Annotated in this window: 51 protein-coding genes and 11 pseudogenes (2 of these 62 only partly in view); 30 read left to right on the top strand and 32 right to left on the bottom strand. The window is 66.5% G+C overall.

Translation table 11 applies throughout. The features are described from left to right. Positions 1-642: the 5' portion of an allantoinase PuuE gene (gene puuE, locus ACUDAL_RS01840; protein ID WP_444676927.1), read on the bottom strand. 291 nt of this gene lie to the left of the window's left edge; only the first 642 of its 933 coding nucleotides appear in the window; it begins with the start codon at positions 640-642; its stop codon lies beyond the left edge, outside the window. Positions 643-1,275: 633 nt separating this feature from the next. Between puuE and ACUDAL_RS01835 the strand changes: the two are divergent. From ACUDAL_RS01835 to ACUDAL_RS01825, 3 genes and pseudogenes are all read left to right on the top strand, one after another. Beyond that, a pseudogene (locus tag ACUDAL_RS01835) lies at positions 1,276-2,014 on the top strand (aspartate/glutamate racemase family protein). Between the two features lie 159 nt (positions 2,015-2,173). After that, positions 2,174-3,512 (top strand): annotated as a pseudogene (locus tag ACUDAL_RS01830) (NCS1 family transporter). Between the two features lie 93 nt (positions 3,513-3,605). After that, positions 3,606-4,421 carry an aspartate/glutamate racemase family protein gene (locus ACUDAL_RS01825; protein WP_444676926.1) on the top strand — a complete coding sequence of 272 codons (816 nt, stop codon included), beginning with the start codon at positions 3,606-3,608 and terminating at the stop codon, positions 4,419-4,421. A gap of 108 nt (positions 4,422-4,529) precedes the next feature. Here the strand turns inward: ACUDAL_RS01825 and ACUDAL_RS01820 are convergent, their stop codons facing one another. The 3 genes from ACUDAL_RS01820 to uraH all read right to left on the bottom strand — a co-directional run bounded on the left by ACUDAL_RS01820 (position 4,530) and on the right by uraH (position 7,029). Then, the gene (locus ACUDAL_RS01820) at positions 4,530-5,273 is read right to left on the bottom strand and encodes a GntR family transcriptional regulator (protein ID WP_444676925.1); all 744 of its coding nucleotides are present in this window, start codon (positions 5,271-5,273) and stop codon (positions 4,530-4,532) included. 130 nt (positions 5,274-5,403) lie between these two features. Next, positions 5,404-6,606 (bottom strand): urate hydroxylase PuuD, encoded by a 1,203-nt coding sequence (locus tag ACUDAL_RS01815; protein ID WP_444676924.1) that lies wholly within the window; start codon positions 6,604-6,606, stop codon positions 5,404-5,406. Between the two features lie 69 nt (positions 6,607-6,675). Continuing rightward, the gene (gene uraH, locus ACUDAL_RS01810; RefSeq protein ID WP_444676923.1) at positions 6,676-7,029 is read right to left on the bottom strand and encodes a hydroxyisourate hydrolase; all 354 of its coding nucleotides are present in this window, start codon (positions 7,027-7,029) and stop codon (positions 6,676-6,678) included. 171 nt (positions 7,030-7,200) lie between these two features. Here uraH and uraD point away from each other — a divergent pair, with 171 nt between their 5' ends. The 3 genes from uraD to ACUDAL_RS01795 all read left to right on the top strand — a co-directional run bounded on the left by uraD (position 7,201) and on the right by ACUDAL_RS01795 (position 10,304). After that, a complete protein-coding gene (gene uraD, locus ACUDAL_RS01805) occupies positions 7,201-7,728 on the top strand; it encodes a 2-oxo-4-hydroxy-4-carboxy-5-ureidoimidazoline decarboxylase (RefSeq protein ID WP_444676922.1) in 528 nt (175 codons plus the stop codon). A 369-nt stretch (positions 7,729-8,097) separates the two neighbouring features. Next, positions 8,098-9,480: a uracil-xanthine permease family protein gene (locus ACUDAL_RS01800; RefSeq protein ID WP_444676921.1), complete on the top strand. Its 1,383-nt coding sequence runs from the start codon at positions 8,098-8,100 to the stop codon at positions 9,478-9,480. Positions 9,481-9,692: 212 nt separating this feature from the next. After that, on the top strand, positions 9,693-10,304 hold the full coding sequence (locus tag ACUDAL_RS01795) for a phosphoribosyltransferase (protein WP_444676920.1): 612 nt from the start codon (positions 9,693-9,695) through the stop codon (positions 10,302-10,304). Between the two features lie 72 nt (positions 10,305-10,376). On the opposite strand, the gene ACUDAL_RS01790 is transcribed toward ACUDAL_RS01795, so the two are convergent. From ACUDAL_RS01790 to ACUDAL_RS01780, 3 genes and pseudogenes are all read right to left on the bottom strand, one after another. Beyond that, a complete protein-coding gene (locus ACUDAL_RS01790) occupies positions 10,377-10,724 on the bottom strand; it encodes a phasin family protein (RefSeq protein WP_444676919.1) in 348 nt (115 codons plus the stop codon). 116 nt (positions 10,725-10,840) lie between these two features. Next, positions 10,841-11,529 (bottom strand): annotated as a pseudogene (locus tag ACUDAL_RS01785) (glutathione binding-like protein). Positions 11,530-11,548: 19 nt separating this feature from the next. Further along, positions 11,549-12,256 (bottom strand): glutathione S-transferase N-terminal domain-containing protein, encoded by a 708-nt coding sequence (locus ACUDAL_RS01780; RefSeq protein ID WP_444676918.1) that lies wholly within the window; start codon positions 12,254-12,256, stop codon positions 11,549-11,551. A gap of 358 nt (positions 12,257-12,614) precedes the next feature. On the opposite strand from ACUDAL_RS01780, the pseudogene ACUDAL_RS01775 reads away from it, so the two are divergent. After that, a pseudogene (locus ACUDAL_RS01775) lies at positions 12,615-14,452 on the top strand (L-lactate permease). A gap of 94 nt (positions 14,453-14,546) precedes the next feature. Here ACUDAL_RS01775 and glcC read toward each other — a convergent pair. Continuing rightward, positions 14,547-15,323 carry a transcriptional regulator GlcC gene (glcC, locus tag ACUDAL_RS01770; RefSeq protein WP_444676917.1) on the bottom strand — a complete coding sequence of 259 codons (777 nt, stop codon included), beginning with the start codon at positions 15,321-15,323 and terminating at the stop codon, positions 14,547-14,549. A gap of 196 nt (positions 15,324-15,519) precedes the next feature. On the opposite strand from glcC, the gene glcD reads away from it, so the two are divergent. The 5 genes and pseudogenes from glcD (at position 15,520) to ACUDAL_RS01745 (ending at position 20,540) form a co-directional block, all read left to right on the top strand. Then, entirely contained in the window at positions 15,520-17,016 is a 1,497-nt protein-coding gene (gene glcD / locus ACUDAL_RS01765) for a glycolate oxidase subunit GlcD (RefSeq protein WP_444676916.1), read from the top strand. A gap of 11 nt (positions 17,017-17,027) precedes the next feature. Then, positions 17,028-18,118: pseudogene (gene glcE, locus ACUDAL_RS01760) on the top strand (glycolate oxidase subunit GlcE). Positions 18,119-18,136: 18 nt separating this feature from the next. Continuing rightward, positions 18,137-19,385 (top strand): annotated as a pseudogene (gene glcF / locus ACUDAL_RS01755) (glycolate oxidase subunit GlcF). Between the two features lie 216 nt (positions 19,386-19,601). Next, positions 19,602-20,003 carry a GlcG/HbpS family heme-binding protein gene (locus ACUDAL_RS01750; protein ID WP_444676915.1) on the top strand — a complete coding sequence of 134 codons (402 nt, stop codon included), beginning with the start codon at positions 19,602-19,604 and terminating at the stop codon, positions 20,001-20,003. 285 nt (positions 20,004-20,288) lie between these two features. Beyond that, entirely contained in the window at positions 20,289-20,540 is a 252-nt protein-coding gene (locus ACUDAL_RS01745) for a hypothetical protein (protein WP_444676914.1), read from the top strand. Between the two features lie 181 nt (positions 20,541-20,721). Here the strand turns inward: ACUDAL_RS01745 and ACUDAL_RS01740 are convergent, their stop codons facing one another. Further along, entirely contained in the window at positions 20,722-21,027 is a 306-nt protein-coding gene (locus tag ACUDAL_RS01740) for a hypothetical protein (RefSeq protein WP_444676913.1), read from the bottom strand. Next, a complete protein-coding gene (locus tag ACUDAL_RS01735) occupies positions 21,015-21,143 on the bottom strand; it encodes a hypothetical protein (RefSeq protein WP_444676912.1) in 129 nt (42 codons plus the stop codon). Before ACUDAL_RS01735 ends, ACUDAL_RS01740 begins: the two co-directional genes overlap by 13 nt. A gap of 220 nt (positions 21,144-21,363) precedes the next feature. Here ACUDAL_RS01735 and ACUDAL_RS01730 point away from each other — a divergent pair. Beyond that, positions 21,364-22,262, top strand: a pseudogene (locus ACUDAL_RS01730) (DMT family transporter). Continuing rightward, positions 22,259-22,831, top strand: a complete 573-nt coding sequence (locus ACUDAL_RS01725) for a gamma-glutamylcyclotransferase (protein WP_444676911.1) — start codon at positions 22,259-22,261, stop codon at positions 22,829-22,831. The pseudogene ACUDAL_RS01730 and the gene ACUDAL_RS01725 overlap by 4 nt, the downstream one beginning before the upstream one ends. A 9-nt stretch (positions 22,832-22,840) precedes the next feature. Here ACUDAL_RS01725 and ACUDAL_RS01720 read toward each other — a convergent pair whose 3' ends face one another. From ACUDAL_RS01720 to ACUDAL_RS01700, 5 genes and pseudogenes are all read right to left on the bottom strand, one after another. Continuing rightward, on the bottom strand, positions 22,841-23,608 hold the full coding sequence (locus ACUDAL_RS01720; protein WP_444676910.1) for a MauE/DoxX family redox-associated membrane protein: 768 nt from the start codon (positions 23,606-23,608) through the stop codon (positions 22,841-22,843). Between the two features lie 50 nt (positions 23,609-23,658). Then, a complete protein-coding gene (locus tag ACUDAL_RS01715; RefSeq protein WP_444676909.1) occupies positions 23,659-24,501 on the bottom strand; it encodes a carbohydrate ABC transporter permease in 843 nt (280 codons plus the stop codon). Further along, positions 24,498-25,358 (bottom strand): carbohydrate ABC transporter permease, encoded by an 861-nt coding sequence (locus tag ACUDAL_RS01710; protein WP_444679281.1) that lies wholly within the window; start codon positions 25,356-25,358, stop codon positions 24,498-24,500. The genes ACUDAL_RS01715 and ACUDAL_RS01710 overlap by 4 nt, the downstream gene beginning before the upstream one ends. A 157-nt stretch (positions 25,359-25,515) precedes the next feature. Continuing rightward, positions 25,516-26,850, bottom strand: a complete 1,335-nt coding sequence (locus ACUDAL_RS01705; protein WP_444676908.1) for an ABC transporter substrate-binding protein — start codon at positions 26,848-26,850, stop codon at positions 25,516-25,518. Next, positions 26,847-28,123 (bottom strand): annotated as a pseudogene (locus tag ACUDAL_RS01700) (ABC transporter ATP-binding protein). Before ACUDAL_RS01700 ends, ACUDAL_RS01705 begins: the two are co-directional and overlap by 4 nt. 205 nt (positions 28,124-28,328) lie before the next feature. Between ACUDAL_RS01700 and ACUDAL_RS01695 the strand changes: the two are divergent. Further along, complete coding sequence (locus tag ACUDAL_RS01695; RefSeq protein WP_444676907.1) at positions 28,329-29,900, top strand: GNAT family N-acetyltransferase; 1,572 nt, start codon at positions 28,329-28,331, stop codon at positions 29,898-29,900. A gap of 4 nt (positions 29,901-29,904) precedes the next feature. Continuing rightward, positions 29,905-30,735 carry a zinc-dependent peptidase gene (locus ACUDAL_RS01690; RefSeq protein WP_444676906.1) on the top strand — a complete coding sequence of 277 codons (831 nt, stop codon included), beginning with the start codon at positions 29,905-29,907 and terminating at the stop codon, positions 30,733-30,735. Between the two features lie 21 nt (positions 30,736-30,756). Here ACUDAL_RS01690 and ACUDAL_RS01685 read toward each other — a convergent pair. Then, a pseudogene (locus tag ACUDAL_RS01685) lies at positions 30,757-31,676 on the bottom strand (LysR family transcriptional regulator). Positions 31,677-31,801: 125 nt separating this feature from the next. On the opposite strand from ACUDAL_RS01685, the gene ACUDAL_RS01680 reads away from it, so the two are divergent. Next, the gene (locus ACUDAL_RS01680; protein WP_444676905.1) at positions 31,802-32,683 is read left to right on the top strand and encodes an alpha/beta fold hydrolase; all 882 of its coding nucleotides are present in this window, start codon (positions 31,802-31,804) and stop codon (positions 32,681-32,683) included. Between the two features lie 24 nt (positions 32,684-32,707). Beyond that, the gene (locus ACUDAL_RS01675) at positions 32,708-33,781 is read left to right on the top strand and encodes a tartrate dehydrogenase (protein WP_444676904.1); all 1,074 of its coding nucleotides are present in this window, start codon (positions 32,708-32,710) and stop codon (positions 33,779-33,781) included. A gap of 71 nt (positions 33,782-33,852) precedes the next feature. On the opposite strand, the gene ACUDAL_RS01670 is transcribed toward ACUDAL_RS01675, so the two are convergent. Genes ACUDAL_RS01670 through ACUDAL_RS01660 form a run of 3 tightly spaced genes read right to left on the bottom strand, consistent with a single transcriptional unit; the run spans position 33,853 to position 36,087 of the window. Beyond that, on the bottom strand, positions 33,853-34,527 hold the full coding sequence (locus ACUDAL_RS01670) for a cytochrome b/b6 domain-containing protein (RefSeq protein WP_444676903.1): 675 nt from the start codon (positions 34,525-34,527) through the stop codon (positions 33,853-33,855). Between the two features lies 1 nt (position 34,528). After that, on the bottom strand, positions 34,529-35,926 hold the full coding sequence (locus ACUDAL_RS01665; RefSeq protein WP_444679280.1) for a tetrathionate reductase family octaheme c-type cytochrome: 1,398 nt from the start codon (positions 35,924-35,926) through the stop codon (positions 34,529-34,531). Positions 35,927-35,937: 11 nt separating this feature from the next. Further along, a complete protein-coding gene (locus ACUDAL_RS01660) occupies positions 35,938-36,087 on the bottom strand; it encodes a hypothetical protein (protein ID WP_444676902.1) in 150 nt (49 codons plus the stop codon). 350 nt (positions 36,088-36,437) lie between these two features. Here ACUDAL_RS01660 and ACUDAL_RS01655 point away from each other — a divergent pair, with 350 nt between their 5' ends. Beyond that, on the top strand, positions 36,438-37,343 hold the full coding sequence (locus ACUDAL_RS01655) for a PRC-barrel domain-containing protein (RefSeq protein ID WP_444676901.1): 906 nt from the start codon (positions 36,438-36,440) through the stop codon (positions 37,341-37,343). 94 nt (positions 37,344-37,437) lie between these two features. Here the strand turns inward: ACUDAL_RS01655 and wrbA are convergent. After that, a pseudogene (wrbA, locus tag ACUDAL_RS01650) lies at positions 37,438-38,033 on the bottom strand (NAD(P)H:quinone oxidoreductase). Positions 38,034-38,185: 152 nt separating this feature from the next. Next, complete coding sequence (locus ACUDAL_RS01645; RefSeq protein WP_444676900.1) at positions 38,186-39,073, bottom strand: class I SAM-dependent methyltransferase; 888 nt, start codon at positions 39,071-39,073, stop codon at positions 38,186-38,188. Positions 39,074-39,178: 105 nt separating this feature from the next. On the opposite strand from ACUDAL_RS01645, the gene ACUDAL_RS01640 reads away from it, so the two are divergent. From ACUDAL_RS01640 to ACUDAL_RS01615, 6 genes are all read left to right on the top strand, one after another. Further along, positions 39,179-39,727: a lipocalin family protein gene (locus ACUDAL_RS01640; protein ID WP_444676899.1), complete on the top strand. Its 549-nt coding sequence runs from the start codon at positions 39,179-39,181 to the stop codon at positions 39,725-39,727. A 103-nt stretch (positions 39,728-39,830) separates the two neighbouring features. After that, positions 39,831-40,817 carry a succinylglutamate desuccinylase gene (locus ACUDAL_RS01635; protein WP_444676898.1) on the top strand — a complete coding sequence of 329 codons (987 nt, stop codon included), beginning with the start codon at positions 39,831-39,833 and terminating at the stop codon, positions 40,815-40,817. Between the two features lie 211 nt (positions 40,818-41,028). Next, positions 41,029-41,799 (top strand): ABC transporter ATP-binding protein, encoded by a 771-nt coding sequence (locus ACUDAL_RS01630; protein WP_444676897.1) that lies wholly within the window; start codon positions 41,029-41,031, stop codon positions 41,797-41,799. A gap of 10 nt (positions 41,800-41,809) precedes the next feature. Beyond that, positions 41,810-42,511 carry an ABC transporter permease gene (locus ACUDAL_RS01625; RefSeq protein ID WP_444676896.1) on the top strand — a complete coding sequence of 234 codons (702 nt, stop codon included), beginning with the start codon at positions 41,810-41,812 and terminating at the stop codon, positions 42,509-42,511. 1 nt (position 42,512) lies between these two features. Further along, positions 42,513-43,244 carry an ABC transporter permease gene (locus ACUDAL_RS01620; protein ID WP_444676895.1) on the top strand — a complete coding sequence of 244 codons (732 nt, stop codon included), beginning with the start codon at positions 42,513-42,515 and terminating at the stop codon, positions 43,242-43,244. Positions 43,245-43,367: 123 nt separating this feature from the next. Next, entirely contained in the window at positions 43,368-44,135 is a 768-nt protein-coding gene (locus ACUDAL_RS01615) for a transporter substrate-binding domain-containing protein (RefSeq protein WP_444676894.1), read from the top strand. Positions 44,136-44,178: 43 nt separating this feature from the next. Here ACUDAL_RS01615 and ACUDAL_RS01610 read toward each other — a convergent pair whose 3' ends face one another. Further along, positions 44,179-44,781, bottom strand: coding sequence for a C39 family peptidase (locus ACUDAL_RS01610; RefSeq protein WP_444676893.1), 603 nt, complete (start codon positions 44,779-44,781; stop codon positions 44,179-44,181). A 27-nt stretch (positions 44,782-44,808) separates the two neighbouring features. Then, positions 44,809-45,264, bottom strand: a complete 456-nt coding sequence (gene cadR, locus ACUDAL_RS01605) for a Cd(II)/Pb(II)-responsive transcriptional regulator (protein ID WP_444676892.1) — start codon at positions 45,262-45,264, stop codon at positions 44,809-44,811. Between the two features lie 79 nt (positions 45,265-45,343). Between cadR and ACUDAL_RS01600 the strand changes: the two genes are divergently transcribed. The 3 genes from ACUDAL_RS01600 to ACUDAL_RS01590 are packed head-to-tail and all read left to right on the top strand — an operon-like array spanning position 45,344 to position 47,630. Beyond that, positions 45,344-46,630 (top strand): heavy metal translocating P-type ATPase, encoded by a 1,287-nt coding sequence (locus tag ACUDAL_RS01600; protein WP_444676891.1) that lies wholly within the window; start codon positions 45,344-45,346, stop codon positions 46,628-46,630. Then, positions 46,627-47,385: an HAD-IC family P-type ATPase gene (locus ACUDAL_RS01595; protein ID WP_444679279.1), complete on the top strand. Its 759-nt coding sequence runs from the start codon at positions 46,627-46,629 to the stop codon at positions 47,383-47,385. Before ACUDAL_RS01600 ends, ACUDAL_RS01595 begins: the two co-directional genes overlap by 4 nt. Further along, the gene (locus ACUDAL_RS01590) at positions 47,379-47,630 is read left to right on the top strand and encodes a hypothetical protein (RefSeq protein WP_444676890.1); all 252 of its coding nucleotides are present in this window, start codon (positions 47,379-47,381) and stop codon (positions 47,628-47,630) included. The genes ACUDAL_RS01595 and ACUDAL_RS01590 overlap by 7 nt, the downstream gene beginning before the upstream one ends. On the opposite strand, the gene ACUDAL_RS01585 is transcribed toward ACUDAL_RS01590, so the two are convergent. Genes ACUDAL_RS01585 through ACUDAL_RS01575 form a run of 3 tightly spaced genes read right to left on the bottom strand, consistent with a single transcriptional unit; the run spans position 47,540 to position 49,459 of the window. Then, positions 47,540-48,742 (bottom strand): cation:proton antiporter, encoded by a 1,203-nt coding sequence (locus ACUDAL_RS01585; RefSeq protein ID WP_444676889.1) that lies wholly within the window; start codon positions 48,740-48,742, stop codon positions 47,540-47,542. The two genes, ACUDAL_RS01590 and ACUDAL_RS01585, sit on opposite strands and share 91 nt — an antisense overlap. After that, positions 48,729-48,983 carry a hypothetical protein gene (locus tag ACUDAL_RS01580; protein WP_444676888.1) on the bottom strand — a complete coding sequence of 85 codons (255 nt, stop codon included), beginning with the start codon at positions 48,981-48,983 and terminating at the stop codon, positions 48,729-48,731. Before ACUDAL_RS01580 ends, ACUDAL_RS01585 begins: the two co-directional genes overlap by 14 nt. Beyond that, the gene (locus tag ACUDAL_RS01575; RefSeq protein ID WP_444676887.1) at positions 48,950-49,459 is read right to left on the bottom strand and encodes a glutamine amidotransferase-related protein; all 510 of its coding nucleotides are present in this window, start codon (positions 49,457-49,459) and stop codon (positions 48,950-48,952) included. The genes ACUDAL_RS01580 and ACUDAL_RS01575 overlap by 34 nt, the downstream gene beginning before the upstream one ends. A gap of 147 nt (positions 49,460-49,606) precedes the next feature. Here ACUDAL_RS01575 and ACUDAL_RS01570 point away from each other — a divergent pair. Continuing rightward, a pseudogene (locus tag ACUDAL_RS01570) lies at positions 49,607-50,402 on the top strand (TraX family protein). Here ACUDAL_RS01570 and ACUDAL_RS01565 read toward each other — a convergent pair. The 6 genes from ACUDAL_RS01565 to ACUDAL_RS01540 form a co-directional block, all read right to left on the bottom strand. Continuing rightward, positions 50,328-51,653: a putative bifunctional diguanylate cyclase/phosphodiesterase gene (locus ACUDAL_RS01565; protein WP_444679278.1), complete on the bottom strand. Its 1,326-nt coding sequence runs from the start codon at positions 51,651-51,653 to the stop codon at positions 50,328-50,330. The pseudogene ACUDAL_RS01570 and the gene ACUDAL_RS01565 sit on opposite strands and share 75 nt — an antisense overlap. Before the next feature lie 35 nt (positions 51,654-51,688). Further along, a complete protein-coding gene (locus ACUDAL_RS01560) occupies positions 51,689-52,744 on the bottom strand; it encodes a PAS domain-containing protein (protein ID WP_444676886.1) in 1,056 nt (351 codons plus the stop codon). 111 nt (positions 52,745-52,855) lie between these two features. Continuing rightward, positions 52,856-53,251 (bottom strand): cytochrome b5 domain-containing protein, encoded by a 396-nt coding sequence (locus ACUDAL_RS01555; RefSeq protein WP_444676885.1) that lies wholly within the window; start codon positions 53,249-53,251, stop codon positions 52,856-52,858. Beyond that, positions 53,248-53,523, bottom strand: a complete 276-nt coding sequence (locus ACUDAL_RS01550) for a hypothetical protein (RefSeq protein WP_444676884.1) — start codon at positions 53,521-53,523, stop codon at positions 53,248-53,250. Before ACUDAL_RS01550 ends, ACUDAL_RS01555 begins: the two co-directional genes overlap by 4 nt. After that, on the bottom strand, positions 53,520-53,912 hold the full coding sequence (locus tag ACUDAL_RS01545; protein WP_444676883.1) for a hypothetical protein: 393 nt from the start codon (positions 53,910-53,912) through the stop codon (positions 53,520-53,522). Before ACUDAL_RS01545 ends, ACUDAL_RS01550 begins: the two co-directional genes overlap by 4 nt. Continuing rightward, positions 53,852-54,541: a ferric reductase-like transmembrane domain-containing protein gene (locus ACUDAL_RS01540; RefSeq protein WP_444676882.1), complete on the bottom strand. Its 690-nt coding sequence runs from the start codon at positions 54,539-54,541 to the stop codon at positions 53,852-53,854. The genes ACUDAL_RS01545 and ACUDAL_RS01540 overlap by 61 nt, the downstream gene beginning before the upstream one ends. 219 nt (positions 54,542-54,760) lie before the next feature. On the opposite strand from ACUDAL_RS01540, the gene ACUDAL_RS01535 reads away from it, so the two are divergent. After that, on the top strand, positions 54,761-55,010 hold the 5' portion of the coding sequence (locus ACUDAL_RS01535) for a PhoX family protein (protein ID WP_444676881.1). 848 nt of this gene lie beyond the right edge of the window; the window shows 250 of its 1,098 coding nt (coding positions 1-250); its start codon is at positions 54,761-54,763; its stop codon lies off the right edge, out of view.

Raw genomic sequence — 55,010 nt, 5'->3', positions numbered from 1 at the left:
GGGCACGATCAGGTGATCGTGCTCCGCACCCTGGCTGTCGGCCACACGGGTCCAGAACGGCAGGTCGTCGCCGTAGTAGTCGCTGTCATAGAGGAAGCCGCCCTCATCGAGCACCAGGCGCCGGGTGTTGGGGCTGTCGCGGCCGGTGTACCAGCCTTGGGGTTTCTCGCCGTAGAGGCGCTGGAAGATCTCCATGGCGCGCTGCAGATGCTCGCGCTCGACGTGCTCGGGCACCTCCTGGTAGTGAATCCAGCGGTAGCCATGACAGGCGATCTCGTGGCCCAGCTCCTTGAACGCCTGAGCCACCTCCGGATGACGCTCCAAGGCCATGGCCACACCGAACACCGTCAGCGGCAGGCCGCGGCGCTCGAATTCACGCAGGATGCGCCACACGCCGGCCCGTGAGCCGTACTCGTAGATCGACTCCATGCTCAGGTGGCGATCGGGATAGGCGGCGGCACCGATGATCTCGGAGAGGAACTGCTCGGAGCCTGCGTCGCCGTGCAGTACGCAGTTCTCGCCGCCCTCTTCATAGTTGAGCACAAACTGAACGGCGATTCTGGCTCGCCCCGGCCAGTTGGCATGAGGCGGATTGCGGCCGTAGCCGACCAGATCGCGGGGGTAATCACGGCTGATGCTCATCTGCGCTTCCTCTTTGTTCTTGACCTTGCGCCGCGGCTTTCCAGGGGAGTGCAACAAAACTGGCGGAGTCAAATGTATACAATATAGAAAATAGACTGTATCCATCATTCTTGCAATATCCGCCACACCTCCGCTTGACGAAGCATGCTGGTGCGACTGAAGACCGAGAGGTACCCAGCGAAACAAGCGGCAACTCGGTCTCGCCTTTTTTGTATACAAAAAAACTGGCCATGGCAACCACTGACCGCACCTGACTCGCCGGGTGAGAGCGCCATAGCGTCAAGAAGAAAGCCTGCCAAGAAGGATAGCTACCAAGAAGACGTCACCTTGGGCAGGTGCGCTGCCAGAAGCAGCGATGTGAAGGTGGTTAGAAGCGGTATCGCAAGATCGCAGCATAAATTGTATACATTTCATGAAGAGACAAGCATCCAATGCGGCCTTTCCTGCCAGCAGTACTACCTAAGTCTAAACACAGAAATTACTGAAACAACCCCACAAGAAAAACATAAATATCTGATTTAAAACCAATAAAACACAGTCGTGACGGTGCCAACATGGCGCTTGCGTTCAGCGTCTGACAAGCCTATTTTGTGTACAAAGATATTTTTAATTGTCCACGAAAAAGGAATTCCCATGCGCCTGCGCATTATCAACCCCAATACCACGGCCGCCATGACTCGCAAGATCGGCGAGGCGGCCCAGCGTGTGGCTTCCCCGGCACACAGATAGTCGCCACCCAGCCCGCCGACGGCCCCGTCTCCATCGAAAGCCATTTCGACGAAGCCATCAGCGCCGTAGGGGTGCTTGAGGAGGTGCTGGCAGGAGAGAAGGAAGGCACCGATGCCTATGTGATCGCGTGCTTCGGCGACCCCGGCCTGCTGGCGGCACGCGAACTGACCCGCGCTCCGGTAATAGGTATTGCCGAGGCAGCCTTTCACATGGCCAGCCTGATCAGCACGCGCTTTTCGGTGGTCACCACCCTGTCGCGCACCGGCATCATCGCCGAACACCTGCTGGAGCAGTACGGCTTCCGTCATCACTGTCGCCGCGTTCGGGCCGCCGAGATACCCGTTCTCGACCTGGAGGAGAACGGCGCCACAGCGCTATCGCGCATCATCGACGAATGCCAGCGCGCCCGTGACGAGGACGGCATCGGCACCATCGTGCTGGGCTGCGGCGGCATGGCCGACCTGACCGACACCCTGTCGCGGGAAGTGGGCCTGCCTGTGATCGAGGGCGTCACGGCGGCGGTGAAGCTGGCCGAAGCCCTGGTCGGGCTGGGACTTGGCACCAGCAAGCAGGGGATCTGGCCTTCCCGCGCCCCAAACCCTTCAGTGGCTGCTTTGAACGCTATTCCCACTTGACGCCCTAGCCAGGCGCCATTTCCCAACCACCCCCAACAACAACAAACCGCATCAGCACGTCATGCCGCAAAAGCCCAGCGCACCGGGTATCAACACAACACCGAGCAACGACTTGCGAGGATAGAGCCATGCAACACCACACCCCTCAAAGTAACGCAGCCGAGCCGCTGGCTGCCGCCACCGCCGCTGCAGCGGGCGCCACCAAGGCCCCGGGCGAAGAATCGCTGGCGCCCCAACAGACCCGCATCATGGGGCGCACCTCCTACTTCCTGGCCTGGTTCGGCGGCTGTGTCTCCATCGGCACCTTTGCCATGGGCTCCAGCGTGGTGGGCACGCTGAACCTGATTCAGGCGACCCTGGCCATCGCCATCGGCTGCTTCGTGATCGGGGTCGCACTGGCCATCAATGGCGCCGCCGGCTACAAGTACGGCATTCCCTTCATGGTGCAGGCCCGCAGTGCGTTCGGCTTCGCCGGCACGCGCATTCCCGGCCTGGTACGGGCGGTGCCGGCGGTAGTGTGGTACGGCTTCCAGAGCTGGATCGGCGCCGGTGCGCTGAACATGGTGTCAGCCACCCTGTTTGGCTTCGACAATCTGATCTTCTACTTCATCGCCTTCCAGTTCCTGCAGATCGGCCTGTCGGTGATGGGCTTCCAGGGCATCAAGTGGCTGGAAAACATCGGCAGCGTCTTCATTCTCGCCTCGCTGACCTACATGTTCTACGCCACGGTGCAGCGCTACGGCGACGAGCTCTCGGCCAACCTGCTGACCATGGAAGGCTCGTGGGGCATGCCGTTCTGGGGGCCACCATGCTGTTCCTCGGCATCTACAGCACCATGATGCTCAACGTCAGCGACTACTCACGTGAGCACAAGCACGGCACCCGCCCCAGCCTCCTGACCACCATCTATGCCATGTCGATCCTGCCCTGCACCCTGTTCATGGGCCTGATCGGCTACATGGTCTCCGAGGCCACCGGCACCGCCGACCCCATCCAGGTGTTTGCCAACGCGGTGGACAACACCCCGCTGCTGATGACCACGCTGCTGTTCATCGCCTTCGCCCAGGTCACCACCAACGTGCTCAACAACGTGGTGCCGCCCACCTACGTGCTAATGGACGTGTTCAAGTTCAAGTTCGCCACCTCCACGGTGATCGTCGGCCTGCTGGCCTTCGCCACCTTCCCTGGAAGCTGGTGCAGCCCGAATCCGCTGCCGGCCTGCAGCTCTTCGTGCAGACCTACTCCGCCTTCCTCGGCCCGATCTTCGCCATCCTGGTGGTGGACTACTACCTGATCCGCCGCCGCACGCTGGACCTCGGCAAGCTCTATGACGAGACCGGCCCCTATCAGGGCGTCAACTACGCCGCGCTCATCGCCACCCTGGTGGGCATCGCCGCCGCCCTCACCTTCTCCGCCGTCTCCTGGTACGCCAGCCTGATCCCGGCCGGCCTGACCTACTATCTGCTGATGAAGCACTGGGCCCCCTGCCAGCGCTTCCGTCAGTGATTCCCTGCGTCCCCGCCCGGCAGCTGCCGGGCGGGATCTATCGCTCCTGCACCTCGATGCGCTGCCATCTCTTTGCCACTCGCCCATAATCTCGTGGAGGCTCCACCCCATGCCCCAGGCTCGATTGCACTCCTCACGCCTCAAACTGGCCACCTGTTGCCTGCTGGGCGTCTTTCTTGCGACGCCGCTTGCACAGGCCAATCAAGATGCAACGAATCAGGCGACGAACGGTTCATCTCCAGTGAAGACCATCGCTCTGATCAATCCCAACTCCAACACCGAGTCCACCAGATCGATGGCCGACCTTGCCAGACTGGAAACCAGGGGGTCGCAGAAGTGGTGGAGAGAACCAACAGGGACGCCCCACCCCTGCTCACGACACCCCAGGATATGATTGATGCCGCCCCCGGGGTTGTAACGCTGGGCGTCGAAGCCGCCAGGGATCACAACGTTGCCGCCATTATCGTCTCGGCCTTCAGTGATCCCGGGCTCGAGGAGCTGCGGGAAAGCGTCGATATCCCGGTGTTCGGCATCGGAGAGGAAGTCTTCCATGAGGCGGCGCGGGACAACAGGGTGTTCGGCATCGTGACCGTCACGCCCGACGAGGCATTGATCGAATCCTTCAGGCAAAAAGCCGCCTCCCTGGGCTACGAGCAGCTTTATCGCGGCGTCAGGGTGACCCCGGGTGATCCAACCGAGCTGGTCCAGTCACCCGACAAGCTCGATGCCGCCCTCGCCGAGGCAGTGAAGGAGTCTGTTGAAGAAGACGGAGCCCAGGCGGTGATCATGGGTGGTGGCCCGCTCTCTGCCTCGGCACTCCGGCTCCAGCCACAGTTCGATGTTCCCCTGGTCGTGGCCGTCAAGGCCGCGGCCCGTGCAGCGGTCGAGGCCATTCAGACCGCGGAGTGACCGCCTCCGGTCGGCGGCAGTTGCCAGCGGCGCCTGAGTACTGGCCGCACTGACTCAAGACCCGGGCCAATGGCCCGGGTCTTGCATTTGGGAAGTCCGCGCGCGTGATCAGCCGCCGAAGATGCTATGCAGGTCCGGCGCCTCCTCCTCCTCCTCGACGATGGAGAGCGACGCCTCGATGGCCTTGAGATGACGGCTCATGAAGGCGGCCGCCCGCTCGCCGTTGCCCGCCTCCAGGTAGCCGATCAGGTCGTCGTGGTCGTGGGACTCGCAGCCCAGGTGCCCGGCGCTGCCATAGACGGCGAGGATCAGCGAGGAGCGTGAGCAGAGCTGTCCGACAAAGGCCGCCAGGGTGGCATTGCCAGAAAGCTGGGCCAGGCGCTCGTGGAAGGCGGCAGAGAGCTTGATGGCCCGGCTCTGCTCGCCCGACCTCAGCGCCTCGCGCTCGCTGCGTGCCATCTCACGCAGCTCCTCCACGTCGGCGGCGGTGATCTGGCGCGCCACCTCAGGCATCAGCCCGCACTCCACCATCTGGCGTGCATCGAACACATCCTTGGCTTCGTCGGCGGTAGGCCGCGTGACGCTGGCACCGCGCCGTGGCGTCAGCGTCACCAGCTGCTCCAGCGCCAGGCGCTGCAGGATCTTGCGCACCCCGGTGCGGCTGATGCCGAACACCTCGGCCAGGGCGTCCTCGCGCAGACGAGCCCCGGGCTTCAGGCGATGTTCGATGATGGCATCGCTGATGGTGCGATAGATCGCCTCATGGCGTTCGGCCCCATCCCCGTTTTTGCCCAGGCGCCGAGGCTTTGCCTTGCTCGGGTCGCCTTCGGCCAGGCGCTGCCGCTGGTTCATGATCCCCTCCTAGTCCGTCTCTCGGCTCATTGTATACGCTTCGACGCCAGACTATCGAACCAAAGACAGCGCCCTCGGCCCACCGTAAGGCGGCGCCGAGGGCGGCAGGGTCATGCCGTTGGAGCTACGGTCATTGCTGCCAGGCAGCGATCTCCTCACGTTCTTCGTCGGTCATGCCGGTCATGTTGCCCAGCGGCATGTAGCGGCTGCTCACCACCTGCTGGATCTGCGGCTTCTGCAGCAGGATTTGATCCCAGCTGTCGTAGGTGACACCGGCGGGCGGCGCGGCGAAGCCGGGCTGGGTCGGCTGGCGAGAATGACAGGCCACGCAATGCTGCTCGATCAACGACTGCACCCGCTCCTGGCTCGGCGCCTCGGCCATGCCGTCCCCGGTCGGCGCCCGCTGCGTGGGGGCCGCCAGCCAGAACGCGACCAGGATCAATGCCACCCCGGCGACCGGGTAGGCCGGCTGGATCTTGCCGGCGTGCATCAGCACGAAGAACTGGCGGATCAGGGCGCCGGCAAAGATGAACAACGACATCAGCACCCAGGCGTATTCATGGCTGTACACGAAGGAGTAGTGGTTGCTGATCATCAGCAGCACTACCGGCAGCGTGAAATAGGTGTTGTGCACCGAACGCTGCTTGCCGCGCTTGCCGTCGAGCGGATTGGGCTGTTCGCCGGCCTTCATCGCGTTGACCATGCGCCGCTGGCCGGGGATGATCCAGAAGAAGACGTTGGCCGACATGGCGGTTGCCATGACCGCACCGGTGAGCAGGAAGGCCGCGCGTCCCGAGAACATCTGCACGCTGAGATAGGCCACCACTACCATCAGCACCGCCACCGCCAGGCTGAGTACGCCGTCACGTTCCATGTTGGGGCTGATGCGCTTGCACAGCTCGTTGTAGACCACCCAACCACCCAGCAGGAAGACCAGCGCCAGCACATTGGCCTGCCAGCCGCTCATGTTGGCGGCCCACTCCCAGGGGCTGTTGGGATTGACCAGGTAGAAGCCGGGATTGGTCATGTACAGCAGCACGAACAGGGCGAAACCGGAAAGCCAGGTGGTATAGGACTTCCAGAATGACCAGTGCAGGTCTTCGGGAAGCCGGGCCGGCGCCGTGGCGTACTTCTGGTTATGGTAGAAGCCACCCCCATGAACCGCCCACATCTCGCCGAAGACGCCTTTCTTGCGGCAAGCCTCCTCCTTAGGCGTCTTGAGGCCGTTGTCCAGCATCACGAAATAGATCGACTCACCGATCCAGGCAATCGCCGCGATGACGTGCAACCACCGCAGCATGAAATTGACGAATTCCAGCAGGTACGCTTGCATTGAGGAGCTCTCGTTCAGTGTTGTTGTTCAGCGGCCCGTGGCCGAGGGGCACGTCGGCTCAGCTCCGGCCTAGCTGCCACGATAGGTAGAGTACCCATACGGTGAGAGCAGCAGCGGCACGTGGTAGTGCTGCGACGCATCGGACACGCCGAAGCGCAGCGGGATCACATTGAGAAACAGCGGCTCGCTTGCCGCCACGCCCTGCGCGCGCAGGTAGTCGCCGGCATGGAACACCAGCTCATATTCGCCAGCCTGGAAGTCCTCGCCCTCCAGGATGGGGGCATCGCAGCGGCCATCCTCATTGGTCGTGACCGTCTTCAGCGGCGTGCGCCGCTCGCCTTCCAGGCGCAGGACCTCGATGCGAATGCCCTGGCCGGGTCGGCCCTGCGCGGTATCCAGTACATGGGTGGTAAGTCGTCCCATCTCGTCGCTCCTGTGTGTGATGCTCATAGGCCAGCTGAGGGCGTCCGGCGTGCACCGGACGCTCCTTCCGATTCATGAGAACAGTTTTAGCGCTTTCGGTAGTACATTTCAAAATTTTTTTGTATACACTTTCAAGAGCAACATCCATCACCGCTACCACGGAGCTACCCGATGCCCGACAACATCCTCACGCCTCGCCCCAGCACCCTCGACCGCACTACTTTCGTGTCCCGCTTCGGTGATATCTATGAACATTCGCCCTGGGTGGCCGAGCTGACCTGGGAGCGCGGGCTGACACCCGAGCACGACACCCCTGAGGGCCTGGCCAAGGCCATGGGCCATACCCTGCGAATCGCGCCGCCAGAACGCCAACTGGAAGTCATTCGCGCCCACCCCGACCTGGCCGGCAAGGCGGCCATCGCCGGTGAGCTGACCGACGATTCGACCCGTGAGCAGGCCGGCGCAGGGCTGGATCAATGCTCACCGGAGGAAATGGCACGCTTCGAGCAGCTCAATGCCGCCTATAAAGAGAAGTTCGAGTTCCCGTTCATCATGGCGGTGAAGGGCAGCGACCGGTACGCGATTCTTGCCGCCTTCGAGGCGCGCCTGGTAAACGACCGGGAGGAGGAGCGCCGCACCGCCATCGAGCAGATCAACCGGATCGCCCGCTTTCGCCTGGACGATCGCGCTTCATCCTGATCGCTACGTCAGCGCCGCCCGCTCGGCGCTGTCGTTGCCTCCGGCTTCGCCCCCGCTGCCCTTCCATTCCGATTTCGCGGCACCTTCCGGCTGGCTTCCGTCTCACCGACCTCAGACTCACGCATATCAGGCTCTCTATGCACACGGAGAGCGCCCACCTTCCCGGCCAAGCGGCCCTTTAGATATGACCAAACGGTCAAAATAACGCCATCAAGCTGTTGTTTTTATTGTAATCTTCCTAGTGAGAGACAAAAATAACCGTAAATTGTCTTTTAAATAAAGGTCAATTGTGTACATTAATTTCCCAGCGTGCGCACATCTCGCCACGCTAAGACAACACCAAGACAACAACAACTCGAGAGCCTGACCATGACCGACGCTGGACCCGTTTCTCAGCCCGCCAAACCCTCTCGTACCGTCAACCAGAACCCGGACGCCATGCCGCCGCTGGGCAAGGCGATTCCGCTGGGCATCCAACACATCATGGCGATGTTTGCCGGCAACGTGACGCCACCAATCATCATCGCCGGCGTCATCGGCGCCACCACCGGCGAACAGATCTTCCTGATTCAGGTGGCTCTGTTCGTGGCGGGCATCGCCACCCTGATCCAGACCATCGGCATGGGCCCCATCGGCGCCCGCCTGCCCATCGTGCAGGGCACCAGCTTCGGCTTCCTGCCGGTGGCGCTGCCGCTGGCCGGCACCTTCGGCCTCCCCGCCGTACTGGGCGCCTCCTTGGTCGCCGGCATGCTGCAGGTGGGGTTGGGGGCCTTTCTGAAGAAGATTCGCCACTGGTTTTCGCCGGTCGTGACCGGCATCGTAGTGCTGCTGATCGGCATCACCCTGATGCCGGTGGGCCTCAACTATGCCGCAGGCGGCGTGGGGGCCGATGACTTCGCCTCGCCCACCAACCTTGGCCTGGCCTTGTTTGTGCTGGTGGTCACCATCGTCGTGCATCAGTTCGGCCGCGGCTTCCTCAAGGCCGCCTCCATCCTGGTGGGCCTGGTGAGCGGCTACCTGGTAGCCATCGCGCTGGGCATGGTCGACTTCTCCAGCGTCGCCAACGCCGCCTGGTTCTCCGTTCCCAGGCCGCTGCAGTACGGCATGGAATTCCAGCTGACCGCCATCATCGGCATGACGCTGATCATGTTCGTGGTGGGGCTCGAGACAATCGGCAATATCTCCGCCATCACCATCGGCGGCGCCGGTCGCCAGGCCAAGGACCGCGAACTCTCCGGGGGCGTGATGGCCGATGGCGTGGCGACGTCGTTCGCCGCGGTATTCAATACGCTGCCCAATACCGCCTATGCCCAGAACGTGGGCCTGATCACCCTGACCGGCGTGGTCAGCCGCCACGTGGTGACCATCGGCGGCATCCTGCTGATCTGCATGGGCCTGTTCCCCAAGCTGGGCGGCCTGGTCGCGGCCATGCCCCATGCCGTACTGGGCGGCGCCGGCGTGGTGATGTTCGGCATGATCGCCTCGGCCGGGCTCAAGATCATCCAGGAGTGCGAGCTCAACCAGCGCGCCATGCTGATCATCGCCGTGGCCATGAGCCTGGGCATCGGCCTGCCGGCGGTGGAGGCCATCGCCGAGACCATGCCCGGCCAGGCCGGCCTGCTGCTGAAGTCGGGCCTGGTGCCGGCAGCCCTCGCCGCGCTGCTGCTGGATGCGGTTCTGCCGGGCAAGCCGCAGCGGAAAATGCCTGAAGAGTCGCTGGCCAAGGGCAAGGAGACGCATTCCAACGCCTGAACACAAGGCCGGCCGAGATTGCTCGGCCGGCCCACTTCCCGCTTTCCACTGGCTTGCTTCCTGCCTCGCTCTTCGCTGCACTTGCTTCCCGCTGCACTTGCTTCCCGCTGCACTTGCCTCACGCTTGCTCGAACCACCTGCCGCTGCACCCGTCCCACGGCCTTGGCGAGGCTACACTGGTGACGACACCGTCCACATAGCGAGGAAGCGACATGTTTCGCAATCGCCAGGACGCCGCCGAGCAGTTGGCATCGCGTCTTGCCCACCTACAGGGAAGCCATCCGCTGATTCTCGCCATCCCCCGCGGCGGCGTGCCGATGGGCCGCTGCCTGGCCGACGCACTGGACGGTGAGCTCGACGTGGTGCTGGTACGCAAGGTCGGCGCCCCGGGCAGCCCCGAATTCGCGATAGGCGCCATCAGTGAAGACGGCACCCTGAAGCTCGACGAGGCGGCATCGCACTTCCCGCCGGAGGCCATCGAACGCGAAGCCGAGCGACAGCGACAGCTGATCGCGACGCGCCGTCGGCGCTACACGCCAGTTCGGGCCCCGATTGCCCCGGAGGGCCGCGTGGTAGTGGTAGTCGATGACGGCAGCGCCACCGGCGCCACCATGGAAGCCGCCCTGCGAACCCTGCAGGGGCGAGCGCAGCGCCTGATCGCGGCATTGGGCACCGCCTCGCCCAGCGCCTTGGCGCGCCTCGCCGCGCTGGCCGACGAGGTGGTCTGCCTGGAGGCGCCCGAGCGCTTCATGTCGGTGGGTGAGTTCTACGCGGACTTCAGCCAGGTGGAAGAGGACGAGGTCCTGGCCCTGCTGCGGGGGTGACGTCAGGCCGACGACAAAAACAAGGGCCATCGCCGACGACGGCGATGGCCCTTGGGTTCCGCGCTGCCCGCTTTACTGGCTGCTGGCGCTCTTCAGGTTCTGCTCGGCCAGCTTCTGGCCCCGCTGCAGGAATTCCTGGTTCAGGTCGACGACCTTCTTGGTGTCGCCCTGCAGACGCTCGCCAAACTCTTTGGCAGCTTTCTGCTGGGACTCGACGACCTTCTTCAGGCTGTCAGCGTCCTTGACGTCGAGCCAGCTGCGCGCCTGGGCGATACCGATTTCGCTGTAGCTACGGAAGATCTCGAACTGTGCAGAGAGAAGCTTCTCGTAGTATTCCAGCGTCAGCGAACCGTAGGCGCGAACCGGCGTGGAGAAGAAGGCTTCGAACTGCTGCTGGGTTTTCTCTTGGGTCTTGCTCATGGGTCACCTCCAGGGTTGCAATGCAAGGCGTGAAGGGCCTTGTTGCATTGCAGCATAGCAAGGAGGTTTGTGCGGCGCAACATTTTTATTGCGATGCAGCATTGTGCCCCGCGTCGCTACCGCTGACCGAACAGGTGCCGCCTTGCCTCATCGTCGATGGGCTCTCCCGCCTGGGGGTTGACCTCCTCGGCAAGTGCGTAGGCACGCACCACGGCCGGGCGCCTCGCCATCTGCTGGAACCAGCGCTCCAGGCTGGGAAACTCCTCGAGATCCTGGCCCTGGCGCTCGTGCGGCACGATCCACGGGTAGATGGCCATGTCCGCGATGGAGTAGGCATCGCCGCCGACGAACTCATGGTCGTCGAGCCGCCGGTCAAGCACACCGTAGAGCCGTGAGGTCTCGTTCATGTAGCGCTGGATGGCGTACTCGATCTTCTTCGGTGCGTAGTGGCGGAAGTGGTGGTTCTGCCCGGCCATGGGGCCAAGCCCACCCATCTGCCAATGCAGCCACTGCAGCACGACGTAGCGCTCCCGGCCCGACGCCGGTAGAAACTGGCCGCACTTGTCGGCGAGGTATTCCAGGATCGCGCCGGATTCGAACAGCGCCAGCGGCCGCCGCCGTCGGCGGGCGCGCGGTCGAGGATGGCCGGTATCCGGTTGTTGGGCGCGACCTCGAGGAACTCGGGCAGGAACTGCTCGCCGCGGCCGATGTTGACGGGGCGCAGCTGGTAATCAAGCCCCGCCTCTTCGAGAAAGAGCGTGACCTTGTGCCCGTTGGGCGTCGTCCAGTAGTAGAGCTCGATCATCTTTCCCTCCCGGCCCGCCTCAGCGGTAGGCGCCTTCGATGTCGGAGATGCGCATGGCCTGGCGCCCCAGCCCGTCGTAGGCGTCCAACATGCGTTCGATCCAGCCGTAGACCGGGTCGGCGTTCGATACCAGGTCGGCCGTGGAGACCACCCGCGCCCACATGAAGCTGCCGAACACGAGGTAGTCGGCCCCGGCGGGCGCATCGCCGTCCAGGTAGTCCGACTCCTTCAGGCAGCCGCGCAGCGGCTCGAGGGCGGCGTCGAGCTGGGCCAGGCCCTTGGCCGGGGAGTGGAACTCCTCCAGGGTGCGGCCGAAGCGCTGCTCGCGCGAGCTGCGGAAGTAGTCGCGATCCTTGGGATGAATGGCATTGAGCAGGTCCATGACGATGGTGCGCAGCATGGCGGGTTGCAGCGAGCGCTCGGTGTAGTGCTTGAAGAAGCGGGCCCGCGCCGCGGCAAGCCCGTCGCCCAGCAGCGGGCGCTCGGGGTAGGTGCGGTCGAGGTGGCGCAGGATCTCGTAGCTGTCGGTCACGGTGGTGTCGCCGTCGACCAGCACCGGCACCTTGTCATGGTCGGCAAAGGCCAGCGCCTGCTTGTCGGTGAAGTACCAGGGGCGGGTCTCCACGTCGAGGCCCTTGTGGGCCAGGGCATAGCGCACTCGCCAGCAGTAAGGAGAGAACCGCAGCGCCTCATCGATCCCGCACAGTTCGTAGAGCACCCTCGCCATGTCGTTCTCCTGCATCCGTGGATGTTAATGAACCGATAGTGCCAGCCTTTCGGCCAGGTTGCCAATGGCTCGACCCAACGCGCTGAAAGCCGCGGCAAGGCTGTCCATTAGTCTAATTCGAGGCTATCACTGGAAACATTTTCCATTAAAATAATGGCGGCATGGGCTTGTTTTTTCGATAAAAAGCGAAATGGCAACCCCTCGCCAGGCGATATTAGATTGGTCATACCAATTACCCAAGGATGGCAAGTTTTCCACGCACTCCGTATCGTTCCGTTCCATCGACGGCGCTCAGGTCAGCCTCTCCTGCCGGCCGCTGCTCGACACCCTGCCCAACAAAAGCCTAGAGGTACGTTACATGACAGAGACGACGCTAGCTCTGCTCGCTTTCACGCCGTTGATACTGGCCGGCGTCTTGCTGATCGGTTTCCGTATGGCCGCCAAGACGGCCATGCCTATCGTCTACCTGGTCACTGCGCTGATCGCCCTGCTGGCCTGGGAGATGAGCTTCAACCGAGTGCTGGCCTCAACCCTGCAGGGTCTGATCCTGACGGTATCGATCCTGTGGATCATCTTCGGGGCCATCCTGCTGCTCAACACGCTCAAGCATTCGGGCGGCATCACGGCGATCCGTAACGGCTTCTCGGGAATCAGTCCCGACCGCCGCGTGCAGGCGATCATCGTCGCCTGGCTGTTCGGCTGCTTCATCGAGGGCGCCTCGGGCTTCGGCACGCCGGCGGCCGTGGCGGCCCCGCTGATGGTGGCGCTGGGCTTCCCGGCGCTCTCCGCCGTGGTGGTGGGCATGATGATCCAGTCCACGCCGGTCTCCTTCGGCGCCGTGGGCACACCCATCGTGGTCGGCGTGACCGGCGGCATCAACTCGGCAGGCATCACCGCCGAGCTGGAAGCCGGCGGCTACACCTGGCTCGAGTACTTCCGCCTGATTTCGGCCGAAGTCGCCATCATCCACGGTATCGCCGGCATCCTGATGCCGCTGATCATGGTGGTGATCATGGTCCGCTTCTTCGGTGCCAACAAATCTTGGAAGGAAGGTCTGTCGATCGCCCCCTTCGCCATCTTCGCCGGTGTCGCCTTCGTGGTGCCCTACGTGCTGGCGGGCGTGCTGCTGGGTCCGGAATTCCCGTCGATGATTGGCGCCATGGTCGGCCTGGCCATCGTCGTGCCTGCCGCACGCCGCGGCTTCCTGATTCCCAAGGACACCTGGGACTTCCCGGAGCGCAAGTCCTGGCCGGACGAGTGGATCGGCAAGCTCGAGATCAAACTGGATGACATCGCCGGCAAGGCGCCGATCTCCACCTTCATGGGCTGGCTCCCTATGTGCTGCTGGCCCTGTTCCTGGTAGCGTCGCGCACCGTCGAGCCGCTGCGTCAGGCGCTCAACGCCTGGACCTTCGGCTGGAGCAACATCCTCGGTGAAGCCGGCGTTTCCGGCAGCATCGCCCCGCTCTACCTGCCCGGCGGCATCCTGCTGATGGTGGTGCTGGTCACCGCGCTGCTGCACCGCATGCGCCTGGGTGAACTCAAGGCGGCCTTCGGCGAGTCCTCCAAGACCATCCTGGGTGCCGGCTTCGTGCTGATCTTCACCATCCCCATGGTGCGGATCCTGATCAACTCCGGCGTCAACGCAGCGGACCTGGTCTCCATGCCGGTGGCCATGGCGCAGCTGGTGGCCGACAGCGTGGGCGACGTCTATCCGTTCTTCGCGCCTGCCGTGGGTGCGCTGGGTGCCTTCATCGCCGGTTCCAATACCGTGTCGAACCTGATGCTGGCCGAGTTCCAGTTCAACGTGGCCCAGGCTCTCGGTGTCTCCACCGCGATGATGGTGGCGCTGCAGGCGGTGGGTGCCGCGGCGGGCAACATGATTGCCATTCACAACGTGGTGGCCGCCTCGGCAACCGTAGGCCTGCTGGGTCGTGAAGGCATCACCATCCGCAAGACCATCCTGCCGACGCTCTACTACCTGGTTGTCACCGGCCTCGTCGCCATGATCGCCTTCTACGTGATCGGCGTGACCGACCCGCTGATGGAAGTGGCGCAGACAGAGCCGGCCGCGACCGAGCAGGTATCGGAGCCGCCGGTGGAAGACGTGGGCGTGGGCGTGGCGGATGACGCCGCCGAGGCGCCCGAGGCCCAAGCCGAGCTCGGGGAAGAAGAGGCCGAGCTCGAACAGGAGTAAGCCAGCCTCGCTATGCTGCACGAAGCCGCCCCGGGTTCCCCGGGGGCGGCTTCGTTGGTAGAGGGCTCCGTGTGCGAGGCGAAGTCGCAGCGCATCACTCCCACTCACCAAGGCGCATGGCCGAGCGTTCCAGGCGCTCATCCTCGGCCTCGATCTCGCGCAGCTGCGCCTCGATGCCGGTCAGGTGGTCCAGTGCCGCGCGCCTTGCCGCCTGGGGCTTGCCCTCCATCACCGCACGATAGAGCCGGGCGTGCTGGCGATTGATCATCTGCCGCGGCGCCTCGCGGTGATAGAGGTTCTTCACCGAAGCGAATACCGAACTGAGCAGCAGGTCGGTGAGCGACTGCAGCGTATGTACCAGCACCGGGTTGTGCGAAGCCTGGCAGATCGCCAGGTGAAAAGCGTGGTCGAGGTGGGCCAGCCGCTCGACGTCGACACCTTCGCGGTTCACCACGTAGTCGGCCATCGCCTCGTAGCGGCGCTGGATCAGCACCCGGTCGGCCGGCGTGGCCCGCTCCGCCGCGAGCCGGGCTGACTCGCCCTCGAGCAACGCGCGCACCTCCAGCAGGTCGAACAGGGTGCGCGGGTGGTCGCGAAACAGGTGCATCAGCGGGCTGTCGTCGCGCCCCGGCACCAGCGCCGCTACCGCCGAGCCGCGGCCCTGGCGGGTGGCGATGATGCCCTTGCTGCGCAGCACCCGCAGCCCCTCGCGCAGCGAGGTGCGCGACACGCCCAGCCGCTCGCACAGCCGGCGCTCCGAGGGCAGCAGCTGGCCCGGGCGAAACACGCCGTCGAGGATCAGCTGCTCGAGGCGCGCCGCCACCGCATCGGGGGTGCGCGTCGGCAGGACGTGGTCGTTCTCCGGGGGCATGCTTCCTCCTTGCATGACGAGCCGCCTTGACGGGCGCAGGCGAGCCCGACATGGTGTATCATGAAAACTATTTCCAATATAGTAATCAACAACTGGTCATACCAGTAGACCGCAGACTGGACAGCCTTGCCGGCTGAGCGCAAATTGGCGTTTGCACAACGCTACCTGCCGCCAAGACTCGCAACGAGGCGCCTGCATGAACATCCTCTACGACGAACGACTCGACGGCCCGGCGCCGACGCTGGACCGGGCCGCCATTCGCGACAGCCTGACTCAGGCCGTGCCGGGCATGACCCTGCTGCACCGGGAAGAGGACATGCGTCCCTTCGAGTGCGACGGGCTCTCCGTCTACCGTACCCTGCCGCTGCTGGTGGCACTGCCCGATTCGCTGGAGCAGGTTCAGAAGCTGCTGGTGGCCTGCCATCGCCTCGGCGTGCCGGTGGTGACCCGCGGCGCCGGCACCGGCCTCTCCGCCGGCGCCCTGCCGCTGGAGCACGGCGTGCTGCTGGTGATGTCACGCTTCTCGCGCATTCTCGAGATCGACCCCGAGGCGCGCATCGCCCGGGTCGAGCCCGGCGTGCGCAACCTGGCCATCTCCGAGGCCGCCTCGCCCTACGGGCTCTACTACGCCCCGGACCCCTCGTCGCAGATCGCCTGCTCCATCGGCGGCAACGTGGCCGAGAACGCCGGCGGCGTGCACTGCCTGAAGTACGGCCTCACCGTGCACAACGTGACCAAGGTCGAGATCCTCACCATCGAAGGCGAGCGCATGACGCTGGGCAGCGATGCGCTGGACGCCCCCGGCTTCGACCTGCTGGCGCTGTTCAACGGCTCCGAGGGCATGCTCGGCGTGGTCACCGAGATCACCGTCAAGCTGCTGCCCAAGCCCGAAGTGGCCAAGGTGCTGATGGCCAGCTTCGACGACGTGGAGAAGGCCGGCAACGCGGTGGGCGCCATCATCGCCGCCGGCATCATTCCCGGCGGCCTGGAGATGATGGACAAGCTGGCCATCATCGCCGCCGAGGACTTCATCGGCGCCGGCTACCCGGTGGACGCCGAAGCGATCCTGCTGTGCGAGCTCGACGGCGTCGAGGCCGACGTCGACGACGACTGCGAAACCGTGCGCCGGGTGCTGGAAAAGGCCGGTGCCACCGGCATCCGCCAGGCCCGCGACGACGCCGAGCGCGCCCGGTTCTGGGCCGGACGCAAGAATGCCTTCCCCGCGGTGGGCCGCATGTCGCCCGACTACTACTGCATGGACGGCACCATCCCGCGCCGCGAGCTGGCGCGGGTGCTCAAGGGCATCAGCGACCTCTCCGAGCGCTACGGCCTGAAGGTGGCCAACGTCTTCCACGCCGGCGACGGCAACATGCACCCGCTGATCCTGTTCGATGCCAACCGCGAGGGCGAGCTGGCGGTGGCCGAGGCGCTGGGCGGCGAGATCCTCGAGCTGTGCGTCGAGGTGGGCGGCACCATCACCGGCGAACACGGCGTCGGCCGCGAGAAGATCAACCAGATGTGCGCCCAGTTCCGCCCCGACGAGCTGGCCACCTTCCGCGCCGCCAAGGCCGCCTTCGACCCGAGCGACCTGCTCAACCCGGGCAAGAACATCCCCACCCCGGCGCGCTGTTCGGAATTCCGCACTATCAAGAGCGCGGCAGCCGACAGCGCCCCGGCCGCACCGCAGGGCTGACTGGAGTAACCATGGCAAACGCAACGCAACCCCAAGCCCATGACGCCAGCGAGGCCCTTGCCGAGCGCATCCGCCAGGCCGGCGCCGAGGGCACGCCGCTGCGCATCGTCGGCGGCGACACCCGCTACTTCTACGGCCGAGAGGTGGAGGGCAGCGAGCTCTCCACCCGCGAGCACCGCGGCATCAGCTTCTACGATCCGGTGGAGCTGGTCGTCTCGGTACGCGCCGGCACCCCGCTGGCGGAACTGGAGGCCGCGCTGGCCGAACAAGGCCAGATGCTCCCCTTCGAGCCACCGCGCTACGGCGAGGCCAGCACCGTGGGGGGCATGGTCGCCACCGGCCTGTCCGGGCCGCGTCGCCCTGGGCCGGCAGCGTGCGCGACTTCGTACTCGGCACGCGGGTGATCAACCACGAAGGCATCGAGCAGCGCTTCGGCGGCGAGGTGATGAAGAACGTCGCCGGCTACGACCTGTCGCGGCTGATGGTGGGCGCCCAGGGCACCCTCGGGGTAATCACCGAGGTCTCGTTCAAGGTATTGCCGATTCCCGGCGCCACCCACAGCCTGCAGCTGGAGCTCACCCTCGACGAGGCCCGCCGTCGGCTGGCCGAGTGGGGTCGCGAGCCGCTGCCGATCAGCGCCGCCGCCTGGCTCGACGGCGCCCTGCACCTGCGCCTGGAGGGCGGGCCGAGCTCGGTGGCCGCCACCCGTGCACGCATCGGCGGCGACGATCTCGACGGCGGCTTCTGGAACGCCCTACGCGACCAGCGCCTGGCCTACTTCAGCGAAGGAGGCGCCCCGCTGTGGCGGCTCTCGCTGCCCCACCGCGCTCCGGCGCTGGACCTGCCTGCCGTCGACGAGCGCGAGATGATCCACGACTGGGCCGGCGCCCAGCGCTGGCTGCGCGCCGGGCTCGACGCCGAACAGGTGCACCGCGCCTGCCAGTCCGCTGGCGGCCATGCCACCTGCTACGGCCCGCGCCCGGCCGAGGTGGACCCCTTCACGCCGCTGCCCGCGGTGCTGGTGAAGTATCACCGCAATCTCAAGGCCCAGCTCGACCCCCAGGGAATCTTCAACCCCGGCCGGCTCTACGCGGCGTTCTGAGACGCACAGGATTTCGACATGCAGACGCACTTCACTGAAGAAGCCCTCAAGCAGCCGCATGATCCAGGAAGCCGACCGCGTCCTGCGCAGCTGCGTGCACTGCGGCTTCTGCAACGCCACCTGCCCCACCTACCAGCTGCTGGGCGACGAGCGCGACGGGCCGCGCGGGCGCATCTACCTGATGAAGCAGATGCTGGAAAACCCGGACGACAGCGAAAACGTCACCGAGCAGACCCGCCTGCACCTGGACCGCTGCCTCACCTGTCGCAACTGCGAGACCACCTGCCCCTCCGGCGTTGAGTACCACAAGCTGCTCGACATCGGCCGCGCCGAGATCGAGCGCCGCGTGCCGCGCAGCCGCGCCGACCGCGCCCAGCGCTACGCCCTGCGCAAGGCCCTGGTCGACCCCAAGCGCTTCCAGGCGCTGCTCAAGCTGGGCCAGACCTTCAAGCCGCTGGTGCCCGGCAAGCTCAAGGACAAGCTGCCGCCCAGCCCGGTGGACGCCGGCACGCGCCCCGACCACCAGCGCCATGCACGCCAGATGCTGATCCTCGAAGGCTGCGTGCAGCCGGGCCTTTCGCCCAATACCAACGCCGCCACCGCGCGGGTGCTCGACCGCCTGGGCATCGGCCTCACGCCGGTGGCCGAGGCCGGCTGCTGCGGCGCCATCGACTTTCACCTCAACGCCCAGGACGACGGCCGCGCCCGCGCACGGGCCAACATCGACGCCTGGTGGCCGCACATCGAGGCCGGCGCGGAAGCCATCGTGCAGACCGCCAGCGGCTGCGGCGCCTTCGTCAAGGAGTACCGCGACATCCTCAAGGACGACCCCGCCTACGCCGACAAGGCCCGGCGCGTGAGTGAGCTGGCCAAGGATCTGGTCGAGGTCCTGCGCGACGAGGAGCTGGCGAGCCTTCAGGTCAACGAGGGCCGCCGGCTGGCGTTCCACTGCCCCTGCACCCTGCAGCACGCCCAGAAGCTCGGCGGCGCGGTGGAGGGCGTGCTGGTCAAGCTCGGCTTCACCCTCACCCCGGTGAAGGATGCCCACCTCTGCTGCGGCTCGGCGGGCACCTACTCGATCACCCAGCCCGAGCTCTCAATGCAGCTGCGCGACAACAAGCTCAACGCCCTCGAGGCCGGCAACCCGGAAACCATCGTGACCGCCAACATCGGCTGCCAGACGCACCTCAACGGCGCGGGGCGCACGCCGGTCAGGCATTGGATAGAGATTGTCGATGAGGCCCTGCCAACGCCCGTAACCAGCTAGCCTCTGCGAATAGTCGCCCAAGGCGAGGGGCGCCGGGGACAGGCCGAAGAGGAGGTCCGATGCCATGGATGGCATCGGTAGCGCCCAGGGATGGGTTCACAGCGCCTCCTCGTCGGTCCGGCGCCCCGGGGCCTGTCGCCGGAACAGCCCCGTGCTTCACCGGGAGAGCTGCTAGCTCCGCATCGCCAATGTTCTTTATTTCAAAAGGAGAGCCCCATGAAGACCAAACCCGTACTTACCCTGACCGACGTCAACGCCATCCTCGACGCGGCCCAGAAAGAAGCCGAAGCCAACGGCTGGAAAGTGACCATCGCCGTGGCCGACGACGGCGGCCACCTGCTCGGCCTGCGCCGCCTCGACGGCGCCCCGGCCATGACCCCCGACATCGCCACTCAGAAGGCGCGCAGCTCCGCGCTCGGCGCCCGCGAGACCCAGGCCTTCGAGGACATGATCAACGGCGGGCGCAACGCCTTCCTCTCCGCGCCGATGCAGGGCCTGCTGGCCGGCGGCGTGCCGGTAATGGTCGAAGGTGAAATGGCCGGCACCGTGGGCGTCTCCGGCGTCAAGCCCGATCAGGACGTACAGATCGCCAAGGCCGGTATCGCCGCCGTCGCCTGAGCCTTTCGGGCCGGCAACAAGGCCGACAACAGCGCCCCGCCCCCTTCACAAGGGCGGGGCGCTGTTGTTCTTGCTCATCGCGTCCTAGGCCGTCGTGTTCCTGGCATGGGTCGAGTTCCTTTCCCCCGCGCCCAGGCTGCCTATACTGACGGCAGCCTCGCCATTGCCTTGCGTACCGCACGCCGTTCGCGGCGTATCTCACAATGGCGAGGCTTCCAACGCAAGATCCATCAGGCCGGCCAGGGTCGGTGCCGACATGGCTGCGCCCAACGGGAGGAACCCGTCATGGTCAAGAAACTGTTTGCCGCACTGGTGCTGATGGCCTTCATGGCACCGGCCTGGGCGCACATGTGCCCTGCGCTCATGGCCGACATCGACGAGGCGTTGCAGGACGAGGATAAGGTCGCTCAGCTCAGCGAGGACGAGCTTGAGCGAGTCCGCGAACTGCGCGAACAGGGAGAGCAGTATCACAACGAGGGCGACCACGCCCAGTCGGAGGAGGCACTGAACGAAGCCAAGGAGATCCTGGACGCATGACACCCTGAATCGGCGAGCCGACAAAGGTCGTATGGCCCTTGCTTCGGCTCGCCGCAGGTTCGGCATCCAGCGTCGACTACCCGCCGCCTGCAGGTGTCGCTACCCAGCAAGACAACCGCCTGCTGGCTAGCCGGCTACTGATTAGCCACCAGGGCAACCGCCAGCTTCGTTCAGGGCGGGCTCAGTCCAACTCGGCGCCTGGCTCCGGGCAGCGCTGCAGGGTCACCTCGGCGCCGTCGCGGTCCAGCCAGGTCAGAGTCAGCACCTCGTGTTCCTGCAACGCCAGGCGAATCCGCTCCTCGCTGCGCATGCCCTCGCCGCGACAATCGAGCTGTGCCATCCAGACCTCGTCACCTTCCCGCTCCACTTCCATCTCGCACAGGTTCTCGTGGCCTTCCAGGCGCGATGGTGCCAGGGTGATCGTGCGATCCTCGCCGCCGCGGGCGCACCAGGCAGGCTCCGCCGCCCAGCGCCCTACGTAGGCCACGGCATCCTGCAGCGCCGGCCCTCCTCGGGCGCCGCCGCCTGCTGGTCGTCGCCGCAGCCGGCCAGCACCAGCGCGGCACACAGCCCCAACCCGGCACGGTGATGTCGTAATGTCATGATCTCTCCTTGAGTGCTTGGCCCTGGACTGCGTGGCTCGGTTTGCCGCAGTTCCACTTTGTCGCTAACAGCATAGGCACGATTCGCCCGTCGCCAAGCCGCCGCCTCGCTGCCGTGGCTCATTAGCCTCCTTACCAGTTGCAGCGCCGCAGCGGGCCGATATCATGGGGGCTTTGCACGGCCTCGGCACAGCGGGGCCACTCCTGCTCGAGAAACCGCCATGCCGCTGCTCTATTTCCTGCCCCGCTGGGCGCCGTGCTGATCTGGTCGGGCAACATGACCATCAACCAGCTCACCGTGGGCGCCATCGCCCCCAGCAGCATCGCCTTCCTGCGCTGGGTGCTGGCGCTGCTGGTGCTCACGCCCTTCCTGCTGCCGGCCGCCTGGCGTCATCGCCACACCATACGCCGTGAATGGGCCAAGCTGGCCACCCTCGGCCTGCTCGGCATGGGGCTGTGGCAGGGGCTGGCCTATGTGGCGGCCGAAACCACCTCGGCCACCAACATGGGCATCCTGGCCGCCATGGTACCGCTGCTCACGGTGCTGCTCAGCGCCTTGATCCTGCGCGAGGCACCTAGCCTCGGCGGCACCGTCGGCGGGCTCGTCGCCCTGTTCGGCGTGCTGGTGCTGCTGGGTCGCGGCGACCCGCTCTCGCTGCTGGAGCTCGAGGTAGCGCTCGGCGACCTGCTGATGGTGGTGGCGGCCACCTGCTACGCCCTCTACGGCGTGATGCTCAAGCGCTGGCCGCTGGACCTGCCGCCCTGGGTACTGCTCTACGCCCAGGTGGTGTTCGCCGTGCTGTTCCTGCTGCCACCCTACCTGATGGGCCCGATGACCCCGGTGGACGCACAGAACGTCTGGCTGATCCTGTATGCCGGCATACCCGCCTCGATCATTACGACTTTCCTGTGGATGCGCGCCATCCGCCAGATCGGCGCCAGCCAGGCCAGCATCTTCATCAACCTGATGCCGCTGTTCAGCGCGCTGATCGCCATGGCCTACCTCGGCGAGCGCATTGCCCTGTTCCACCTGGTCGGCGGCGTGCTGGTACTGGCCGGGGTGCTCATGGCCCAGACCCTGACCCAACCGCTCCTCCGCAGAGCCACCCGCAGCCCATGACGCTCGATACCACACGCCTCAATCGGGAAAGAAACTTCTTCGACGCTGACCAGACCCTGTGGCTGTTCGGCTACGGCTCGCTGATCTGGAAGGCCGAGTTCCCCTACCACGAGCGCCGCCCCGCCCATATCGAAGGCTGGGCGCGACGCTTCTGGCAGGGCTCTCACGATCATCGCGGCACGCCGCAGGCGCCGGGGCGGGTGGCCACGCTGATCGAGGCGCCCGGCGCGGTCTGCCAGGGCATGGCCTACCGCATCGATGCCGAGGCGCTCGGCCCGCTCGACGTGCGCGAGAAGAACGGTTACCTGCGCGAGCGGGTGACGCTGCATTTCGCCGAGGGCGACCACGCCGAGGGGCTGATCTACCTGGCCACGGCGGACAATGCCGCCTTTCTCGGCGCCGCCCCGCTCGACGAGATGGCCCACCAGATCGCTGCCGCTCACGGCCCCAGCGGCGCCAACCGCGACTACCTGCTCCATCTCGCCACCGCCCTGGAAGAGCTCGGCGCCGAGGACAGCCACGTCTTCGCACTTGCCGAACGGATCAGGGCGCTCCCTGGCGACCACTAGCGCCGGTGCTCACAGGACGTACATGCGCAGCGGCATCCATAGCCCCATGGCGATCATGATCAGATTCTCAGTGAGCGACACGAAGCCCAGCGGCACCTTGCTGTCGCCACCCACGCAGGCACACTTGAGTTCTCGCTTGTCGATGTAGACCGCCTTGAACACCGAGACGGCGCCCACCGTGCCGATGAACAGCGCCACGGGAGCGGCCAGCCAGACCAGCGCCCCGGCCAGCATCAGGATGCCTGCCAGCGTCTCGGCATAGGGATAGACGTAGCCGTAGCGCACCTGGCGCTGAGCCAGCAGATCGTAGTTGAGGAACATGGTGCTGAAGCTCTCCACGTCCTTGAGCTTCTGCAGCCCCAGCAGGGCCATGGCAATGGCCACGACGTACTCCGGCATCCTCGCGCTCAGCAAGGAACCGGTCGCGGTCCAGCTTACGGCAAGCCCCATCAGAAGTGCCGTGGCGAACAGTGCAATCACCGGTTGGTAGGTAGTTTCATCCTCGCCCGGCGAGTCCTTGCCAAAATACTCGCGCAGCTCATCGTAGCCGCCGATGCGTCGACCGTCGATAAAGGTCTGGGGCGTGGTATCGACGTCATGCGTCTGCTTGAATTCCTCCGTCTCCTCCCGCGTGGTCAGGTGGTGATCCTCCACCTCGAAACCCTCACGTTTCAGCAAGTCCTTGCTCTTGAGGCCGAAGGGGCACAGGTGCTCCTTCATGACCATGCGGTATAGCGTGGCCTGCTTGCCCTGCCCCACTGGCTGTCCATGAGCCATGACGTCTCTCCTTGGGTCATGCATTTCCCCAAGGGTAGCCAATGAGAGCGTCAGCGAATCCCCGCCCGGAGGAACGACTGCACGAACTGGCGCTGGAACAGCAGGAAGGCGACCAGCAGCGGCGCGATGCTGAGCAGCGTGGCGGCGCTGACGGTGGCCCAGTTGACGCCGGTTTCCGGCGCCGAGAAGATGCCGAGCCCCACGGTGAGCGGGCGGCTCTCCACCGAGTTGGTGACCACCAGCGGCCACAGGAAGTTGTTCCAGTGGTGGCTGATCGAGACCAGGCCGTAGGCCAGGTAGGTGGGCTTGGCCAGGGGCACGTAGACCTTGAGCAGGATCGCCATCCAGCTGCAGCCCTCCACCCGGGCGGCCTCCTCCAGCTCGCGGGGGATGGTCTTGAAGGTCTGGCGCAGCAGGAAGATGCCGAAGGCGCTGGCCACGTAAGGCAGGCCGATGCCGGTGATGGTGTCGACCAGCCCCAGTCCACTGGCGATACGGTAGTTCTCCACGATCAGCACCTCGGGGAACACGAACAGCTGGATCAGCACCAGCATGAACAGCACGTCGCGCCCGGGAATGGGAAAGCGGGCGAAGGCGAAGGCCGCCAGGGTGCAGACCACGAACTGCGCCAGCACCACCCCGGTGACCAGCAGGAAGGTGTTGAGGTAATAGCGGGCGAACGGCGCCTGGGCCCAGGCGTTGGCGAAGTTGTCCAGCGTGATCGGAGCGAACAGATCGAAGCGCACCATGTAGGCCGGCGGATGGAAGGCGGCCCAGATAGCGTAGAGCAGCGGAAAGATCCAGATGATGGCCAGCAGCCAGGCGGCCATGGTCTCGAGACTCGGCACGCGCAGGGCGAAGCGGCTGGCGGCGGGGCTGATGGCTCGGTTCATTGATAGTGCGTCCTGCGGTCGAGCACGGTGAACTTGAGCGTGGCCACCACCGCCAGCACCAGCAGGATCACCACGGTGATGGTGGCGGCATAGGTGCGGTCGAAGAACGAGAAGGCATTCTCGTAGACGTAGTAGAGCAGCAGGTTGGTGGCGTTGTTGGGCCCGCCCTTGGTCAGGATGAACAGGTGATCGACCACCCGCACGGCGTTGATCAGGGCATTGATCAGTACGAACAGCGTGGTCGGCATCAGCAGCGGGAAGGTCACCCGCCAGAAGAAGCTCCAGCGGCTGGTACCCTCCAGGTCCGAGGCCTCCTTCAGCTCCGGCGGGATGCTCTGCAGCGCCGCCAGGTAGAAGATCATGAAGAAACCAGCCTCCTTCCATACCGTCATCACGATCACCGAGGTCAGCGCCACGCTGGGGTCGCCCAGCCAGTTGACCCCGGAGAGCCCCAACGCGCCGAGCAGCTTGTTGAACAGGCCGATCTGCGGTGCGTAGAAGAACATCCAGATGTTGGCCGCGGCGATCATCGGCAGGATGGTCGGGGTGAAATAGGCCATGCGCACGAAGCCCCGCCCCGGCAGGCGGGCGTTGACGAACAGCGCCATGCCCAGCGCCAGGGCGATGGAAGTCGGAATGGTGCCGAGGGCATAGATCAGGTTGTTGCGCGCCACCCGCCAGAAGGTGCGGTCCTCCACCAGCATGGCGTAGTTCTCCAGCCCGACGAACGCCGGCGGCGCGCCGCGAAAGCCGGGCAGGAAGAAGCTGTTGATCAACGTCGCCACGGTGGGCAGATAGGCGAAGGTGCCGAGCAGCACCGCCGCCGGCAGCAGCAACAGCGCACCGTAGATCTGCATACGTCGGTCGGCGTTTTGGATCACTCGGGTTGGCCTCCTGGGCTGTGAACGAGCCGGGGAGAGGTCAAGCAGGAGGTCCCGCCCTGGATGGCAAATGTAGCGTCCAGGGAGGGATTCACAGCGCCTCCTCTTTGACCTTTGTCCCCGGCGAAGCCCCTCAGCGTGAACGGGCGTAGCGGCGCAACGCCGCATCGGCTTCGGCCTGGGCCTGCTTGAGCGCTTCCTCGGGTGACATCTGGCCGGTCAATGCCGCCTGCACGGCGTTGTCCAGCGCCCGACGCACTCGCCCGCCCTGGTAGGTGGCCAGCTCCGCGGTGGCGTGCTCGAGCTGGTCGCGGGCCACCGCCGCTGGTGCGAACTCCTCGACGTAGTTGCGCAGCGCCTCGGTCTCGTAGGCCGCCGGGCTCACGCCCATGTAGCCGGTCTCGATCGACCAGGCTGCAGCGCGCTCGGGGTCGGTCATCCAGCGAATGAAGGTCATCGCCGCGCGCTGCTCCTCCTCGCTTGAGTCCTTGAACAGGTAGAAGTTGCCGCCGCCGGTGGGGCTGCCGCGTTGGGTGTTCATGGGCAACATCGCCACGCCGAAGTCGAAGCCGGCCTCGTTGCGCACCGCGGTGAGGTTGCCGGTGGTGTGCCACATCATGGCGGTGGCCTGCTCGATGAAGTTCTGGCGCAGCGTGCCCCACTCGATGGTGCCGTCGGGCATGGCCTGATGCTCCTGGGAGAGTGAGACCCAGTACTCCAGCGCCTCGATGGCGGCGGGGTCGTCGAAGTAGACCTCGGTGCCCTCTTCGTTCATCAGCCGGTGGCCGTTCTGGAAGGCGAAGGCCTGGAACATCCAGTAGGGATAGCCGGTGGAGGGCACCATCACGCCCCACTGCTGGCCGTTGCTGGCCTCGCGCACCGCGGCGGCCATCTCCGCCATCTCCTCCCAGTTCTCGGGCGGCGTCTCGGGGTCGAGCCCGGCCGCCTCGAAGGCGTCCTTGTTCCAGTAAAGCACGATGGTGGAGCGCTGGAAGGGAATGCCGTAGGTCTGTCCGTCGATCTGGCCGTTCTCCATCAGCCCGGGGTAGAAGCCATCGAGCCACTCACGCTCCTCGTCGGTTTCGATCACCGAGTCGAAGGAGACGATGGCGTCCTGCTCCAGCAGGTCGAACAGGTCGATGGAGAACAGCACCGACAGCTGCGGCGCATTGCCCGCCTCGATGGCCGACATGGCACGAACCCGGGTGTCGTCATAGTTGCCGGCGTAGATGGCATTCACCGAAATATCCGGATGCTCGTTCTCGAATTCGGCCACCAGACCGTCGATCACGTCGGTCAGGGCGCCGCCCACGGCCACCGGGTAGTACAGGGTCAGCTCGGTCTGGGCCTGGGCATTCAGCGAACCGGCGGCCAACAGCCCGGCCACCGCCGCGGCACCCAGCCTGCCGCCCTTGACGAGACTGCCAGCGGCTGGACAGCCACCTGCTAGAGAGAAGCGTGCGTTCATCGGTTCACTCCTGAAGAGTCGTACCCTGCGGGATAGGACGAGGCTCGCGCCTCGCGGTCTTGCAATATCGAACCTGCCGCCTTGGAGAGCCCGGGCTCGAAGCGATGGCGCCCGGGCGGTGCGGCCAGGTCGTGCCCCGTCAGCGCCAGCCGCTGTCCATCGCTTGCATCGAAGAAGTGCGCCGTCTCGCGCCGCCACTGCAGCCGACAGGGCGAGCCGGCAGCGAGCGACGGCCTGCCGTCGAGGCGGGCGCGCAGCTGCTGGCTGCCGACCTTGAGCCGCACGATGCTGTCGGCACCGAGGTATTCGGCATCGATCACCTCGGCGGGCACACCGGGAGCGTCGGCCGGCAGCAGGCGGATCTCCTCCGGGCGCAGGCCCAGCCAGTGCCCCTTGGCCGCGTGGGGCGCCACGCTGCAGCGCGGCTCGCCGTCGATCACCGCGCCGTCCGCCGCCGCGGCGAGCGTCACCAGGTTCATCGCCGGGCTGCCGATGAAGCCGGCGGCGAAGGCACTGGCCGGGCGCTCGTAGAGTTCGCTCGGGGTGGCGTCCTGCACGATGCGGCCGTCCTGCATCAGGATCACCCGGTCGCCCATGCTCATCGCCTCGACCTGGTCGTGGGTGACATAGATCACCGTCATGCCGAGCCGCTGCTGCAGCGCCTTGATCTCGCGACGCATCTCGCCGCGCAGGCGGGCGTCGAGGTTGGACAGCGGCTCGTCCATCAGGCAGATGGGGTGTTCGGAGATGATCGCCCGGGCCAGTGCGACCCGCTGGCGCTGGCCGCCGGAGAGCTGGGCCGGCTTGCGCTCGAGATAGGCTTCGAGGTCGACCAGTTGGGCCACCCGCGCCAGCCGCTCGCGGCGCTCGGCCTTGGGCACCTTGCGGCTGCGCAGGCCGAAGACGATGTTGTCGGCCACGCTCAGGTGGGGAAACAGCGCGTAGGACTGGAACACCATGCTGATGCCGCGGTCGCCCGGCGGCAGATGGGTGACGTCGCGCCCGCCGATCTCGATGCGACCGGAAGAGGCCTGCTCGAGCCCGGCGATCATGCGCAGCGTGGTCGACTTGCCGCAGCCCGAGGGGCCGAGCAGGATGACGAACTCCCCGACGCCACGTCGAAGCCGATGCCGTCGACGGCAGCGGACTCGCCCCAGCGCTTGCTCACGGCTTCGAGCCGGATGCGCGGGTGGTCTCGCGTAGCGGCCCGTGAGCCGGTTGGCTGGCGCTGCGGGTCCTGATCCTGACCCTGATTATTGTTGTCTGGGTTCATGCTGCGTCCGCGTTGCCCATGAAGGCCTGGCATGGCTGTCATCGACTCTCCCGAAACTCAGCGTAGCCGCTAATTCGACGAAGTGCGGCCATGCTGACGTCTTTCGATGACAGCAGCGTGACGAAAGCCAGACCGAGGGGTAACAGTCGGAGCGCTTCCCCAGCATGCTAGAATTCTTCTTCCACCCTGATCAGGAACGAGCGCAATGTCCCTTGACGACCTGCACCTCAATCTTCGCAACCTGACGCAGGACGATTACCCTCAGCTCAAGCAGCTGATGGATGCCGTCTACGACGACATCGGCGGGGCCTGGCCGCAGCACTCCATCGACCGGCTGATTCAGGAGTTTCCCGACGGCCAGATCGTCATCGAGGACGACGAGCGGCTGGTGGGCGTGGCGCTGACCGTGCGAGTCGACTACGACGAGTTCTCCAACCCGCACAAATACGACGACCTGGTGGGTCATCGCGACATCATCCTCAACGATCCCTCGGGCGACGCCATGTACGGGCTGGACGTGCTGATCCACCCCGACTACCGCGGCTACCGCCTGGGCCGGCGGCTGTACGAGGCGCGCAAGGAGCTGTGCCGCTCGCTCAACCTGCGGGCGATCCTGGCCGGCGGGCGCATCCCGCAGTACCACGAGCACGCCGAAGAGCTCTCGCCGACCGAGTACATCGCTCGGGTGGCGCGCAAGGAGATCCACGACCCGATCCTCTCGTTTCAGCTCGCCAACGACTTCCAGGTCAAGCGCCTGTTGCGCAAGTACCTGCCCGAGGATGAGAAATCCCAGGGTTACGCCACCCTGCTGGAGTGGAACAACATTCTCTTCGAACCCGCCGAACGGGTGCTGGAGAGCCGCCCCACCCAGGTGCGCGTGGGCGCGGTGCAGTGGCAGATGCGCGAGTGCGCCTCCATGGAGTCGGTGCTGCAGCAAGTGGAGTATTTCGTCGATGCCATCTCCAGCTATCAGAGCGACTTCGCCGTCTTCCCAGAGCTGTTCAATGCGCCGCTGATGGGCCTCCAGGACCGCGCCACCCAGCAGGACCAGCTCGCCGCCATCCGCTACCTGGCCGGCTTCACCGAGCAGTTCAAGACCGAAATCTCGCGCATGGCGGTCTCCTACAACATCAACATCATCGCCGGCTCGATGATTGAGGTGGGCGAGGACGACCGGCTCTACAACGTCAGCTACCTGTGCCACCGCGACGGCCACGTCGAGAAGCAATCCAAGCTGCACATCACGCCCCAGGAGCGCCGCGAGTGGGTGATCGAGGGCGGCGACGAGCTGCGTGTGTTCGAGACCGACGCCGGCCGTGTCGGCATCCTGATCTGCTATGACGTGGAGTTCCCCGAACTCGGCCGGCTGCTGGCCGATCAGGACATGGACATCCTGTTCGTGCCGTTCTGGACCGACACCAAGAACGGCTACCTGCGGGTGCGCCACTGTGCCCAGGCGCGGGCCATCGAGAACGAGTGCTACGTGGTGCTGTGCGGCAGCGTGGGCAACGTACCGTCGATCCGCAACCTGGACATCCAGTACGCCCAGTCGTCGGTGTTCACGCCCTCGGACTTCGCCTTTCCCCACGACGCGGTGCTCTCCGAGACCACGCCCAACACCGAAATGGTGATCTTCTCCGACCTCGACCTCACCCGGCTCACGGTGGTGCGCGCCGAGGGCTCGGTGACCAATCTCAAGGACCGGCGCAAGGATCTGTTCGACCTGCGCTGGCGCGACTGGTCGTGGAAGTCCGGCTCGCGGCAGGAAGAGAGCTGACGCCATGTTTCGCCGCCTGCGCCGCTGGCGGGCCGAGCGCTTCGAGGCCCGCCATCCGTTTCCTGCGGAAGCCTGGGCCGAGGCCCGCTCGCGCCTGCCGCTGTTGGAGCGGCTTGGCGACGAGGAGGCCGAGCGCCTGGGCCGACGCGCCTGGCACTTCCTGCATACCAAGCGCACCAGCATGCATCCCGATCTGGCCGCCCAGACCACTTTCGACGAGCCCGCCCAGCTGGCCCTGGCGGCCCAGGCCTGCCTGTTGACGCTGGGCTGGTCGGACGACGAGCACGACGAGGCGCTCGGCGGCTTCCACGAGATCCTGATCCTGCCCGAGGCCTTCCACCGCCAGGTGGAGGAGCTGGACGAATATGGCGTGATGCACGCCTACGAGGACGAGCGCGCCGGCGAGACCTCGGCCCAGGGGCCGGTGGTGGTGGCCTTTCCCGACCTGATGGAGAGCGGCGACTTCAGCGGCTTCAACGTGGTGATTCATGAGCTCGCCCACAAGCTCGACATGGGCAACTCGCTGGATATCGACGGCTTCCCGCCGCTGCCGCGCGAGATCGACCCGAAAGCGTGGCACCGTGAGTTCACCGCGGTGTGGGAGGATCTGCAGGCGCGACTCGAGCGCGGCGAGACCCCGCCCATCGACGACTACGCCGCCACCCACCCCGGCGAATGCTTCGCGGTGTGCTGCGAATATTTCTTCACCGCTCCCGACGTGCTCGCCGACGCCTACCCCGGGCTTTACGCCCTGCTCGAACGCTACTTCCGCCAGACCCCGCTACGGCGCCTGCCCGCGGCAGATGCGCCTGGCGTCGCACCCGCCGATCACTAGACCGCCTCGGCTGGCTCGGCCCTAGGCCGGCGCGGGCCCTGCCGGTCCCGCTCTGTCGTCCGGCACCCTGGCCGGCATCGCCTGCTCCAGGAAGGCGACGAAGGCGCGGATGCGCGCCGGCACGTGGCGGCGCTGCTGGTACACCGCGTGGAAGTCGGCGCGCACCCCTTGCCAGCCTGTCAGCAGCTCGACCAGCTCGCCGCTGGCCAGCAGCGGCTGAACGTCCCACCAGGAGCGCAGCGCGATGCCGTGGCCGTCGCGTGCCAGCTGCACGATCACCTCGCCGTCGTTGCTGGCCAGCGGGCCGGCGACCTTCACCGCCTGTTCGGTGGCGTCATCGTCACGGCGCCGGAAGCGCCACACCGCGTAGTCGCTGTCGTTCTCGCGCAGCACCAGACAGGGTGCGCGGCCAGGTCGCTCGGGGTTGTCAGCGGTGCCATGCGTGCCACATAGCCGGGAGCGGCGCACAGCACCCGCCGGTTGGCCAGGATGCGCCGCGCCACCAGCCGCGAGTCGGGCGGCTCGCCGACGCGAATGCCGATGTCGACGCCCTGCTCGCCGAGGCTCAGCGGGTAGTTGGTCAGCTCCAGCACCGCCTCAATGCCGGGGTGCAGCGCGCAGAAGCGTGATAGCAAGGGCGCCACGTGGCGGCGGCCGAAGCCGAAGGTGGCGTTCACCCTGAGCGGCCCCGACAGCGCCGCCTGCTGCTCGCCCAGCGCCTCTTCGAGTTCGGCCAACTCCTCGAGAATCGCCGCGCCGCGGGTGAGATAGCGCTCCCCTTCCGCGGTCAGGGCCAGGCGGCGCGTGGTGCGGCTGGCCAGCTCCACGCCCAGGCGCGCCTCGAGCTGCTTGAGTCGCTTGCTCACTGCGGACAGCGATAGGCCCAGCTCCCGCGCCGTGACGGTCAGGCTGCCGGCGTGCGCCAGGCGCTGGAAGAACATCAGGTCGTCGAGCTGTGCCACGCAGTTCTCCACTTCAATTCAACAATGGCTTTCCATTCAGCCTGATTATCCGCACCAGGCCAAGCGCTAGACTGGAGGCACTCACGAAGCCGGAGGAAGTACCCATGTTCTCGGGATTCCGTACGTTCGATATTGCCCACGGCGATATGCGCATCCACGGTCGGATCGGCGGCTCGGGGCCGCCGCTGCTGCTGCTCCACGGCCACCCCCAGAGCCATGTGATCTGGCACCGTCTGGCCGAACCGCTGGCAAGCCGCTTCACGGTGGTGGCCACCGACCTGCGCGGCTACGGCGATTCGTCCAAGCCACCCGGCGAGCCGGACCACGCCAACTACAGCAAGCGCGCCATGGCTGTCGACCAGGTTGCGGTCATGCGCGAGCTGGGCTTCGAGCGCTTCTTCCTCTGCGGCCACGACCGCGGCGGACGGGTCGCCCACCGCCTGGTCATGGATCATCCGGACAGGGTAGACAAGCTGATGCTGCTCGATATTGCCCCCACGCTTGCCATGTACGAACAGACCGACCGCACCTTCGCCACTGCCTACTTCCACTGGTTCTTTCTGATCCAGCCCGCGCCGCTGCCGGAGACCCTGATCGAGGCCTCGCCCGCCGACTACATCACCCGCACCATGGGCGGGCGGCATGCCAGCCTCGACGCCTTCGACCCCGCGGCCATCGCCGAGTACCAGCGCTGCCTGTCCCAGCCCGGCGCGGCGCATGCCCTGTGCGAGGACTATCGCGCCAGCAACGCCATCGACCTGGAACACGACCGCGCCGACCGCGAGGCGGGCCGACGCATCGCCTGTCCGGTCAGCGTGCTGTGGGGCAAGCACGGCATCATCGAGCGCTGCTTCGATCCACTGGCGGAATGGCGCGCCGTGGCCGAACGGGTCGAGGGCGAGGCGCTGCCCTGCGGCCATTACCTCCCCGAGGAGGCGCCCGAGGCCCTGCTCAACCGTATCAACCGTTTCATGACCCGCGCCTGACCAACACCACCCGAGGAGCCCACCATGACCCATCGTATCGCCGTCATTCCCGGCGACGGCATCGGCAACGAAGTGATGCCGGAAGGCCTGCGCGTGCTCGAAGCCGTTGCCCAGCGCTTCGACCTCGACCTGGCCTTCGAGCACTTCGACTTCGCCTGCTGCGACTACTACGAGAAGCACGGCAAGATGATGCCCGACGACTGGTTCGAGCAGCTCAAGGACTTCGACGCCATCTTCTACGGCGCGGTGGGCTGGCCCGACACGGTGCCGGACCACATCTCGCTGTGGGGCTCGCTGCTGCAGTTCCGCCGCCAGTTCGACCAGTACATCAACCTGCGCCCGTGCAAGCTGCTGCCGGGCATCAAGAGCCCGCTGGCCGACCGCAAGCCCGGCGACATCGACTTCTACGTGGTCCGCGAGAACACTGAAGGCGAGTACTCTAGCGTCGGCGGCAAGATGTTCGAGGGCACCGAGCGCGAGGTGGTGATCCAGGAGACGGTGATGACCCGTCACGGCACCGACCGGGTGCTAAAGTTCGCCTTCGAGCTGGCCCAGAGCCGGCCGCGCAAGAAGCTCACCTCGGCCACCAAGTCCAACGGCATCGCCATCACCATGCCATGGTGGGACGAGCGGGTCGTGGCCATGTCGGGCCACTACCCCGAGGTCAGCGTCGACAAGTTCCACATCGACATCCTCACTGCCAACTTCGTCATGCACCCCGACTGGTTCGACGTGGTGGTGGCCAGCAACCTGTTCGGCGACATCCTCTCCGACCTGGGCCCGGCCTGTACCGGCACCATCGGCGTGGCGCCCTCGGCCAACATCAACCCCGAGGGCAAGTTCCCCAGCCTGTTCGAGCCGGTGCACGGCAGCGCCCCGGACATCGCCGGCAAGGGCATCGCCAACCCCATCGGCCAGATCTGGTCCGGCGCCATGATGCTCGAGCACCTGGGCCACAAGGCGGCTGCCAAGGCTATCGTCGACGCCTTCGAGGCGGTGCTCAGCGAGGGCGATACCAACGTATTGACACCGGACATTCGCGGCCAGGGCACCACCCAGACCCTGGGCAAGGCCATTGCCGAGCGTGTGAAGGCATAGCAAGACACGTAGCGCCGCTGGGCCGGGCCCTGACGAGCCCGGCCCAGCGAGGTCTCACGCGAAATTCCTGCTTACCGAAGCGTTTGCCGACCTCGCCACCGATTAGCCGCCTTTCTTCTCCAGCCCCGGCGCTCGTCGAGCGCCGGGGCGTCGTGCACCTCCTCCCAGCCGGTCACCATGGCCTTGATGTGCGCCAGCGGCGTGTGGCCCGCCGTGGCGAGGTAGACGTGCAGCAGCAGGAAGGAGAGCATCAGGTAGGCGCCCAGAGCATGCAGGCCTGCCACCTGCTCCAGCCCCAGGAAGCCCGGCACGCTGTCGCGCACGCTGCCCCAGAACAGGTAGAGCAGGCCCGATACCCAGATCAGCGGGTTGATCACCAGCTTGATGCCCAGGTAGGCCAGCCGCTGCAGCGGGTTGTGCTTGCGCTCCAGGGTGATGCGGTAGGGGTGCGGCTCGCCCACGAACATGCCATAGGCGTAGTAGCGCATCATGGCCGCCAGGCGGTCCCGGGTGGGGAGGTAGTGCTTCCACTGGCCGGTGGTGAAATGCCAGAAGATGGCGAACACCCACAGCCCGATCAGCAGCCAGGCCGCCGCCTCGTGCACGCGCACCGCCGTTTCGAAGTCGGCCATGCCGTGCACGCCGCGAATGCCGAAACCGCTAAGCAGCAGCGTGATGATCAGCGCCGCCTGGGACCAGTGCCAGAAGCGCTCGAAGCGGGTGAAAAGATAGAGACGCTCGCTCATGTCAGTGCCCCTTGTGGCGGTTACGGGTGGCAAGACGCATGGCCCCATGGCCCAGCGCGCCCAGCAGGACCAGGCCGGCCAGGCCGAAGCCGAAGCGGTCGAGCAGCCGATGTCGGTCGCGGCCCGGCAACCACACCCCTTCCACGCCGGCCAGGCGGCCGCCGTCGGTGTGGCAGGAGGCGCAGTCCAGCGCCGCTTCGCTCGGCGCCACCATGTGGGTGATCGGCCACAGCATGGCGGTCTCGACGAAGTCGTACTCGCCGCTGTAGGGCTGCCCGGCCAGCTCGGTGCCCGTCGCCAGCGCCTTGTCCCAGTCGAAGTTGAACCAGAACGAGGTGTCGTTGCCGGGAATCGCCACCTGGGGCTTGAGCAGGGTGTTGTGCACGGTGTCGAAGGGCTGCTTGCCCAGCGCCAGCTTGACCGGCCAGATCCGCGAGTCGTCGCCGCCCGGCGTGCCGTGGTAGGGGTTGAGCAGCACGCGCTCGCTGGGGTCGATGACCGTTTCCCCGGTCACGAAGGTGGTCGTGCCGTTCCACCACAGGTACCGGGGCGTCACGTTCTCGTCCGGCAGGAAATCGCCCTTGCGACTGTCGTAGATGACGTGGCCAAGCTCATTGAGGCCGGTGAAGGGCTTGCCCTCCGCGTCGAGCTGCCCCGCCGTGGACCAGTCCCAGGACATGCGTGTCGGCACGCCGCCGCGGGCGAACGCCGGGATATGGCAGGTCTGGCAGGCCAGCGTGCGGGTGTGCTCGTTGAGCCGCGTGGCATGACTGCCGCCCTGGTGCGGCGTATCGCCATGGCAGGCCTGGCAGGTGGCCGGGTTGCGCTCGTGCTGGCTGCCGCGAACGATGGCGCCATGGGCATCCACGGCGGCACCCTGAATGCGGCTGCCGGGCACGTCGTGATTCTCGGTCTGGTGGCAGGTGCTGCAGCTGAAGTTGAGCCCCTCGGCGTCCATGTGCACATCGAGCTCGCGCTGCGGGTGGAACAGTGACGAGTCCAGGTCACCGTGCTTTACGCCATCGCCACCGCCGCCGTAGAAGTGACAGGTGCCGCAGGTCTGGCGTGACGTGGCGGCCACGTTCTGTGCGGCACGCGTCAGGTCGGTCAGCGACTCGTTGGGCCAGCCGGCCCAACCGCCCTTCTTCACGTAGTCGCCGCTGTTGTGGCAGGCCAGGCAGTCGACCCGCGTCTCGGCGGTGAAGTCGAAGCTGTCGTCCTCCCAGCCGTAGCCGATATGACACGCCTGGCAGAAGCCTTCGTTGGACTGGTCGGCGATACAGAAGGTATTGAGCATGGTGCGCTTGCCCAGCGTCTCGCCGCCGTGGGGGTTCTTGTAGTCCCAGGTCCAGTGGCGGGTCGCCATTACCTGCTGCGAGGCCTCGGTGTGACAGCTCAGGCAAGCCTGGGTTACCTCCTCGGCGTTGTTGAAAGGCCCTGCAGGGCATCGAACTGGCGGTGGTCCGCCGTGCTGGCAAGGGCTGGCGGCAGCCACGCCAGCATGGCCAGCAGCAGCCCCAGCAGCACCTGCCAGGGTCTGCTTGGTCGTAGTGTCTTCATTCCCCTGTCTCCACCGTTAGTGGTGATAGATCCTTGTCGTTATCACGCCCGAAGGCGCCGGTCCCACAGGGAAAGAATGACAGAACGTGCCCTTGCCGGGCTGACACGGATCAACAAAACCCCGCCTCATTGTCAAGAAAATGACTCAAAAAGCAGTCAATTTCGAGAAAACCTCTGACTTGCGTCAAACTGCCGCAGACCAAGGGCGAAGGTTTCCGGCGCCCTTTCCATGTTTCTGCGCGCAGTGAAATCGTTACCTTCCGTAAGCGACGGCGGCGAGAGGCGAAAGGTCGTCTACCCTGATCAGTGCAAGCTCATTAGGGCAACGCGAACGAAATGGAGGAAACGGCATGAAAAGGACAGCAATTGCCATCGCAGTCGGCGCTCTGAGCACTGGCCTGGCCCACGGTGTACTCGCACAGGATGACGATGCGCAGCAGCACCTGGGCGAGCAGCACCAGATGACCCAGGAAGGTGAACAGAACGGCCAACAGAATGATGAGGTCCGCGCTGGCGAAGGCTATGAAACCGGCTTCAATGCCCAGGGCCAGGGCGGACAGGACGCCGATACCACCGGCGACAATCAGGACCGGGCCAATAATGATGACTTCGATGTCGATGTCGAGCAGGAGCCGGCCGAGGTCAGCGTCGACCAGGAACCGGCCGAGATTCGCGTGGAACAAGAGCCGCCGGAGGTGACCGTCGAGCAGCAGGCGCCCAACGTTACCATCGACCAGCCCGACCCCGAGGTCGACGTGGACCAGGCCGAGCCTGAGGTCACCGTGGACCAGGAAGGCGAAGCCAACGTCCGCGTGGAAGAGGCCGATGAGGCGACCGCCGAGATCCGTAGCGATGACGACGATGATGCCGATCGCGAACAGCGCGAACAGCAAGGTCTGTTCGATGACGACGGCGACCGGGATCGTGACCAGGCCGGTCAGCAGGACCTGGGCAACATGCAGGTTAGCGACCTGGAAGGCCGCACCCTCGTGACCCAGGATGGCGAGGAGATCGGCGAGATCGACCGCGTGGTGCGCGACACCCAGGAGAACGCCACCTACGTCGTGGTTTCCGAAGGCGGCTTCCTGGGCTTCGGCGGTGACGAGATGGCCTATCCGCTGCAGGACATCCAGGTCCGCGACGACGACGGCGAAGTTCTGTTGCAGTCACGCAGCGGCGAACGCAACGCCGACGATTTCGATGATGATCGTTACGAAGAACTGGACGGCGACGAGCGCCTGGGCGAGGTCCGTTAAGGACGTCCCCGCCTGACGCCGTCAGGCCCGCAGCACGCCAAGGCGCGACCCCAGGGGTCGCGCCTTTTTCTTGTCGGAAGGTGAGGCACCGGAGTCAGGCGGCCAGCTTACGCGCCACTTCCGCGACGCTGCGGCCCTGCAGCCGAGCCAGCGCCAGCTCATGCTCGGTGGGCTGGCGCGAGCCGTCTGCACCGGCCAGGGTGGAGGCCCCGTAGGGCGAGCCGCCCTGCACGCTCGAGATATCGAACTGCGACTCTAGGCCATAGCCGATCGGCAGGATCAGCATGCCGTGGTGCGCCAGGGTGGTCCAGGAGGTCATGACGGTGGTTTCGTTGCCGCCGCCGGTACCCGTGGAGGTGAAGACGCTGCCGACCTTGCCGCGCAGCGTTCCTTGGCCCACAGGCTGCCGGTCTGGTCGAGGAAGGTGCGCATCTGTCCGCTCATGTTGCCGAAGCGGGTCGGGGTGCCGATGATGATCGCATCATAGTCGCCCAGCTCCTGGGGCGAGGCTTCGGGGGTGTCGAACTCCTGCCCGCCGGCCTTGGCATAGGCCTCCGGGTCCATGGTTTCCGGCACGCGCTTGACGTGCACCTCTACGCCGTCGATCTCCTCCACGCCTTCCGCCACCGCCTTGGCCAGGGTGTCGACGTGGCCATACATGGAATGGTAGAGCACAAGAACCTTGGTCATGCTTCGCCTCCGTTCAGTTAGGGTCTCCATGGCTCCGCCACAGCGAAGCCCCCTTCAGCATAGGAAGGCTGAACGAGAAGAAAAGCGAAGCCTTTCGATGCCTTGCGTCGATTCCTTGCACGTATGCCAGCGCACGCAGGCGCCGAACCGGGCTAATCGCTCCGGCAGCGCCATGCGCCTGCGAGGATGCGCACCTTGCCTGCGGCCAGGTTATCGCGCAGGTTGCGCCCCATCTGGGCGAACTCGGGCCCGAAGATCAGCGCCGGGCCCGGCAGCGCGGGTGCGGCCTCGGCGCTTGCCTCACGCCGGCTGTGGACCTGGCGCCAGGCCAGGGCGGCCTCGGTGACGTCGTTTACGGCCTCGGCCTCGAAGCCTGCCGCATCGAGCGTGGCCAGCCACGCCTCACGGCCGCACAGGTGGCTGGTGCTCGCCGTTCTGGCCCATGGCACGGGCAGGGCCAGCGGTGCCGGGTTGTCGCCGGCCACGATCTCGTGCAGCAGCACCCGCCCGCCCGGCGCCAGCAGCCGCCGCCACTCCGCCAGCACCTGCTCGACGTGGGGCATGTTCATCAGCGCATGCTGGCACCAGATCACCTCAACGCTGGCGTCGGCCAGGGGCACCTGGGCGGCGTCCCCGGCCAGGAAGCGGGTGGCCTCGCCAAGGCCGGTGGCCCGGCTCAGCCATTCGGCCACCTCGATGAAGGCCGCGGTGATGTCGATCCCCGTTACCACACAGCCATACGCCTCGGCCAGCAGCCGGCTGGCACCGCCGGTGCCGCAGCCCACGTCGAGCACGCGCTCGCCCCGCTGCAGCCCGCCCAGCTCGGCCAGGGCGCGGCTGGCCTGCCGCCCACCCAGGTGCAACTGGTCGATGCCCGCCACCTCGTCGCTGCTGAGCCGCTGCGGGTCGCAGCCGGCCGCGGCGAAGGCGGCCTGCAGGCGAGCCAGCAGGGGCCGGCCGTCGGCAGCGGAAAAGGCGTCGTAGTGCGCATTGAGCGGGCAGCGGGTCTCGCCCGCTGGCGGAAGCGTGCCGGTTGGCATATCAGGCTCCTGGCCATCACAATCAAGGCACCAGCTTAGACGGTGCGGCCATCGCCCCCATTGGCGAATGGTCATGCCTCCTGACGAGCGATGAGGAGCCCCTGCATGAAAAGACATCTAGCCAGCCTCGCCCTGCCCGCCGCCGGCCTGCTGCTGGCCGGCTGCACCGGCCTGCCCAAGGGCACCGAAGCGGTGACCGGCTTCGAGCTGGAGCGCTATCTCGGCCAGTGGTACGAGATCGCCCGCCTCGACCACTCCTTCGAGCGCGGCCTCGACTGCGTCACCGCCGACTACTCGCTGCGCGACGACGGCGGCGTGCGCGTCATCAACCGCGGGATCAACCTCGCTACGGGCGAGGTGGACGAGGCGGAGGGCCGCGCCTACTTCGTGGCAGGCGAGGATGTGGGCCGGCTCAAGGTCAGCTTCTTCGGGCCCTTCTACGGTGGCTACAACGTACTGCAGCTGGACGACGACTACCGCTGGGCGCTGGTCTCGGGGCCCAGCCACGACTACCTGTGGATACTCGCCCGCGAGCCGACCCTGGACGCGGCGATCCAGGAGGAGCTGGTCGACTTTGCCGCCAGCAAGGCCTTCCCCGCGGACGAACTGATCGAGGTCGAGCAGGGCGAGCCCTGCGAACCCTGGCGCCGCTGAGTTTCACTATCGCACCCCGGCTTCCAAAAGCCCGACGCCACGACTTGAGAAGAAGCACCGTGCGCAGGAAGGTGGAACGCGACCTCGTGAGCAGGAACAAGCCATGCTGGCGGAGTGGATCGAACTGAGCCTGGAAGGCGCGCCACCGCCCAGGCGGCAAGGGCCCATTGCGGGCGGCGACTATCGCCTGCTCGGCCCCGGGCTGCTCGAACTTTGCCCGGCAAACAGCCGGGACAACGCCCCCGCGGTGATTCTCTCGGTCGGCATCCACGGCAACGAGACGGCGCCCATCGAACTCCTGGGCGGCTGCCTGGCGCGCCTCGAAGCGGGGCTGCTCACTCTGGGCGCCCCGGCGCTGGTGGTGCTGGGCAACCTCGAGGCCATCCGTCGCGGCGAGCGCTATGTGACCACCAACCTCAACCGCCTGTTTCGCCGCGACCTGAACGAAACCGGCCGGGAACCGGACCGCGCCCGCGAGCTGATGCGGGCGGTGGACGCCTTCTATGCTCGCCACGAGGGCCGCGAGCGGCTCCACTACGATCTGCACACGGCGATTCGCGATAGCCGCTACCCACGCTTCGTCGTCGAGCCCTTCGCGGCGACCGTCACCCGGTCCGAGCAGTGGCGCTGGCTGGCCGCCGCCGACATTCAGGCCGTGCTGCACCAGCATCAGCACAGTTGGACCTTTTCCCACTATGCGAAGCACTACCATCAGGCGCAGGCCTTCACCCTGGAGCTGGGCCGCGCCCTGCCCTTCGGCCACAACGACCTCGCCCCGCTGGCACCCATGGCGCGGCTGCTCGAGGCACTGCTGGCGGGCCGCGAACCGCCCGGCGCCGACCCGGCACGCATGACGTTCTTCCGCGTGGCGCACGAGCTGATGCGCCGCTCCCGCGACTTCCGCCTCTGCTTTGCCGACGACACGCCCAACTTCACCGCCTTTGCGCCCGGCACAACGCTGGCAGAGGATGCCGAGGCTGGCCCCTTCGTCGTCGACACCGAACCGCTCCACGTGGTGTTCCCCAATGCCGCAGTGGAGCTGGGTGCTCGCGCTGCGCTGCTGGCGCGCCCGGCGCCGCCGCCTGGCTGACCCCAAGCCACACCTTCTTCCGAATTCATAACAACAAACCGGAGCCAGACATGACCCACTCGAACGCTGTCCATGCGCCCCTCGCCCTGGCGAGAACCGCTGCCCCTCTGCCCAAAGGCTCCAGGCCTGTTAGAATCGCCCCTTTTTCGTGCCTGTCTGCTTGACCCGGCGCGTCGTCTCAGGCGACCTGTCCCGACCTGGAGCCCGTCCCATGGCCGATACCCCGATCCCCCTCGAAGTGCGCAACATCAAGAAGCGCTTCGGCGATACCGAAGTTCTCAAGGGCCTGTCGCTGGCGGCCCACAAGGGTGACGTCATCACCCTGATCGGAGCCTCGGGCTCCGGCAAGAGCACCTTCCTGCGCTGCATGAACCTGCTCGAGCAGCCCGACGAGGGCGACCTGATCGTCCACGGCGAGGAGATTCGCTTCAAGCACACCCGACACGGGCGCGAACCGGAAGACTGGAAGCAGGTAGTGCGCATGCGCGCACGCCTGTCGATGGTATTCCAGAGCTTCAACCTGTGGTCGCACATGACCCTGCTCGAGAACATCATCGAGGCCCCCATCCACGTGCTGGGCAAGCCCAAGAAGGAAGCCATCGAGCACGCCCGCGCCCTGCTCGAACGGGTCGGCCTGACCGCCCGGGCGGACGCCTATCCGGCGCAGATGTCCGGCGGCCAGCAGCAGCGCGGCGCCATTGCCCGCGCGCTGGCGATGGACCCGGAAGTGATGCTGTTCGACGAGCCCACCTCGGCGCTCGATCCGGAGCTGGTCGGCGACGTGCTCAAGGTGATGCGCGACCTGGCCGACGAGGGCCGCACCATGGTGGTGGTGACCCACGAGATGGGCTTCGCTCGCGACGTCTCCAGCCAGGTGATCTTCCTGCACCAGGGCCTGGTCGAAGAGGCCGGCACGCCCCAGGACGTGCTGGTCAACCCCACCTCGCCGCGGCTCAAGCAGTTCCTGGCGCCCAAGTACTGAGGGTACCTCCATGCTCGATCTACACGGTTACGGCCCGCGGCTGGTGGAGGGCGCCGGCGTCACCCTCCAGCTCGCCGTGCTTTCCCTGATCCTGGCCCTGGCGCTGGGGCTGCTCACGGCCAGCGCCAAGATGTCGCGCAACTGGCTGCTGCACAAGGTGGCCACGCTCTACACCACGGTGATTCGCGGCGTGCCCGACCTGGTACTGATGCTGCTGCTGTTCTTCGGCGGCCAGATGGCGCTGAACGCGCTCACCGATGCCCTCTACGACCGCACCGGGCTTGACTGGTATGTCAATCTCAACGCCTTCGCCGCTGGCGTCATTACTATTGGCTTCATCTTCGGCGCCTACATGGGCGAGACCTTCCGCGGCGCCTTCATGGCCGTTGAGCACGGCCAGATCGAGGCCGGCAAGGCCTACGGCATGAGCCCCTGGCTGGTATTCCGGCGCATCCGCTTCCCGCAGATGATGCGCCACGCCCTGCCGGGCATCTCCAACAACTGGATGGTGCTGCTCAAGACCACCGCGCTGGTCTCGGTGATCGGCCTCTCGGACATGGTGCGGGTAGCCGCCGAAGCCTCCCGTGCCACCCACGAGCCGTTCACCTTCCTGATCCCGGTGGCCGCCGTCTACCTGCTGATCGCCAGCGTCTCGGAGTGGATGTTCGCCCGGCTGCAGAAGCGCTACAACGTCGGCTTCGGAGGTCACTGACATGGACAATCTGCCCTGGCTCAACGAGCTGCTCGCCGGCAACCGCATCTTCACGCCCCAGACTCTGGCCTACTACTGGGAAGGGCTGGTGACCACCACCCAGCTGGTGTTCCTGTCGCTGGTGGTCGGCCTGGTGCTGGCGATACCGCTAGCCATCGGCCGCAGCTCCGGCCGCCGCTGGATCAGCCTGCCCATCTACATCTATACCTACGTGTTCCGCGGCACCCCGCTGCTGATTCAGCTCTACATCATCTACTACGGCGTGGTGTTCTTCGACGGCATCCAGGAGACCTTCCTGTGGCCGATCCTGCGCGAGGCCTTCTATCCGGCGCTGATCGCCTTCACCCTCAACACCGCGGCCTACACCACCGAAATCTTCCGCGGCGCGATCAAGGCCACCCCGCGCGGCGAGATCGAGGCGGCCAGGGCCTACGGCATGTCGCAGAGCCTGATGATGCGGCGCATCGTGCTGCCCAGCGCCTTCCGGCGCGCCCTGCCGGCCTACGGCAACGAGGTGATCTTCATGCTGCACGCCAGCGCCATCGCCAGCGTGGTCACGCTGATGGACATCACCGGTGCGGCGCGCTTCGTCTATGCGCGCTTCTATGCCCCGTTCGAGGCCTTCCTGTTCGCCGCGGCGATCTACCTGTGCCTGACCTTCGCCATCCTCTACTTCTTCCGCTACCTGGAGAAACGCATGCTGGCCCACCTGAAACCGCTTGGCGGCGGCTAAGCCGCGTCAAACAGGCGTTGGAAAAACCCGCGCGCAGGGGTTTCGACCCCGGCAAGGCTGCGATAAATTCAGGCACGACGTCCACCGACCAGGTGGTCGAACGACAACAAAGGGAAAACCGTCATGAAAAAACTGCTGACCGTCTCTCTGCTGGGTGTGGCGCTGGCCGCCGGTAGCGCCCAGGCCCGCGACTACGACCACGTGCGCTTCGGCGTCGACGTACCCTACGAGCCGATGGAGTACCGCACCCCCGAGGGCGAGCTGACCGGCTTCGACATCGAGCTGGGCAACGCCCTGTGCGCCGAGATGGGCATCACCTGCGAGTGGATCGAGCAGGAGTGGGACGGCATCATTCCCGGCCTGCTGTCGCGCAACTACGACGCCATCATGTCGTCGATGACGATCAACGAAGAGCGCCGCCAGACCGTGCGCTTCTCCGACCCGTACATCACCATGCCCTCGGCCTGGTTCGGCCCGGCCGACCTGGACATCGAGACGGCCAACGAAGAGACCCTGGCCGGCATGACCATCGGCGTGCAGCGCGGTACCCTGCAGGACAACTACGTCACCGACATGTTCGGCCGCGTCGCCAGCGTCAGCCGCTACTCCACCGCCGACGACATGGTGCTCGACCTGCAGGCCCAGCGCCTGGATATCGTCTTCCTCGACTACCCGATCGGCCGCACCACCCTGCTCGAGAGCGAGCGCGGCGAGTTCGTGATGATCGGCGAAGCCGTCACCGAACCGGAAGAGTACTTCGGCGAAGGCTTCGGCATTGCCTTCCGCCCGCGCGACGAGGCACTCGCCGAGCGCTTCAACGAGGCCCTGGCCACGCTGAAGGAAGACGGCACCTACGACGAGATCTACCAGCGATACTTCGGCGAAGAGTGATAGCCGCCCTCCCTCGGCCGCTCGGCCGGGGAGGTGACGTCGGCTAGCCGCGCCGTATCAGGATGCCGCGCCCGGCGAAGAAGCGCTCGAACACCGCAGGCGCAAGGCGGACATCCGCCTGATTCACTCCGGGCAGCCCGGAAGGGTTGTGAAAGCGCAGGCGCCCGCTCTCGTCGCGCCCGAAGAGATAGACCAGATGCCCGCCCCGCTGCGGCGGGTCCTGCTCGGGCGTGCGAATCGAAGGGTGCACCGAGGCGATGACGCGATGCCCCTCGTCCAACCATTCGGCAATCCGCTCGGCCTCGACGTGCTCCACGACCTCGGCCTCCAGCGCGTGTCGCTCCCTCAGCAGCTGCACCAAAGGCCGATAGTAGAGGCCCTTGATGCCCGCCTCCGAAACCACATAGCCGCCAACTTCCCGGCACCTTTCGAGCAGCTCGAACAGAGTCGCCCGCTCGCCGCGCAACTCCTCGAGCAGCATCTTGGTGCAGGCCATGCCGCAGATATGCGAGGCCCAGCGCGCGTACGCCTCGGCACTGGGTGCACCGGACTCGGCCCAGCGGGGATCGTCGGCGGCGTGCAGGCGTCCGGCGAGCAGATCGGGAATACGCTCACTGGAAACCCATTGGGAGTAATAGGCAGGCACGTCCCTGTTCGACATCGTGTGTCTCGCTCAATGCCCCCTGTGCGGGCCCGGCACGTGGCTTGGCTCTCGCAACTCGGTAGGCCGTTCCGCCACTGGCTGGGCCAGTTCCTGGAGAATACCGCAGTGGCTGGCGTCGGTTTCGCCGTTGCAGCGCGAGCGCAGGGTGACGAGGGCCTGGCGCAGTGCCTGAAGCTGCTCGATGCGCGCCTCGACGTGAGCCAGGTGGTCGTCGATCAAGCCGTTCACCGCATTGCAGGGCTGACGCGGCCGGTCGTGATAATCGAGCAGGGTACGGATCTCCTCCAGCGTCATGTCCAGCGTGCGGCAGTGACGGATGAAGCGCAGCCGCTCGGCATGGGGCTCCGCATAGAGGCGATAGTTGCCGCTGGAGCGGGCAGGCTCGGGCAGCAGCCCCTCGCGCTCGTAGTAGCGGATGGTTTCCACCGCGCAGCCGGTGCGGGTAGCCAGCTCACCGATTTTCATATGGGGCCTCGAAAAAGGTTTGACCCTATAGTGACTACAGGGTGTCTCATCAGCCTATACGATGACACGGAGTCCTGCCATGACCGCACGCCCCTGCTGCTCGAGCTGCACCGCGCCTGCCGCGCCTGCTGTGCCTGCCGCACGGAAGAACGACCGGCTGCCGCCCGGCACGCAGTCGCTGCGCCTGCATATCGAGGCGATGGACTGCCCCACCGAGGAGGCGCTGCTGCGCCGGGCGCTGGGCGACACGCCGGGCATCGAGCGGCTCGACTTCGATCTGGTCAACCGCGTGCTGACGGTGCACCACCGCAACGCGGTGGAGGAGGCGATCGAGCGCCGCATCGCCTCCACCGGCATGAGCGCACGGCGCCACGATCCGGCTCGGCGTACCCCCGCGGCGAGCAGTACGGAGAACTGGTGGAAGCTGGGCGCCGCTGCACTGCTGGCACTGGCCGCCGAAGCCAGCGACTGGCTGGCACTGGCCGAGCCGTGGCTGGCCGCCGCGCTGGCGCTGACGGCCATCGCCCTGGTCGGCCTGCCGACCTGGAAGAAGGGCTTCATCGCCCTGCGCCACCGCACGCTGAACATCAATGCGCTGATGAGCGTGGCGGTGACCGGCGCGCTGCTGATCGGCCAATGGGCCGAGGCGGCCATGGTGCTGGTGCTGTTCACCCTGGCCGAGCGCATCGAGGCGCGTTCGCTAGGCCGCGCGCGCAACGCCATCCGCGAGCTGCTCTCGCTGGCGCCGGAAAGCGCCAGCGTGCGCCAGGCCGATGGCGCCTTTCGCAGCATGCCGGCCAGCGAAGTCGTCACCGGCAGCCTGGTGCGGGTGCGGCCGGGCGAGCGCCTGGCGCTGGACGGCAGCGTGGCCGAGGGCCATCCGGCGCTGGACGAATCGCCCATCACCGGCGAGAGCCTGCCGGTGGACAAGGCACCCGGCGCGGCCGTGTTCGCCGGCAGCGTCAACCAGGGCAGCGAATTCCTCTACCGCACCACCCGGGCGGCAAGCGACACCACCCTGGCACGCATCATCCATACCGTGGAGCAGGCCCAGGCCAGTCGCGCGCCCACCCAGCGCTTCATCGACCGCTTCGCCGCCGTCTACACGCCTGTGGTATTCGGCATCGCCCTGCTGGTAGGGCTCACCTGGCCATGGCTGTTCGGCGTCAGCTGGCTGGAGGGCATCTACCGCGCCCTGGTGCTGCTGGTGATCGCCTGCCCCTGCGCGCTGGTGATCTCCACCCCGGTCACCGTGGTCAGCGGGCTGGCCGCCGCCGCCAGGGCGGGCATTCTGATCAAGGGCGGCAACTTCCTGGAGCAGGGCCATCGCCTGGTCGCCATCGCCTTCGACAAGACCGGCACCTGACCCAGGGCCGCCCCTCGCAGCAGGCCTGGCACCCACTCGACGGTACGCTGAACGCGGCCGGTCGCGAGCGCCTGCGCGCCCTGGCGGCGGGGCTCGCCGGGCGCTCGTCGCACCCGGTGTCGGCAGCGCTGGCACGCGCTGCCGAGGCCGATGGCGTCGACCCAATGGAAGTGAGCGAGGTGCGCGAGCTGCCCGGCCGCGGCGTGGTGGCAAGCCATGCCGGTCTCACGCTGTGGCTCGGCAACCGGCGGCTGATGCAGCAGTTCGCAGCGCCGGACGAAACCCTCGACGCGCATCTCGCCGGGCACGAGGCCCGCGGCGAGACGCTGGTGATCCTGGGGGAAGAATCGCGTCCGCTGGCGGTGTTCGCCGTCGGCGACCCGCTGCGCGAAGAGAGCCGCGAGGCCATTGAGGCGCTGCACCGGCTGGGCGTGACCACGCTGATGCTCAGCGGCGATACCCCGGCCAGCGTGGCCGCGGTGGCGGCCCAGGCCGGCATCGACGAGGCCCACGGCGCCCTGCTGCCGGAGGACAAGCTGGCAATGATCGAAGCGCGTGCTGAGCTGGGGCCGGTGGGCATGGTGGGCGACGGCATCAACGACGCCCCGGCGCTGGCGCGCGCCGACATCGGCTTCGCCATGGGCGCGCTGGGCAGCGACGCCGCCATCGAGACCGCCGACGTAGCGCTGATGGACGACGACCCGCGCCGCCTGGCCGATTTCCTGCGCCTCTCGCGGGGACGCGCCGGGTGCTGATGCAAAACATCGCCATCGCCCTGGGCCTCAAGGCGGTGTTCATGGCGCTCGCCTTCACCGGCCACGCCACCCTGTGGATGGCGGTGTTCGCCGACATGGGCGCCAGCCTGATCGTAGTGGCCAACGGCCTGCGCCTGCTGCGCCATGGCGGCGCTCAGCGGATCACGCGCCTGACGAAGAACGGCGCGAACAGCTCGAAAACCACCGTGGAGACGACCACTGCCGACATCAACAGGGTGGCGTGATCGGGGAAGCGCTCGGTGACCAGCAGGGCCATGCCCATGGCGATGCCGGCCTGGGGCGTCATTGCCAGGCCGACCGAAGCCGGCAATGCGACCCCATGCCGCCTGGCCAGCACCACCCCGAGCAGGCCACCCAGGTAGCGCCCGGCCAGGCGCAGCAGAACATAGGCCACGGTGACACCGAGCGCCTGCCCGGCGTAGTGCAAGTCGAGGCTGGCACCGGACAGAACGAAGAAGAACACCAGGAAGGGCCACTCGATATGCTCGATCTCATTGAAGGAGCGGCGGTGATGCACAGACAGGTTGACCACCAGGGCACCGGCCAGCAAGGCAGCCAGCAGCGCCGAGACCTGCATCCAGCTCGACAGCCCCGCCAGCAGCAGAATCAGGGCGATGGCTTCCACCTGAGTGGGCTCTCCCTGCCGCAGCCGCCCCGTCAGCCAGGCGGCGGGCAGGCCGACCGCCGCCCCCAGCAGCAGCGCCCCGCCCAGCTCCCAGCCCGCCATCAGCAGAGCGGTTCCCGCGTCGTGATCGAGCTGCCAGCTCAGCAGCGCCATGGCCAGGCCGAAGACCAGGATACCCCACAGGTCGTCGATGGCGACGACGCCCATCAGCAGGCGCGCGCGCACGCTCTTGTTGCCCGTCTCGTGCAGGGTCTCGCTGACCTCGGCCGGATCGGTGGCCACCGAGATGGCCGCCAGGCTGACGGCCACCACCAGGGGGAAGCCGAGCGCCAGCAGGCCCAGGCCCACCACCGTGATCCCCACGGCCGCGATGCCAAGCGACACCATGACAATCAGCGCACCGGTGCTACGCAGGCGCTCACGGGTCAGCTCGCCGCCCATCAGAAAGGCTACCATCACCAGCGCCACCTGAATCAGCGGCTCGGTCAGCCCGCCCAAGGGCTGTCCACCGTCGTGCCCAAGCCCCCACTGCTGCACCATGGCCACGCCGACCCCCACCAGCACCAGCAGCGAGATGCGCGGCAGGCACGTTCGGTTGGCCAGCGCATCGGCGAAGATACTCAGGGTCAGGATGGTACCCAGCAGCAGCAGGTTGGCGGTTTCCACCCCCAGCTCGCCGAACGGCGCCTGCCAGGCGTTAGCGCCCGCCATCCCCGCGTCCCCCCATGGCGCTGCGGAGGAAATTGACGATCCAGCGTGCCATCAAGGTGTCGCTGACCGGAGCCTCGAGCGAGGCCATCCCCTCTCGCACGCGCTCGTCCCCGACCCGCTCGCGGCGCAGCGCCATCAGGTCGCGGGAGTAGGCCTTGGAGAACTCCGGGTGGCCCTGTACGCCGAGGAAGTGCTCGCCGATCTGCATCAGGTAATGGGGGCAGAAATCGCTGCCGCCCACGACCATGGCCTCGGGGGCAGCGTCTCGACCTGGTCCTGGTGGCTGACGATCAGGTCGAGGCCGGGCTGCCAGGGCTCCATCCAGGCCGCCCGCGTCGTGACGCGGTTGAACGACATGCCCACACCCCAGCCGCGCTCGCTCTTGACCACCTCGCCACCCAGCGCCTTGGCCATCAGCTGGTGGCCGAAGCAGATCCCCACCAGCGGCTTGCCGGCCCGCCATAGTCGGCGCACGAAATCGCTCAGCTCCTCGACCCAGGGCAGCCCGTCGTTGACGCCATGCTTCGAGCCGGTGGTCATCCAGGCGTCGACGGCATCAATGTCATCGGGAATCTCGCCGTCCATGCAGCGCCAGGTGCGAAACTCGAGCGAAGGCTCGACTTTCTCGAACAGCGCAGCGAACATCTCGGGATAATTTCCATGCACCCGCCGCAGTTCGGGGGCCACGTCGTCGCACTGCAACAGCCCGATACGCATCATGCTTCTCCTTTCGTTGCACACATCCTGCCGCCAGCCTGCCACCGGCAAGGCGCCTCGCCAAGCGCAGCGCACGGCGGCGGAACTCCCGGAGCAGCGCTCCGGTCAACGAGACGTATCACGCGTCATCATCACAGGGAGGTCATGATGACCCTGCAGGCAACCTCCATGGCGCTGCCTGAGCGCCCCACTTCGACCTGGACCGGCTGGGGCCAATGGCTGGCGCTCGCCACCATGACCATTGATCACCTGACCCGCTATGTGCTGCCCGGACACTTGGACCTCGCCTGGGCCGGGTCGTCGCTGGGCCGCATCGCCTTCCCGCTGTTTGCCGCCATGGTGGCCTGGCATGGGTTGTTCAACACGCGCAATCCGCAGCGCTATGCCCGGCGCATCCTGATCATTGGCCTGGTGGCGCAACTGCCCTACATGATGATGCCGCGCGCCTCCGATGCCTTCATTCTCAACGTCTGCTTCACCCTGGCGCTGGGGCTGGCCTGGGGGCCTGGCTGCGCGACGCGCTCGGCCGCCTGCAGCAGGGCGGCACCGACCTGCACCTGCTGCTCGGCCTGGTGTTTTCGGTGGCAGCCTGGCAGGTAGCCGGGCACTGGGTGGAATACGGGCATCGCGGCCTGCTGCTGATCCCGCTGTTCATGCTGGCCATGCATCAGCTGCACGCCGCCGGGCCGGCACTGCAGCAGCGTCTGGGTGCCGCCCTGCTGGCGGCCCCGTGCTGGTGGTAGCAGGGTTGATGAACAGCTCCGACATGGCCAAGTCGTTCACCGTGGCCACCTGCCTGGTGGTGCTGTGGCTGGCCGCCGGCGCCCATCGCCTAGCCCCGTCGGTGCCGCTGGTCATGCCCCGCCGGCTATGGCTGGGCTGGTATCCCGGCCACTTCGCCCTCATCGCCCTGTGGCTGTGGGCCAGCGGCGGGCTGGCCTGACACGACGCCCCGAAGCGCGGCAGGCTCGCCCAGCAGGCGTACGAAGGCCGCCACCGGCATCGGGCGGTGGAAATGGAAGCCCTGGAAGCGCCTGCAGCCGCGCGAAGCAAGAAAGCCCAGCTGTGCGGCGTTCTCAACCCCTTCGGCCACCACGTCGATCCCCAGGTGCTGTGCCATGGCCAGCACGGTCTGGACGATGGCGGCATCGCTTGCGTCGGTGTCGAGCTGCCCGACGAAGCTGCGATCGATCTTCAGCTCATCCAGCGGTAGGCACTTGAGGTACATCAGCGAGGAGAAGCCGGTGCCGAAGTCGTCGAGCGCCAGCTGCACGCCAAATGCCTTGAGCGCCTGCATGCGCTCCACCGCTTCGCCGAGCCCATCGATCATGATGCTCTCGGTCAGCTCGATGACCAGCCGTGAGGGCACCACACCATGCCGCTCGACCACCGCCATGACGCTCTCGACGAAGCCCGGCTGGGTGAAGTGGCGAACGCTGATGTTGACCGCCAGGCGCGGCAGCACCGTCTCGGGCAGCCGCGCCAGCAGCGCGCAGCAGTGGTCGAGCAGCCACGACTCCAGCTCGACGATCAAATCGCTCTCCTCGGCGATGCCGATGAACACCTCCGGCGACACCCAGCCTTGCTCGGGATGCTCCCAGCGCATCAGCGCCTCGGCGCCGATGATCCGCCCGTCTTGGTCGAGCTGCGGCTGGAAGTGCACATCAAGCTGCCGTTCCAGGTGGGCGCGCCGCAGGGCCTGCTCCATTTCCAGCCGCCAGGCCATCTGGGCCTGCATCGCCGGCTCGTAGCCGCACACCTGCGCGCGCCCCTTCATCTTCGCCTGGTACATCGCGGTATCGGCATTGCGCAGCACGTCGCCCACATCCTCGTCGGCCAGCGGGAACAGCGTATAGCCGATGCTTGGGGTGACGCTGATGCGCTGGCCGTGCAGGTCGTAGGCCTTACGCAGGGTCGCGAGCAGATGCAAGGCCAGCGCCTCGGCCTTCGCGAGTTCGGCCTCGCGGTCGCCGCTCAGCCGCGGCAGCAGCACCACGAATTCGTCACCGCTGAGGCGGGCCGCCATTTCACCGTCGTTCATGCACTGCAGCAGCCGCAGGCTCACCTGGCGCAGCAGCTCGTCGCCTACGACATGCCCCAGGGTGTCGTTGATGATCTTGAAGCGGTCGAGATCAAGGAACATCACCAGGCCCAGGTGGCCATCGTCGCGCCGGTCGCGGAGGGTGGAGGCCAGCGTCTCGATCAGCAGCCGCCGGTTGGGCAGTTCGGTCAGGGGATCAAAAAAGCCTGGCGGTGAATCGTCGCCTCGGCCTGCTTGCGCTCGGTGAAATCCTCGATGATCGCCACCCCGCCCACCACCTCGCCCGCTTCGTTGCGCAGAGCGCTGTAGAAAGCCCGCAGCGGGGTCTTCTTGCCGCTGACCAGGTTGCGGTAAGTCCCCTCGAAATAGCCGGTGCCGCTCTCCAGGGCATCTTGTACCGCCTTGCTCACACGCTCGTCCTCGAGCTGAGTCAGCAGGTTGATGCCCAATAGCCGCTGGCGGCTGGTTCCCAGGATAACGAGGCACATCTCGTTGCAATCCACCACCGTGCCCTGGCGGTCGAAGTGCATCACCCCGAGCGGGGTATGGCGGAAGATTGCACGGTAGCGTGCCTCGCTCTCGCTCAGCTGCTTCTCGCGCGAGGTCACCAACAGGCGCAGCGACAGGTTGTCGGTGATGATGTGATTGAGCCGGCGGCTGCTCACCAGCACCAGGCCGATGAACAGCAGAATCATGGTGGCCAGCAGCGCGGCTGGCGGCGTGCCCTGCCACAGCAGGTGGCCCAGCAGCGGCAGCATGGCCGGCAGCACGAACAGCGGCGCCACCCACCACACCGCCGACAGCGTCGTGACGCCGCCGGCGGCGATGCCGGCCAGCACGATGGAGAGTGCGGCGAGCTGACCGTGGTGCTCCATGGTGAACATCGTCGCACCGGCCATGCCCCACAGCCCGCCGGCAATGGCCACACCCCAGGCGAAGCGGCTCAACCAGCGGCGGGGATGGCGTTGGCTCGCCGCTTCGCGGTGATAGCACCTGGCCAGCCACAGCCGGGCACCGGACGCCAGAATCAGTGCGCAGAGCCACAGCAGCAGGTGGCTGGGGGGCATGATCGGCCACATGGTCGCCACCAGCAGTACGGCCGCCAGCACGCTGGATAGCACGGGCTGCCAGAGGCGCTGATAGAGCAGACACACCTGCTCGCCGACGAGCTGACGTCGATAGGAACGGACGGCGACCGGAGCGGCATCGAACTGACGGTTCTTTCCCTGAAACGAAAGTGACATGCGAAAGGCTCTATGTAAGGTTTTGTATGCCCAGGCAAGTATCATGGCGCAAAGCCGAGCCTTTTGGCGACCTTGCGCATGTACTCTTTTATCAGCGCCCTTTGTTTCGACTTACTGGTCTTTCTTGCCTTGGCTGCCCCCTCCCGGCCGGCCTATTCGGCAAGAGGCCCAACCCGATATGCCTGCAGACGGGCCTGGGCGCGCGCTGTGCGGCACACCGGGGCGCTTGTTGCGCCACGCCTCGGTGGCGTCGCGCCCGCACCAGGCAAGGATCACCTCCGGATCCGTCGGGTGGGCGTCCACATAGGCAGTCACATCGTAGACCTGTCCGTCGATGGCCTTCCAGCAGCTGGCCGCCGAGTCATGCCGCGCAAGCTCAGCGGCAGTGATGCCGGCACGGGCCTCACCGTCGCCCGGCTCCTGCTCGGGCACCAGCCGATGCACGGCGATCAGCGTGAGCATGCTGGCAATGAAGGCCACGAACACGGTATAGGCCAGCTTGTTCATAGGAAATCGAACACCTCGCTGTGAATGCGGGCGGCAGGCACCCCGTGGTCGCGCAGCAGGCGGACGAGATGGGCGCTCATGGCCGGAGGCCCGCAGAGATAGACCTCGCGCTCGCGGTAGTCGGGGCAGTGCTGACGCAGGAACGCCTCGCTCATGGCACCGGCATGGCGGTAGTAGTGCGGCGTGACGGTAAAGTCACCCTGGGCTTTGGCGATCCGGCTCAGCTCCTCCAGGTAGTAGGCACGCTCGGGCGCATCGCACAGGTAGATCAAGTGGGGGCGTCCGTCGGTCGCCGCGCCCTGGGCAAAGCCTCGCGCCGCGCTGACGAAGGGGTGATACCGATGCCACCGCCAAGCCACAGCACGTTGCGCCGCGGCGGATGCTGCGGAAGGAAGCCGCCATAGGGCCCTTCGAGCTCGACGCGGCTGCCCGGCGCGACCGTCTGCAGCGCATGGCTGGCGTCGCCCAGATCCTTGATGCCGATACGCAGGTGGCTGGCCTGGGGCGCCGAGGCCAGGGTGTAGGGGTGCTCCTCGCCGCAGCCCGCCTGCAGCGTGCCATCCCGCGGCGTCAGATAGACGAACTGGCCCGCCTCATGGATCAGCGGGCGATCTTCCGGGGCCAGCTCCAGCTCGACCACGTCACGGGCCAGGCGATGCACCGCCTCGACGCGATACGACCGGCGCCCCAAGCGCTCAGCCAGCAGCTTGCGCCAGGCCACCGCCGACAGCCCCGCGAATCCCAGCATGATCCAGGGCCAGCGCTCGCCGGCCAGGGCAGCGCATGCGCGAGCGCCAGCAGCAGCGCCACAGCGGAGACCAGATGCAGGCGCTTCCAGCGCTGGTAGTGGGGGCGTCCAAAGAAGCCGAAGGTAGGCGCAAGAAAGATCACCAAGGCCAACCAGGCAAGCCAGCCCAGCCAGAAGGCGACCTGGACCGGCGGCGGCACCAACAGCGCCACCGCCGCTTCCAGCGAGACCGGCAGCGCAGCCAGTGCCAGGGCGAGCACGTGAACCATCACCAGGATGAAGGCCCAGTAGCCCAGCCAGTGATGAACGCGCCAAAGCCGCGTGAGCCCACCGAAGGGGCGGTCGCTGCCCGGCACTCGCAGGCTTACCGCGGCCGCCAACAGCATTAGCGCCAGCGCCAGGATGCCGCTGGCATGGCCCAGCCAGCTCAGCGCAGACTCGACTCGAGCCTCGGGCATCCCCAGGCGCGGCAGCGCCGCTGCCAGCGGCAGCCCCACCAGCATCCACAGCAGCAGGTCACCACCACGACGCGGCCATTGCATTCTCTTCTCCCGGCAGGGCATCTTGCTTCAGTTTCTTCGCTTCGTTTGCATCTGCAACAGGCCAGGGCGCCGTTTGACCAAGCCTTGACTTACATCAATGAGAGCGCCATGCCCTCGCCTGAAAAAGCTGTCATGAAACTCCCTTCATTCGTTCATGCCGATGCAACATGGCCAGCGGATAGTGGTCATCCGACACCCGCCGACGAATGCGAGAAGCCCATGACCCAGCACCAGTATCCCGGCCGCGTTGACCCCATCCTTGCTGCCGGCGACGAACCGATGAGCAATCCCTCCGCCAATGCCTACTTCGGCGATATCCTCGAGGCGCGCATGAGCCGCCGCACGCTGCTGCGCGGCAGCCTGGCGGCGGCGGTGGCTGGCGCGATGGCTGCCAGCCTGCCCTTCGGCCGCGCCCTGGCCGCGGGAACCGGTCTCCCCGGCCCCAGTCTCGGCTTCCAGGCGATTCCGA

Origin of the sequence: Halomonas sp. E19 (assembly GCF_052439355.1) — a bacterium.
Classification (GTDB): domain Bacteria; phylum Pseudomonadota; class Gammaproteobacteria; order Pseudomonadales; family Halomonadaceae; genus Halomonas.
Note: the sequence above shows the minus strand (reverse complement) of the source record. Positions and strands in the feature narration are given on the sequence as shown.

Coding starts and splice junctions, on each gene's coding strand:
- ACUDAL_RS01820 (WP_444676925.1), bottom strand. CDS start 5,273: ATGAACCAGCGGCAGCGCCTGGCCGAAGGCGACCCGAGCAAGGCAAAG.
- ACUDAL_RS01815 (WP_444676924.1), bottom strand. CDS start 6,606: ATGCAAGCGTACCTGCTGGAATTCGTCAATTTCATGCTGCGGTGGTTG.
- uraH (WP_444676923.1), bottom strand. CDS start 7,029: ATGGGACGACTTACCACCCATGTACTGGATACCGCGCAGGGCCGACCC.
- uraD (WP_444676922.1), top strand. CDS start 7,201: ATGCCCGACAACATCCTCACGCCTCGCCCCAGCACCCTCGACCGCACT.
- ACUDAL_RS01800 (WP_444676921.1), top strand. CDS start 8,098: ATGACCGACGCTGGACCCGTTTCTCAGCCCGCCAAACCCTCTCGTACC.
- ACUDAL_RS01795 (WP_444676920.1), top strand. CDS start 9,693: ATGTTTCGCAATCGCCAGGACGCCGCCGAGCAGTTGGCATCGCGTCTT.
- ACUDAL_RS01790 (WP_444676919.1), bottom strand. CDS start 10,724: ATGAGCAAGACCCAAGAGAAAACCCAGCAGCAGTTCGAAGCCTTCTTC.
- ACUDAL_RS01780 (WP_444676918.1), bottom strand. CDS start 12,256: ATGGCGAGGGTGCTCTACGAACTGTGCGGGATCGATGAGGCGCTGCGG.
- glcC (WP_444676917.1), bottom strand. CDS start 15,323: ATGCCCCCGGAGAACGACCACGTCCTGCCGACGCGCACCCCCGATGCG.
- glcD (WP_444676916.1), top strand. CDS start 15,520: ATGAACATCCTCTACGACGAACGACTCGACGGCCCGGCGCCGACGCTG.
- ACUDAL_RS01750 (WP_444676915.1), top strand. CDS start 19,602: ATGAAGACCAAACCCGTACTTACCCTGACCGACGTCAACGCCATCCTC.
- ACUDAL_RS01745 (WP_444676914.1), top strand. CDS start 20,289: ATGGTCAAGAAACTGTTTGCCGCACTGGTGCTGATGGCCTTCATGGCA.
- ACUDAL_RS01735 (WP_444676912.1), bottom strand. CDS start 21,143: ATGACATTACGACATCACCGTGCCGGGTTGGGGCTGTGTGCCGCGCTG.
- ACUDAL_RS01725 (WP_444676911.1), top strand. CDS start 22,259: ATGACGCTCGATACCACACGCCTCAATCGGGAAAGAAACTTCTTCGAC.
- ACUDAL_RS01720 (WP_444676910.1), bottom strand. CDS start 23,608: ATGGCTCATGGACAGCCAGTGGGGCAGGGCAAGCAGGCCACGCTATAC.
- ACUDAL_RS01715 (WP_444676909.1), bottom strand. CDS start 24,501: ATGAACCGAGCCATCAGCCCCGCCGCCAGCCGCTTCGCCCTGCGCGTG.
- ACUDAL_RS01710 (WP_444679281.1), bottom strand. CDS start 25,358: ATGCAGATCTACGGTGCGCTGTTGCTGCTGCCGGCGGCGGTGCTGCTC.
- ACUDAL_RS01705 (WP_444676908.1), bottom strand. CDS start 26,850: ATGAACGCACGCTTCTCTCTAGCAGGTGGCTGTCCAGCCGCTGGCAGT.
- ACUDAL_RS01695 (WP_444676907.1), top strand. CDS start 28,329: ATGTCCCTTGACGACCTGCACCTCAATCTTCGCAACCTGACGCAGGAC.
- ACUDAL_RS01690 (WP_444676906.1), top strand. CDS start 29,905: ATGTTTCGCCGCCTGCGCCGCTGGCGGGCCGAGCGCTTCGAGGCCCGC.
- ACUDAL_RS01680 (WP_444676905.1), top strand. CDS start 31,802: ATGTTCTCGGGATTCCGTACGTTCGATATTGCCCACGGCGATATGCGC.
- ACUDAL_RS01675 (WP_444676904.1), top strand. CDS start 32,708: ATGACCCATCGTATCGCCGTCATTCCCGGCGACGGCATCGGCAACGAA.
- ACUDAL_RS01670 (WP_444676903.1), bottom strand. CDS start 34,527: ATGAGCGAGCGTCTCTATCTTTTCACCCGCTTCGAGCGCTTCTGGCAC.
- ACUDAL_RS01660 (WP_444676902.1), bottom strand. CDS start 36,087: ATGAAGACACTACGACCAAGCAGACCCTGGCAGGTGCTGCTGGGGCTG.
- ACUDAL_RS01655 (WP_444676901.1), top strand. CDS start 36,438: ATGAAAAGGACAGCAATTGCCATCGCAGTCGGCGCTCTGAGCACTGGC.
- ACUDAL_RS01645 (WP_444676900.1), bottom strand. CDS start 39,073: ATGCCAACCGGCACGCTTCCGCCAGCGGGCGAGACCCGCTGCCCGCTC.
- ACUDAL_RS01640 (WP_444676899.1), top strand. CDS start 39,179: ATGAAAAGACATCTAGCCAGCCTCGCCCTGCCCGCCGCCGGCCTGCTG.
- ACUDAL_RS01635 (WP_444676898.1), top strand. CDS start 39,831: ATGCTGGCGGAGTGGATCGAACTGAGCCTGGAAGGCGCGCCACCGCCC.
- ACUDAL_RS01630 (WP_444676897.1), top strand. CDS start 41,029: ATGGCCGATACCCCGATCCCCCTCGAAGTGCGCAACATCAAGAAGCGC.
- ACUDAL_RS01625 (WP_444676896.1), top strand. CDS start 41,810: ATGCTCGATCTACACGGTTACGGCCCGCGGCTGGTGGAGGGCGCCGGC.
- ACUDAL_RS01620 (WP_444676895.1), top strand. CDS start 42,513: ATGGACAATCTGCCCTGGCTCAACGAGCTGCTCGCCGGCAACCGCATC.
- ACUDAL_RS01615 (WP_444676894.1), top strand. CDS start 43,368: ATGAAAAAACTGCTGACCGTCTCTCTGCTGGGTGTGGCGCTGGCCGCC.
- cadR (WP_444676892.1), bottom strand. CDS start 45,264: ATGAAAATCGGTGAGCTGGCTACCCGCACCGGCTGCGCGGTGGAAACC.
- ACUDAL_RS01600 (WP_444676891.1), top strand. CDS start 45,344: ATGACCGCACGCCCCTGCTGCTCGAGCTGCACCGCGCCTGCCGCGCCT.
- ACUDAL_RS01585 (WP_444676889.1), bottom strand. CDS start 48,742: ATGGCGGGCGCTAACGCCTGGCAGGCGCCGTTCGGCGAGCTGGGGGTG.
- ACUDAL_RS01575 (WP_444676887.1), bottom strand. CDS start 49,459: ATGCGTATCGGGCTGTTGCAGTGCGACGACGTGGCCCCCGAACTGCGG.
- ACUDAL_RS01560 (WP_444676886.1), bottom strand. CDS start 52,744: ATGTCACTTTCGTTTCAGGGAAAGAACCGTCAGTTCGATGCCGCTCCG.
- ACUDAL_RS01555 (WP_444676885.1), bottom strand. CDS start 53,251: ATGAACAAGCTGGCCTATACCGTGTTCGTGGCCTTCATTGCCAGCATG.
- ACUDAL_RS01540 (WP_444676882.1), bottom strand. CDS start 54,541: ATGCAATGGCCGCGTCGTGGTGGTGACCTGCTGCTGTGGATGCTGGTG.